A 57,671-nucleotide genomic window follows, 5' to 3' on the forward strand; every position below is an offset into this window, starting at 1 on the left:
GCGGCCAGCAGCGCGGAGCGCGCGAGCGCCGCCACCCTGGGCGGCCCGTCGATGACCACGTAGTCGGCCTGCAGGGCGATCGGAGGCACTTCCCGATGGAGGGTGTTCCGTGCCAGCCCGAAGACCCCGTAGAGCCGGCCCTGGCCGCTCTGCAGCCGTCGTTGCGCCCAGTCCAGGGCCGAGCCCTGGGGATCGGCATCGATGAGCGTGACGCGCTGCCCCTGGCTGGCGAACGCGCCGGCCAGGTGCGTGGACAGCGTGGTCTTTCCGGCGCCGCCTTTCTGGTTCAACAAGGCGATGACCTTGCCGACCAGGCTGGCCTGTTTGCCGGCCTGCGTTCCCTGGGTTTCTGGTGAACGGCTTTCGCTGCCTTGGATTTGAGCACTGCTGCCTTCTTGGGCACCGTCGGCTCGCGCGCGCGTCTCTTTCATTTATGTATCCCTTTAGATGTTTAGGGAGGCCCGAAACCGTTGCTGGACGGGGCTTGCGGGCCGATGGGCGCCGGTGATCCACCGATGGCAGCGCCGGTGATCCACCGAGTCCCGTGCCGGTGATCCACCGAGTGCGTCCACACGCCATCCACAGCTTCTTCAACAGGTCTTGTGGATAAGTCGCGGCCGGGGCGACCTGCTTCGGCGGACACCGGCCGCACCTGTGGGCAGAAGGTCAGCCACTCGCTGCCGCCATTCCAAGCGACGGCCAGCCGGTAGCCCGGCAAGGCCTGGCGCAGCGCCAGGTGACGAAGATGAGCGGCGAAGTCGCGGTAGCGCTGCAGCGCACCGGACTTCAGGTACAGGTGGCGCATCTCGAAGCGCCAGCCCGCCGGCTGGCGGCCGCCGTGCTTGCGCACCAGCCGGTACAGCCAGCGTTCGATGCCCCCGGAGAGTTGGAAGTACGTGGGGTCCAGCGTGAGCACCAGGGCCTCGTCCATCACGCCGGAGAAGAACCAGTCGGCCAGGATCAACTCGATGCCGTCCGCCCTGCCGTCGGCCCGGACGAACTCCTTCCACTCGTTGATCCAAGAGAAGCGGTGCAGGCGCCGCCCACCGTCGGGGCGCTCGCGCTGGCGCAGCGTGGTGGCTATGGTGGTCGATTGCAGCCGGTCCAGCGCGGCGCGCAGCGCCAGATAGTCGGCGCGGCCGGTGCCGCGCTGCGTGAAGCGCAGGATCTCGTAGGGCGTGGCCACCATCAGGCGCGAAGGGGCAATGCCCCCCTTCTTCGCCTGGACGATCTGGCTCGCGGCCCAGATCAGCACGTCGGCATCCCAGATGGTGGCGATACCGTGCTCAGGCACGCCCTCCACGGTGAGCGAGACGGCGCCGGCCTCGAAGCGAATGGGCACGGTGCGCCGCGACTTGGCCAGGCTGAAGAAGGGATAGGCCATCAGGTCCTGCGCGTCGCGCAGCCCCATGTCCTCGGCTGGCAGCGCGCGAAACAGCGCCAGCTGCTCGCGTTCGCTGGATCGCCTGGACATGGCCCGTTCCTCCAGGCCGGGTCAGCGCACCGAATCCCGGACCACGTAGCCCGGATCGGAGGTCATGCCGTAGGTGTTGCTGTCGGCCCAGGCGCGCAGGTCGGCCAGCGCGTAGACCACGCGCGCACCAAACTTGCGAAAGCGCGGCCCCCCGCCCAGCACGCGCTGCTTCTCCAGCGTGCGCGGCGACAGCCGCAGCAGCGTGGCCGCCTCGTCGGTGGTCAGGAATTCAGGCTTTGCGGCCGGCGCCGCAGGAGCGGGCTGCGGCGCAGCCGCTGCCGTGCCGCGTGAGGGGATCGGATGTCCTGCTGCCATTGAGGCCTCCATCTCGGTGGATGGGCCGCGATCCATTCGTGGCCCGATGGAGACAGTCTGGGCAAGGGCCGAGGCAATGCGAAGGGAGATTCAGTTCTGAAACTCGTCTCCGTGGGCGGCCGCTAAGCGGGGCGTACTCTGGCGAGTTGGAGGTAGCCGCCGTTCATCCAAGCTCGCCCGCGCGCCAGGATGTGCCGCACCTGGGCGCGCAGGTCGCTGTCCGCATGCCAGTGCTCGGCGACGGCACTGGCGCCGAACAGGACCTGGGCGACATCTCGCTGGCCGAGCCCGGCCTGCTGCGCGTCGAGGGCCTGCAGGCAGCGCATGTGCAGAAGGTGGGTGCGCGCGACGCGCCGGAAAGCAGGCGCGGATCGCTCACCGGCGACAAGGCGCAACTGTGCACGGCAAGGTGCGGCGTCCATGCCTAGAGGGATCGAGAAGCGGCAGGGCTGGCCGTCGGCCAGCGCGGGCGACAGGCTGGCCCGCAGCAGTGCTGGCCCGTCCTGGGCGCAGAGGATCAGGTCGGCGCCTCCATGCAGCAGGCGCTTGCGGCCAGGGATGCGCCAGAGGCTGAAGACTTGCCCGCACGGCACGCCGCGCAACTGCGCCGGCCGCACGTGCAGCATGGCCTCCTCGGCGTCGAGCCAGACGGGATGCGCCTCTCGCGCATCCAGGCGAGGGTCAAGCGCGAAAACGCAGGCCCCAGCGATGTGCGCTGGGGACACGTCGCTTGCGAGGCTCACCCAGGCAGGCTGCCCGGTAGCCGGGATGCCGGCGCAGATACTCCCAGGCCAGCGCCGGACCGTCCAGGTCCAGCGCATAGAGGTAGGCGGCTGCGGCGCGCCAGGGCGCGCAAACCGTTTCGCAAGGCATCGTCATGACGGCAAGCTCCTTCGGCAAGGGTGGCAAGCTGCCATGGATCGGCCTGACGCGGGTCGCCGTTGGCGCGACGACAGGTCGCGCGGAGCGCGAACTCCGTCTCAATCGGTGATCATGCCGTCGCGCTGTGCGTCGGCCAGGTAGGCCACGAGTGTCTTGCGCGGACGGTACTGCGGCTCCACCGCAACGGGCTCGCCCTTCGGGCCCCGGATGCCCGCCAGCATCGACAGGCTTACCTCGCCCAGCTCAGGAAAGCCGGTACCCGCATCGATGAGCCCGTAGGCCAGGTCGCCGTCGGCGGCCAAGGCCGTGAGCACCCAGGCAGCGCCGGCATCCGGCGTGTAGAGCTTGACCACGGGATAAGGATCGGTTGCTTCGCCACGGGCGCGGGCCACGCCGTTGGCCAGCATCTGGCGTCGCTGCTCGTCAGTGAGGAAGGTCATGGCTGCTCTCCTGCGGGCCGAGAACGAACGCTCTGCAGTTCGATGGTCCCGACTCCCTGTTTGTGCGCCATCGTTCGACTCGCCTTGATTCTGTTTTGTACCATACAAGCGGGTGCATAAATAAGGCACGACAACGAGATTCGTTGCCGTGCGCTCCAACCAAGATCCCGCTCTGCTGCGTGCCTTCGCCGCCGAAATCAAGGCACGGCGCGCGGCGTCGGCGCTCAGCCAGGAGGGCTTGGCATTCGCATCCGGCGTCACGCGCACCTTCGTTGCCAAGCTGGAACTGGGCCAGACCAGCCCCTCGCTGACGACGATTTTCCGGCTGGCCGAGGGACTGGGAACCGGACCGGACGAGATGATCCACTCTACGATGAAGCGATACAAGAAAGAACTGCGCGGGCAGCATGCCAGCCAGTGACGGCTGCGGGCCACCCGCGGGCGCCAGAGCGGGCACCGCCACCCGGCGGTGCCGTCCACCGCTACGCCACGATGCGCCCGGCCAGCCGAGCTTCGCGCGCGTAGGCGCCGATGGTCTTGTCGGCGCGGAAGTGCAGGTCGCGCTCGATCGGCAGCCCCAACGGACCGCGCAGCATCGCCAACTCGTGCAGGCTCACATAGCCGAGCTCGGGGAAGCCCTGGCCCAGGTCGCAGAGCCCGAAGCAGCGATCACCGTCCCCGTCGATCTCGGTCAGCAGCCAGGTGGCGCCCGCATCGGGCGTGAACAGCTTGACCACCGGCGGCGGGTCGAAGCCCTCGTCCTCGATGGATCGCCGGCCGTTGGCCAGCAACTGCGCGCGTTGTTCGTCGGTGATGAACGTCATCATGGTCTGCTCCTTCATGGATGCCGGGCGGGATTGCCCGGGCCCGCAGGCCGCGCGGCGCAGCGCCGCCGTCACAGGTTCGAGGACGGCCGCCAGGACGCCAGCGTGCGCAGCACGCGCAGACCTTGACGGCGGAGACCGCCGTGCGACGATGAAGGACCACGCAAGCCAGCCCGTCCCCGCGCACCTCGCTGCCCCTGCAAGCGCAGCGCGCAGCACCGCAGGTGCGAAGGCGTCAGCGATCGGCGCCCGGATGGGTCGAGACGCCAGGACACCCGTGGCCTGGTGGCTCGATGCGGAGCGCAAGAGCGCGGTCCGGTCTCGGCCGGAGACGCACGGAACCGCACTGACTCCAACCCGCCTTTGCTGAAACCCTGTGAACCGGAGAACCGGTCCCGCGCTTTCACGCCCATCCGCCAAGACACAGAAACGCAGAAACGGCTTTGCGACGACACGGTGGATCTTCGGCACGCCACCACGGCCCGCAGCGACGCCCGAGCCGAACAGCACAAGGCACCCCGCCGAAGCGGGGCGCTGGGGCGGCGATCAGTCGGCCTTGCTGCGCGTCCAGATCAGGTTGTGCGCGCCGTCCTCGCCTTCGACCAGGCGGGCGTAGAGGGTGGCCGGGAAGGATGGGTCGTCCAGCGTCACCGACAGGTAGGGCCGGTCGGCCTTGCTGACCTTCTTCCAGGCCGCGCCGATCTCCAGCCCGTTGCCCGCGACGATGCGGAAATCCGGGGCGTGCTCGCTGCCCTTGTCGTTGGGCACGATGCGGACCTTGACGTTCAGGGTGAGCGTGCGCACGGTGCCGGTGTAGCTGTTGCCCGTCGCGGTGAAGTTGCCGATGGTGCTCATGGTGATTTCCTTTCGGGGTGGTGCCAGGTCCGCGCCCATCGCGGCCTTGTGCGGTGATCCGGCCGGCGCGGGTCCGGGCGCGCCGCACTCGTAATGCAATGAAGGGCCGCAACGCAGTGGAGGACCGGCCGGTCCAAGAAATTTGGCTCGCGAGGAATGCGCGAGAGCGCAGGGGAAATTTGTCGGGCCGGCCGGTTGCGGCGATCAAGCCCGAGGCGAGCCGGAACGCAGCGACAGCGAAGTGAAGGTGCGCCGTGCCCACGCCAGGATTCACGCTCAAAGACAAGGCCGAGGGAGCGGACCGACCCTCGCAAGGAACCAGGGGCACCGGCTACGCCAACGCTGCCACAGCCTTCCGGCATGGTTCGGCACACCGGACGCCAAGCCGGCTGACCAGCGACCAAGACAGCACCCACCGCCGCATCGAATCGACAGGAGCGCGGCAGGAGACAGCGACAGGAGACGTCGGCATGGCATCCGGCCCGTCAACGACCTTGTACCGGATCACGGCCACCCACCGCTCGCCAGGATCGGGGAAGGCATCGCTCCGCACAACCTGGCGCAGCCAGGCCCATCGCACGTCCGCGCACCGCATCGCGGGGCGCCTGCCCAGGATGCACGGGCAAAGCCCGCTGAGTTGGGTGTATCTCCGCGCGCGGCACACCTGCCGCGCGCGCCGCGCCGAGGCCCACCAGGCCGAGGCGCGGCAAAAGCCCCGGCCGAAGCCGGGGCGCTGGCTCATGCCGTGGCGTGCGCTTCTTCCTCCGTGTCAAGCTCGGAGCCGTCCGCATCGGTCTGGGCTTCGGCTTCCGGCTCGGCCTGCTCGATGGCCGCCGCCTCCGGCGTCCTGAACATCACCGGCAGCCACCCCGACCCCGCCGCCAGCCGCTCGGCCTCGGCGGCGATCTGCGCCTTCTTCAGCTTGGCGAGGCGATGCACCTCGCCCAGCGCGAACACCCGCACCGCCTCCAGCGCCTTGGCCTTGGACACATGGTCGAAGTAGCCCCCCGCCGTGGGCGTCCACCAGTCGTGCATGTCCAGCCCCACGGCCCGGGCCAGCGCCACCGCAGGCACTTCGGTTTCCTTCGATGCGAACGCCGCGACAGTACGGCCCACGCACAGCGCCAGCAGCGACAGCAGTTCCTCCTGCTGCATCGCCAGCAGTTCGGCGAACAGCGCCTCGGGATCGGACGGCAGCCGCGCCACCCAGGCCTCGCGCACCCGTTCCAGTCCCTGCGCCGCCGGGGACTCGTCTATGTCCGGCGCCATGTGCGACAGCCGGTCCTGCGGGGAAGCGCTGACGTTGATGGACGAGCCGCCGTAGCCGTCGAGGATGACCCGGTGCGCCAGCAGATGCACCAGGGCCACCAGCGCCACGCGGGGATGCCGCGCCACCTCGGCCTGCAAGGCGACGGTGCGGTGCGCGCTCAGGCGCCGGGCCAGCTTCTCCGAAATGCCGGGACCGGCCGGCTCGGCATCGGCCTGCCCCTCGGTGCCTCCTGCATCCCTCCCGGCGTCCTGCCGCACCTGCTCTCGCAGCGCCTTGGCCTGTTCTTCGCGCAGCAGCCCGCGATGCACCACGACCGCGCCCGCGTGGTCGATCGACACCACGGCCCCGGCCAGCGGCACCACCCCCGGCGCGTAGACGAGCAAACCCTGCTCGATGCCGTCCAGTTCATCGCCCAGCCGGTCCAGTTCTTCGTGCAGCGCCTGCACCCCATCGTCGGACAGGTCGGCGTCCTCGTCGTCCAGCCGGTCCTGGATGCGGGCCTGCTCGGCCTCCAGCTTGGCGAGGCGCTTGGCCTCGGCCTTGCCCGGCTCCCGGCGCGTCGGCCTCGCCCGCTGGAACTGATGCAGTTCCGCCGAAGTGGCGCGTGGCACGGCCTCCACCCAGCCCCAGCCCTCGGCCCGCACCGCATCGGCCACCGATTCCAGCCGCTCGCGCGCCAGCGTGTCCAGCAGGGCCGCATCGGTGAGGAACACGCCGTTGCGCTCATCCGCGAACAGGTCGCGCCGGATGCCGCCGCCCGCCGCCTCGTAGGCTTCTACCCCGACGAAGCGCGCCACCGCATCGCGGCCGGCGTCGATTTCCTCCATCGTCAGGTGATCGCGCAGCGACTCCGGCTCGCGCTGCCAGTGCGGCGCCTCGTAGAACGCGGCCTCCTGCGCCGCGTGGTCGTCGATGATCGCCAGCGCCATCAACTGCTCCAGCGACACCTCGCCCTGCTGGTAGTCCGCCAGCAGCCGGGGCGAGACGTTGGCGAGCTTCAGGCGCCGGCGCACCACCAGCGGCGTGACGCCGAAGTCTGCCGCGATGTCCTCGATGGCCCGGCCTTCGGCCGCCAGCGCCTTCCAGGCAAACAGTTCGTCCACCGGCGACATGGATTCGCGGTGGACGTTCTCCGTCAGGCTGACGGTGCGGGCCGAGGCATCGGGCACCAGCAGACAGGGCACCGGATGGTCGCGCCCGATCTTGCGGCGCTTGGCCAGCAGCTTCAACGCCGCCAGCCGCCGCTTGCCGGCTACCACCTCGAAGTGCTCGCCATCGGGCGAGGCGATGGCAGTCAGGTTCTGCAGCAGTCCCACGCGGGTGACGCTTGCGGCCAGTTCCGGGATGGACGTGCCGCCGCTCTTGCGCACGTTGCGAGCCGAGGGCCGCAGCCTGGACAGCGGGATCAGGTGCAGTTCATATGGGCCAGCGGCCGGCACGGTGACGGTGGCGCCCGCTGCGGTGGTAGACGCCGCAGCAGCGGCCACGGTGTGCAGGGCCTGGGCTTCGGAATGGGAAACGGTGTTCATGTGAAATCTCCTGTCCCGCGCGGGGACACGGTGGATGAAAGGGGAAGAAAACGGGGGTGGATTCACTCGGTGCTGTGCACGGGCGCTCTCCTTGGGTGTTGGGCTCCGCAGGGGCCGCGAAGCCCTTCGCGGCCATGACGGCCGGCTGGGGCCGGCGCGGGTGCGCCGTCAAGGGAGGAAGCGAAGGCGCTGGCGCGGCCCGCAGGCGAAGCCGAGGACACGGGCGCCGCAGCGGCCCTTGACGGGGGAAGCGCCCGCAAAGGCCAGGCAAGCTGCCTGCTTGCAGGCAGGTGGCGCGCAGGCGCGGCGTAGCCGCGCCGGAGAGAACATGTCGACGTGGTGCGCGCCGTGCGCAGGAGAGGGTGGCGATGCGGCCTGCCACCTAGGCCAGCATCAGATAGAAGCGGTGCGCCGATCGCCCGGACGCACCGCGCCAGACTCAGACGATCCCGAGCAGGCTCAGCCAGCTGTCGGGATGGTCGGGTTCGACGGTGTCCCCGTCGGGGGTCTCGCAGACGCTGCCGAAGACCCAGGCCTCGATCTGGTCGAAGTCGGGAATGTCGTAGGTGAGGCCCCGCCAGACGATGGTGTCGGGAAGCCCGTTGCGATCGGTTGCCATGAAGGTTCTCCTGGCCGGAACGCGCCGGCCGCGCGCCGGGCGAGGGCCCGACGCGAAGCGGCAAGCGCCGGCGGAAGGAGCGGCCAGACACCCGCAGGGCCGCAACGCAGTGAAGGACGCCGCAGGCGTTGCGTGGCCGCGGCCGCCGGCGACGATGCGCGAGCCCCGGGGACCTTGGACGAAGGCACGTGAACGAGATACCGGCATATGGCCAGCGCCACGGGAACGATGCGCCCTGCTCGTCTTTGGCAAGGCGCACCGTCGAATCAGTCCGCCGTCAATCCTCGGATGGCACCGTCATGGCCTGCAGCCGCTCGATCACGCCGGGTTCGACGAAGACCATGGCCTGGTCGGCCGCGACGGGCACATCGAACACCTGCCCGAAGACTTCGCGCCGGAGATGGGCAATGCGCCCCGTGCGATAGGCCTGCTCGGGCCGCATGCGCCCCACTGCCGCATCGCCGCTGCGCCGTAGGTCGCATTCGACCAGGGCAACATAACCCTCGGAATGCAGTCGCTGGTGTTCGGGGCACAGGCCCCAGCCCGTAGTCGTGTGGCGCGCCATGCTCGCGCGCAGGCGCCTGTCCAGCAACAGGTTGCCTGTGTCGTAAGGAACGCCGCACACCGCGCACAGGTGCTGCTCCATCGAAACGTAGGATGTGTCGTCCATGGTGAACTCCGGTCGATCGGGCGGGATTGCCCGGAACCGTCACCGGCACGCCGCAGCGCAAGCAGTCAGGGGTCGAAGGCGCAGCCGCAGACGGCCATCGGGCCGCCAGCGGGCGCAGCACACGCCGCCCTTGACGGCGAGCACGGCGTGGCACGATGGAGGACCGGCGAACCCGCCCTCCACCAAAGAGGGCCGAAGCCCCCCCGGCACTCACAGCAGGCCTCGCTCCGCGAACGAGAGGACCGTCGGACCGGCCACGATCAGGTGATCGACTACGCGCACATCCACCATCGCCAGCGCCTCCTTGAGCCGTTGCGTCAGGGCCTCGTCCGCCCGCGATGGCTCGGCCGAGCCCGAGGGATGGTTGTGCACCAGGATCATGGCCGCCGCGTTGCGCGCCAGGGCTTCCTTGACGATCTCGCGCGGGTACACCGAGGTCTGGCATACCGTGCCGCGGAACATCTCGACGTACTCGATGACCCGGTGCTGTGCATCCAGGTGGATGACCGCGAACACCTCGTGCTCCAGCCCGCCCAGCTTGATGCGCAGGAAGTCGCGCACCACCTGCGGCGAGGACAGCATCGCGCTGCCGCGCAGCTGGCCCGCCAGCACCCGCAGGGCCGCCTGCAGGACCTCGGCGGGTTCGGCCGGCCGGTAGCTGCCCGCGACATCGCGCACGAGCAGCGAAGCGGCATCGGAAGAAGACAAGGACAGGGAAAGCTGCGACATGATCGGCTCCGGTTCGGAATCGGGCGGGATTGCCCGGAACCGGCCACCCACGCCGCAGCGCAAGCAGTCAAGGGTCGAAGGCGCAGCCGAAGACGGCCGTGAGGCCGCCAGCGTGCGCAGCACGCGCCGCCCTTGACGGCGAGCACGGCGTGGTAGGTTGAAAGGGCACAGCAGGACCGCCCTCACCACCGCACGCCATCACGTAGTCGGCAAGCGAAGCGCGCAGCGGCGCACACGCCGCGGAGGCGTCAGCGATGGGAGCCGTCAGGTCGAGACCCAGGTCTGCCGTGGGGCTCGATGCTTCGCACGTACAGCGCGGCCCGGCTACGCCGGGTGACGACCGGGGTGCCATCGCAACCATGGCACCGAAACGATGGGCCTCCTTCAGACTGCGAGTCGCCACTCAAATTTCGCCTATGAATGACCGCTGACTCGAAAAGAAGTCGGTCGCTCGTCATCAACCGCGTGGTCAACCGAATGCGCAAACTCGACCTGTAGCTGCTTATTGATGGCCTCCGATCAAACGGTGGCCTGCGGCCTGCCGCGTTGACAACAGGGCTGCTCCCCTCAGACGCGGTAGATGCCACGGTGCCGCCGAGGTATTCAGGCCAATCTACGTCATCTACGCCGCAATCACTCAGCAACATTAAGTTGCAGTTGCGTTACATTGTGGGCACTGGAGATGCCTAGATGGAACGCAGAACCGACACGCTCAACCTTCGGGTTACGCCTGAGCTGAAAGAGCTCGTCCGATTGGCCGCGGAGCGGGAGTACAGAACTATCAGCAGCTTCATCGAGGTTCTGGTTCGCGATCACTGCACGAAGCACGGCGTCAAGACCACATCCGGCGCGAGCCAGGCGCCCAACAAGGGTGCTGTCTGAGGGGGGCCAACAGATGGACGTTTTTCAGTTTCGCGAGAGCCTCGTCAGCGAATACGAACAGTTCACGCGCAGTTTCACGCGTATTCGATCCGAAGACATCAAGGCCTTCGTCGATCGAGAGTACGACAGCCAGCGCTACTGGCCAGAGCCGCTCATCCAAATCAACCCGAACTACCGGTCGGGTGGCACGGTCGATGAGCTCGTCCAGGCGGGGCAACTGAATCCCGAGTGCTCGACCATCTTCCGTCTGGGCAAGTCGGCCAGCTCTGAAGGGGTGACGTTGCCGCTGCACAAGCACCAGGCCGAGGCCATCAGCTTGGCACTGGCTGGCGAGAGCTACGTCCTGACCACCGGCACGGGCTCAGGCAAGTCCCTGAGCTACTTCATCCCTGTGGTCGACTCCTGCCTCAAGGCAAAGAAGGCTGACCCGACGCCACGCACCCGGGCCATCGTCATCTATCCGATGAACGCATTGGCGAACTCGCAGCTTGAGGAGCTGAAGAAGTTCCTGGGCTCAGACCCTGCAGCTCGGGCCGTCACCTTCGGCCGCTACACCGGGCAGGAATCGGATGAAGAGCGCCAGGCCATGGCTGCGACGCCGCCAGACATCCTCCTGACCAACTTCATGATGCTCGAGCTGCTGATGACCCGGCAGAACGACATCGACAAGGCCGTGATGCGCAACGCCAAAGGCCTGCGCTTCCTGGTCCTCGACGAACTGCATACCTATCGCGGTCGCCAGGGTGCCGATGTGGCGCTGCTAGTGCGGCGCGTGCGTGAAGCTCTTTCTGACGAGCTCATCTGCATCGGCACCTCGGCCACGATGGCGTCCGAAGGCACGCAGATGGAACGCAATGCTGTTGTGGCGAAGGTGGCGCGACGCCTGTTCGGTACTGCCATTGCCGACCGCAACGTCATCACCGAGACGCTGCGTCGCACGACACCCGAGAGCCAGACGCTCGATACCGTGCGAAGCGCGCTCGGAGACGCCATCCGTGCGGGTGTGCCGACGGACCTCAGCTTCGAGGCCATGGCGGCGCACCCGATGTCGGTCTGGGTAGAGCTCACTCTCGGGTTGACCTACGAGGACGACAAGCCACGCCGCGCGCGTCCGCGCACGCTGGCAGATGCGTCTCAGCTGCTGCACGATGCTTCTGGTGAGTCCGTCGAGGCCTGCCTGGCCTACCTGCAGCAATTCATGCTGCGCGCCTACGCGGTCACGGACGACGCCGGAAAGAGCCTGTTCGCCTTCAAGCTGCACCAGTTCATCGCCGGCGGCGGCAAGGTCTACACAACGCTGGAAGCACCAGGCCAGCGGGCTGTCACGCTCGACGGCCAGCAATTCGTCTCGGGCGACGACGACCGGCAGCGGCGGTACTATCACGTGCATTTCTGCCGCGACTGCGGGCAGGAGTACATCCCGGTTTGGGACACTGACGGCCCGGAAGGTCGAGGCTTCGACGTCCGCAGCATCGATGAGCGACAGCACGACGACGAGGCAGTCAAGTTTGGCTTCCTGATGCCTGACGGCCGCGGTCTCTGGGAGCCAGACGTTCTGGAACGCTACCCGGAGACATGGCTGGAAGAACGGGCTGACGGCGAATGGCGCATCAAGTCAGGCCAGCGCAAATTCGTGCCGCAAGCGGTCAAGCTCCGGCCCGACGGGGTCACGACGACCGACAAGGGCCTGCAGGCCTGGTTTATCCCGGGTGCCTTCCGCTTCTGCCTGGCTTGCGGGGTCTCGCACACCTCGTCCGGCAAGGATGCCCTGCGGCTGACCTCGTTGTCGGGTGAAGGCCGGAGCTCCGCCACGACGATGCTCACGTTGTCGGCCCTGCGCTACCTGTACGAACAGGACCAGCAGCTCTCGGCTGAAGCCAAGAAGGTCCTGGGCTTCTCCGACAACCGGCAGGACGCCGCACTACAGGCCGGGCACTTCAACGACTTCCTGCAGGTACTGCTGACCCGCGCCGCGCTGCTGTCGGCCGTGCAGAAAGGCGGGGGACAAGCGCTGTCTGAGCGCGAGGTCGCCAACGCGGTCTTCGAAGCTCTGGGCTTCCACCGTGACGACCCGGCCGTGCGTGCCGAGTACATGCAGCAACCCGAGGTCAAGGGCAACACGCGTCGGCAGGTGCAAGAGGCGATGCGCGGCATCCTGGGCTACCGCGCCTACTTCGACCTGCGGCGCGGCTGGCGCTTCAACAACCCCAACCTTGAGCAGCTGGGCCTGGTACGCATCGGCTACCAGGACATCGACGACCTTGCGGCCGATGCGGCCGAGTGGGCCGAGGCACCCCAGGTTCTGCAGTCGGCGACACCCGCTGAGCGGGCCGTGGTGCTGCGCGCCATGTTCGAGTTTATGCGCCAGGGGCTCTGCATCGCTACGCGATACCTTGACCGCACCGAGCTCGAGCAATTGCGCACGCAGAGCTACGCCAACCTGCGGGAGCCCTGGGGATTCACGGAAGACGAGCAGCCAGTGCCCGCCCGTTGGTTCGTCACCTCGCGCCCGCGCGAAGAGACCGACCGCCGCGGTCGTCGGTTGCAGTTGGAAGACTTCCTGGTCATCGGCTCCAGCCGGTCTCGCCTGGGCAAGCTGCTTCGGCAAGGCAGCACCTGGGGCGGTGGCAACCCGTACTACAAGCACATCAACGACCAGACCTACCCGGACGTCATTGCGGCACTGCTCAAGGCCGCCGAGTCCTACGGCTTGGTCAAACGCGAAGAGACCGATGTCGGCCTCACCGGCTGGCAGCTCAACGGCACTGCGTTGCTGTGGGAGGCAGGCTCAGGCCAGAGTCAGCGCCAAGCCGAAGACAACGCGTTCTTCCGCGCTCTGTACCGCAACATCACAGGGCTGCTGAGCAGCCCTGTGCACCAACTCTTCGACTTCGAGGCGCGCGAGCACACCGCGCAGGTCGAACAGGAAGACCGCCTGGAGCGCGAGGCCCGCTTCCGCTACACCGACAAAGACCGCGACGAGTGGCGCAAGAAGAACGGCGTCGAACTCGAATGGCTGCCGGTCCTGTTCTGCTCGCCGACGATGGAGCTTGGCGTCGACATCTCGTCACTGAACACCGTCTACATGCGCAACGTGCCGCCCACGCCGGCCAACTACGCGCAGCGAAGCGGCCGTGCCGGGCGCGCAGGCCAGCCAGCGCTGGTCATCACGTACTGCGCATCGCAGAGCCCCCACGACCAGTACTACTTCCGCGACCCCGTCCGCATGGTGCACGGGCAGGTCAACGCGCCCACGCTGGACCTGGCCAACCTGGAGCTCGTCAAGAGCCATATGCATGCCATCTGGCTCGCCGAGACCGGCAAGCGGCTGGGCAACAGCGTCCGCGATCTGCTCGACATGAACGAGCCCGAGAAGCTACCGGTCGCAGAAGACATGGCTGCCGACCTCGACAAGCCCGACGCGAAGAAGCGCGCGCACCAGCGCGGCCTCAAGGTGCTGGGCATGCTGGCCACCGAGCTCACAGCGCAGAACGCGCCCTGGTACAGCGAGCACTGGGCTGAGTCCGTCTTTCAGCGGGCGTATTACGAGTTCGATGGCGCACTGCAGCGCTGGCGTGACCTCTACCGTGCCACGGCACAAGCCATCGAGCTGAACTTCAAAATCGAGAACAACCCTGCCGCCTCGGAGCGCGAGCGCCGTGAAGCCCAGCAGCGCCACAACGAGGCCCGCAAGCAGCGTGACCTGCTGCTGGCCGGCGACAGCGCCTTCAACTCGGATTTCTACACCTACCGCTACCTGGCCTCGCAGGGCTTCCTACCGGGCTACAACTTCCCCCGTCTACCGCTGCTGGCCTACCTGCCTGCACGGCGCGGCTCCATTGGACGCGAGAGCTTCCTGTCGCGTCCGCGGTTCCTGGCGCTGGGCGAGTTCGGCCCCTACAGCCTCATCTACCACGAGGGCAGCCAGTACCGCGTCACCAAGGCTCTGCTGACCATCACGGGCCAAGACCAGGTCACCGACGGCGCGAAGCTGCCCACCGAGGTCGCCCGTCTGTGTCCGGCCTGCGGCTATGGCCACTTTCGGTCCCAGCGCGATGCAGACCGCTGCGTGTCCTGCGGCGCCTCGCTGTCCGGCGCGCAGGAGGTCAAGAACCTCTATCGCATCGAGAACGTCTCGACCAAACGCGCCGAGCGCATCACCGCCAACGAGGAAGAGCGGGTCCGGCAGGGCTACGAAATGCAGACCACCCTGCAGTTCGCTGAAGCCGAAGGCAAGCTTCAGATGGTCACGACGGTGGTTGAAGACGACGAAGGCCCGCTGCTGGAAATGCAGTACGGCCCCGCCGCCACGGTCTGGCGCATGAACTTCGGCTGGCGTCGCCGCAAGGAGAAGTCCATCCAGGGCTTCATGATGAACCCGGTCACGGGCCACTGGGTCGGTGGTGTTGACGACGGCAACGGCGAGAAGGAGGTCGAAGGCGAATCGCCCCCCGACAAGACGCCGCCGCAGCGCATCGTGCCCTACGTCGAGGACCGTCGAAATATCCTCATCGTGCGGCCGCACTACCGCCTCGGTGAACTTGAGGCCGAGACCCTGACGACGCTGCAGTACGCGCTCAAACGTGGCATCGAGGCTGTCTATCAGCTCGAAGAGAGCGAGCTGATGGCCGAGCCTCTGCCCACCCGCGACAACCGCCAGTCCATCCTGCTGTTCGAAGCCGCCGAAGGTGGGGCCGGCGTGCTGACCCGCCTGGCCACTGAGCCCGAGGCGCTCTCGGCTGTCGCGGCCAAAGCTCTAGAGGTCATGCACTTCCAGCCGCCCCCCGCCGGACAGGCATGGACTCGCAAGACGCTTACGGAAGAACTGGACCACGATGGCAAGCCGTTGTGCGAGGCCGGCTGCTACCGCTGCCTGCTGTCGTACTACAACCAGCCCGACCACACGCTCATCGACCGCAAGGACAAGGATGCCGGTGGATTGCTGCTGGACATCCTCTGTCGCCTGACGGCCGCGCGCGCCCACCAGGGCACGCAAGGTCGCGCCCCCCAGGAGCACGACGCCGAGCTCGCCCGCACCGCCGGCAGCACGCTGGAGCAGGCCTGGCTGGATCACGTCAACGAGCATGGCTACCGCAAGCCTGACCGCGGCCAGCACACCGTTGCCGGCGTCAATGCCTGCGCCGACTTTTTCTACGACGACTTGAACCTCGCCATCTTCATCGACGGACCGCATCACGAGACCGACACCCAGCGAGCCGCAGACGCCGCCATTGACCGCGCCCTCGACGAGTTGGGCGTCTTGGTGGTGCGCTTCCCCAAGGAACAGGCCCGCTGGCCCGACCTCTTCAAGGACAACGCCGACCTCTTTGGCCCCGGCAAGGCCTGATACGACATGAATGCTCCGACGCCGGAATTTCTCCTGGGCAGCCTGGTTGCGGCCCGTGGCCGCGAGTGGATAGTGCTACCCGAATCCGACACGCAAACCCTGCGACTGCGCCCCCTGGGCGGTGGTGAGCGCGACGAAACGCTCATCTACCTGCCCCTGGAACGCCAGCCGGTCCAACCAGCCACCTTTCCCTGGCCCTCTGTCGAGCAGGCGCGCAATCACTCGGCCAGCCAACTGCTCCTGGATGCCCTGCAGCTCAAGTTGCGCAACGGCGCCGGCCCGTTCCGCAGCTTCGGCAACATCGCCGTCGAGCCGCGCGCCTACCAGCTGGTGCCGCTGCTGATGGCGCTCAAGCAACCGACGGTGCGCCTGCTGATTGCCGACGATGTCGGTATCGGGAAGACCATCGAGGGCGCGCTCATCGCGCGCGAGTTGCTCGACCGCGGTGAGGTCCAGCGCCTGGCCGTGCTGTGCCCGCCACACCTGTGCGAGCAGTGGCAGCGTGAGCTGGCGGAACGCTTCCACATTCAAGCCGTCGTCGTCCGCTCCAACACTGCTGACCGCCTGGAGCGCGACCTGCCACCCGGCACCTCGGTATTCCATGCCCACCCCTACACCGTGGTGAGCCTGGACTACATCAAGTCCGAGCGGCGGCGCGAAGCCTTCCAGCGCTTCTGCCCCGAGTTCGTCATCGTCGACGAGGCCCATACCTGCACCCAGGCCGGCCAGGGCCGCCAACAGCGCTACCAATTGCTCAAGGGCCTGGCGGCTGACGCGACGCGCCACCTCGTGCTGCTCACCGCCACGCCACACAGCGGTGACGAAGAGGCGTTCTTCAACCTGCTGGGCCTGCTGCGTCCCGACTTCACCCAGCTGAAGGACCTGCCCGCAGGCCAGCGCAGCGACCTGCGGGAAGACCTGTCACGCCACTTCGTCCAGCGCCGTCGGCCTGACATCGCAGAGTGGCAAGACACGTCGATGTTCCCCGACCGCCGCTCGGCCGAAATCACCTACAAGCTCACCGGTGCCTGGGGCCAGCTTTTCAACGATGTGCTGGCCTATGCGCGGGAGTTGGTCGAACGCTCCGAAGGGCAGGCCCTGCGCGAACAGCGCATGAACTGGTGGGCTGCCCTGGCGCTGCTGCGCTGCATCTCGTCGTCCCCGGCCGCTGCCGTGAACGCGCTGCGCACCCGCCTTCAGGGCGCTCTGGGCGAAGCAGGCCAGGCCGAGGCCACCTCGCTGGAGGAGTTCGAAGCCCAGGCCAGCGACCGCGTGCTGGACGGCACCGACGATGCCTTGTCCACCGACGACATCGAACCCGGCGCCCAGACCGAAGACAGCCAGCGCCTGCAGGCCCTCATGGCCAGCGCCGCCGCCCTGGCCGGCCAGCAGAACGACCCCAAGCTCGCCAAGCTGCAGGAGCACGTCGCCTTGCTGCTGAAAGAAGGCTTCCAGCCCGTTGTCTTCTGCCGCTACATCGCCACGGCGCATTACCTGGCCGCCGCTCTGCAGGAGAAATTCAAGTCCGTCACCGTCAAGGCCGTGACGGGCGAGCTGACGCCCGACGAACGGGAGGCGGCGGTCGACCAGTTGGGCGAGAGCGAGTTCCGCGTCCTGGTGGCCACCGACTGCCTGTCCGAGGGCATCAACTTGCAGGGCCTGTTCACTGCCGTCGTGCACTACGACCTCAGCTGGAACCCGACGCGCCACGAACAGCGCGAAGGCCGCGTGGACCGTTTCGGGCAGAAGGCGCGCGAGGTGCGCAGCACGATGCTGTACGGCGAGGACAACCCCGTCGATGGCGCCGTCCTGCAGGTCATCTTGCGCAAGGCCGAAAGCATCCGCAAGGAGCTGGGCGTGCTGGTGCCGATGCCCGACAACGAGGGCAAGCTCACGCAGGCGCTGATGAACGCCGTGCTGCTGCGCAAGGGTGCGCTCAACGCCCAGTCGCAGCTGGACCTCTTCGGCGAGCCGGCCAAGGAAATCGACCTGGCCTGGCAGAGCGCCAAGGAGAAAGCCAAACAGAACCGCAGTATCTTTGCCCAGCGCCGGCTGAAGCCCGAGGACGTACTACCGGAGTGGCGCAAGTCGGCCGCAGTGCTCGGTGGCGAGGCCGAGGTCGAGCGCTTCGTCAGCCGTGCCGCTGCCCAGCTCGGCGCGCCGCTGCAGCCCACATCCCAAAAGTCCGGGCAGCATTTCAAGCTGCTGACCGAGCACTTGCCGCCTGCCGTGCGCGAGCGCCTCGCGGCAGAGGGCTTGGCCAATACCCTGCGCATCGACTTTCACCAACCCGCAGCGCAGGGCGCCACCTTCGTCCACCGTACTCATCCGCTGGTGTCCGTCCTGGCCGGCACGCTGCTTGAACAAGCCCTCGACGAGGGCGCGCCTGCGGCCGACGACACCGCGGTGGCTCGCGCCGGCGCTGCCTTCGTGAAGGGCGTGTCGCTCAAGACCACCGTGCTGCTGCTGCGAATCCGCCACCAGCTCACCGTCAGCCATGGCAACCAGACCCGTCTGCTGATGTGCGAGGAAGCCGTGGCCGTGGCCGCCATGGGCTCCGAGCCTTTTGCCGAACTCGCCCCCGACATGACCCGCCAACTGTTGGGAGCCGAAGCCACCCGCAACATGCCCGCGCCGCTGCGCGACCGGCAGCTCCAGGCCACCCTCGACGCTTTGCCCGCTTGGCAGCCCCAGCTCGAAGCCATGGCCAAGGCCCGGGCCCAAGCACTGCTGGCCGACCACCGTCGTGTGCGCGAGGCCGCCGAAGGCCGCGGCAGCTATCAGGTCACCGCCAGCCTGCCGGTCGATGTGATGGGCCTGTACGTGCTGCTGCCTGACGCTGGCTCGGTGGCCGGCGCCGCCACCAACGCCATGGGAGCCTGACACCATGGCCAAGAAGCCCCTCCACCAACTCGCCTACCGCGCCATCCGCATCGAAGGCGGCCTGCTCCCCGCCGAGGAACTGAACCGCCTGACCCTGCTGGCCGACCCCAAGGCCACGGAACAGACCGAAGCCCACTACCGCATCGCCAAGGGCCTGAAGCTGCGCGACGAGATTGCGCGGGACTTCAAGATTGCGCTCACCCTCTGGCAAGACTTCCAGGCCCTACGCCGGCGGCAGGACGTGCAGGCCCACGACGTCACGGTGCGTGAATGGCTGCTGCCGCTGCTGCGCGATGTGCTGCACTTCCATGACGCCGCACGCTGCCCGGCCATCCAGCACGCCGGCCACCAGTACGCCATCGGGCACGCGGGCACCGGCGGTCGGGTGCCGCTGGTCTTCGCCGGCTTTGACCAGCCACTGGACAGCGCCGCCGGGCGCTTCGGCGAGACCAACCCCGACACCAACAAGACCCGCCGCCGAAGCCCCTTCATGCTGGCGCAAGAGGCGCTGAACGCCAGCGATGCGTCACTGTGGGCCATCGTCAGCAACGGCCTGACGCTGCGCATCCTGCGCGACAACGCCAGCCTCACGCGCCCGGCCTACATCGAGGTTGACCTCGAAGCCCTGTTCACCGAGGAGCTGCTGGCCGACTTCAGCGCCTTCTGGCTGCTGGCCCATGCCTCACGTTTCGGCACGGCCGAGACGCCACCCACCGGCTGCCCCTGGGAGCGGTGGCGTGCCGCAGGTCAGCAGGCCGGCGTCACCGTGCGCGGCAAGCTGCGCTACCAGGTAGCCGAGGCGCTGCGGGCGCTGGGCACAGGCTTCCTTTCGCACCCTGCCAACGGCGCCCTGCGCGCCGCGCTGCAAAGCACCCAGGACGGGTACGACCGCCAGGCCTTCTTCGAAGAGCTGCTGCGCCTGGTCTACCGACTCATCTTCCTGGCCACGGTGGAAGACCGGCGTGACAGGGGCACCGGCGAGCGTCTGGTCTTCGCCCCCGACGCCAGCGACGAGGCCAAGGCCCGCTACCTGGCCGGCTACTCCCTCACCTGGCTGCGCGAGCGCTCCGTGCGCCGCAGCCAGCACGACCGCCATGCCGACCTGTGGCAGGCGCTGAGCATCACCTTCGGCGCTTTGGGCACCGGCGAGGCAGCTTTGGGCCTGCCCGCGCTGGGCGGCCTGTTCGACGCCGACCAGTGCCCACGCCTGCACGCTGCCCAGCTCGACAACCGCCACCTGCTGGCCGCCGTATTTCAGCTCGGCTGGTTTCGCGCCGACGGCGGCCTCTCCCGCGTCAACTACCGCGACATGGGCCCCGAAGAGCTGGGCAGCGTCTACGAAAGCCTGCTGGAGCTGGTGCCCGACCTGCAGGGCCTGGCGTCGCCCGCGACGGCCCGCCTGGCCTTTGTGGGCGATGACGAAAGCGACGCCAGCACCAAGGGCAACACCCGCAAGCTGACCGGCAGCTACTACACGCCCGACAGCCTTGTGCAAGAGCTCATCAAGAGCGCACTTGAGCCAGTCATCGCGCAGACGGTGAAGGCCAACCCCGAGCAGCCGGTGCAGGCCCTGCTCGCGCTCACCGTGTGCGACCCCGCCTGCGGCAGCGGCCACTTCCTGCTGTCTGCCGCGCGGCGCCTGGCCGACGAGGTGGCGCTCCATCGTGCCGCCGCAGAGCGCGAAGGGGGTGCCCCCATGCCATCGGACTACCGCCACGCGCTGCGCGACGTGGTGGGCCGCTGCATCTTCGGCGTGGACAAAAACCCCATGGCCATCCAGTTGGCCAAGACGGCGCTGTGGCTGGAGGCCTATTCGCCTGACAGGCCGCTCAGCTTCGTGGACCACCACCTGCGCGTGGGCGACGCACTGCTGGGCGTGCTGGACCCGAAGGTGCTGGAGGGCGGCATCCCCGACGAGGCCTACACCGCGCTCTCGGGCGACGACAAGGCCGTGGCCAGCGCGCTGAAGAAGCAGAACAAGGCCGACCTGAAGAGCTGGCGGCAGATTGCCGGCGGCGACCTGCTCACGCACGCCGGCCTGGCCGCACAGGCCGTCAGCGTCGAGACGCTGAACGACGACACCCCCGAGCACCTGGCCGCCAAGCGCCAGGCCTGGGTTACGGCTGAAGGCCTGGCGCAGCGCAGCACCTTCGCCCGTCTGGCGGATACCTATGTGGCGGCCTTCCTGGCGCCCAAGCTGGCCGGGGCAGGCGACACCGTGCCGCTGTCGGGCTACCTGTGGGGTGTGCTGAGCGGCCAGGCGCCGAACGGCGGCCAGGGTGCGGCGGTGGAGCACGCCGCCCAGGCCCTGTGCCGCCAGCACAGCGTCTTCCACTGGTGGCTGGCCTTCCCGCAGGTGGCAGCCCAGGGCGGCTTCAGCGTGATGCTGGGTAACCCGCCGTGGGAACAACTGCAGCTCAGCGAGGAAGAGTTTTTCGCGCCCCGTGCGCCCTCTGTCGCCGCACTTGCGGGCGACAAGCGAAAGAAAGCGATTGCCGAGCTGGAACACACGGCGCCTTGGTTGTGGGAGCAGTTTCACAGCGCCAAGCGGCAGTACGACGCAGCGAACGTGTTCTTCCGCGCGGGTGGACGTTTTCCGCTCGCAGCCTTCGGCAAGCTCAACACCTATGCGTTGTTCTCCGAGGCTTTCCTTCAGGCGACATCGGCGAAGGGCCGCGCCGGCTTCATCGTGCCCACCGGCATCGCCACCGACGATTCCACCAAGGCCTACTTTGGTCACATCGCCGGTGGCGGCCGATTGGCGGCGCTCTATGACTTCGAGAACAGCGAAGCGGTATTCCCCGCGGTCCACCGCAGCTACAAGTTCTCCCTGCTCACGCTGGGTGCAGCACCACGGGCCGAGTTCGTCTGTTTCGCCACCCAGGTGGAGCACCTCGCTGACGAACGCCGCCGCTTCACGCTGGCGCCCGACGAATTCGCCCTCATCAACCCCAACACGCGCACCTGCCCCGTGTTCCGCAGCGAGCACGACGCCGAGCTGACCAAGAAGCTCTACCGCGCCGCGCCCGTGCTCATCCGTGAGGCGGGCACCGACAACGAGAGCACGATCCTCCAGACCGAGGTGAACCCTTGGGGCATCTCGTTCTCGCAGGGGCTGTTCAACATGACCAGCGACAGCGGCCTGTTCGCCGATGCACCCGCCGCCACAGGCCAGCCCGCACGCCTGCCGCTGTACGAGGCGAAGATGATTCACCAGTTCGACCACCGCTGGGCCACCTACGTGGACGCCGCTGGCGGGGCGTCGGGCGATGTGGAAACCGCTGACGTGAGCGAGGCGCAGAAGGCAAACCCCGCCTTCGCCGTGCGCCCACGCTACTGGGTGGACGAGCGCGAGGTGCTGGCCCGCATCGCCCGCGTGCCCACGCGCGTGGCGCGTGCCTGGCTCGCGCTGCACGCTGCGCAGGATGCGACAGTGCTGGACACCGCGCTGGCAGACCTGCTGCTGGCCTTGGCCCAATGGGTGGCCGGTGAGCTGTTCCATCGCCAGGCCGGCGCCGCCCCGGCGGGCGATGGCTGGACACCCACCCAGGCCCAAACCCACATCGCGCCCAACGAGGCTCAGCTCAAGGCCCGCTTCCCGCGCCTGAACGACGTGCTGCGCGGCGAGGGCCTGACCACCAGGAAGGCCTTGGCCGACTTCCCCAAATGGGCCACGCAGAACCGGGAAGCCCGCCTGGACGATGGCGAACTGGCCGCCCTGGCCGAGGCGCTGCGTGCCGTTGCGCTGGCCGACGCGCTGCGGGCGCTGCTGGACCACTGGATGGACCGGCGCAGTCCGCGGTGGTTGATGGGGTGGCGGGATATTTGCCGCAGCACGGACGAGCGAACGGTGATTGCGTCGGTGGTGCCGAGGGTGGGGGTCGGGCACACGATGCCCCTCCTGTTCACTGAAGAGCAGCCGCCCCTATGTGCCGCCATGTTGGGGAACTGGTGTTCCCTGGCCTTCGACTACGTTGCGCGAACCAAGGTTGGAGGGACTCACCTGACCTACGGCTACTTGAAGCAGTTCCCAGTGCTGCCGCCTGACCGCTACACCGACGCCGACCTCGCCTTCATCGTCCCCCGCGTCCTCGAACTTACCTACACCGCGCACGACCTGCAGGCCTGGGGCAAGGACCTCGCGGCCTACGACCCGCGCCCCGCCGCCGAGCAGGGCCAGCCCTTCGCCTGGAACCCCGAACGCCGCGCCCAACTGCGCGCCGAACTCGACGCCTGCTACGCCCGCCTCTACGGCCTCACACGCGACGAACTGCGCTACATCCTCGACCCCAAGGACGTGATGGGCGCCGACTACCCGAGCGAGACCTTCCGGGTGCTGAAGGAAGGCGAGATGCGAACTTACGGTGAGTACCGAACGCGGAGGCTGGTGCTGGAGGCGTGGGACCAGCAGGCCAGCGTGTCGTCCGCGGCGCAGCCGGTGCCCGTGTCGTATTCCGAGCTCGGAATGATTCGCAATGCCGAAGAAGGCCGCCTGGCCGGCCTGGTGACGGCACTGGTTGCTGAGCGAACGGTGGGCTGTTCGCTGGCGGACATCCAGTCAGCGGTGGCTGCGTTGGCAGCGGCTGGGCACTACCTGGCCCCTGCAGACGGCGCGCGCTTCGACGCCTTGCGCGCGGCGCTCGGGATAGCCGACATGACACCTCTGCTGAGTCGCGTCCTGCCCATCGTGCAGCGCTTGGCTGGCGCTGATGTGCTTGTGCGTTCAACCCGGGGCAGCGAGGCGTTCTACGCGCGCGGCGCGGGCGCGCCACCTGGCGATGTCATCCAACTGCCAGAGCATCCCGAAGCTGCTCGGCTTCTGTGGCGGGCCGAACGTCAGCGCGTAGCCGCAGAGGCCGATAACAGCGCGGCGCTACCGGCCAGCCCAAAGGCCACCGGTACACAGTAGGAGGACTCCATGGCAACCTGGCTCAAGGCAATTCAACCGGTTCGCACGCAGCCCAGGCTTTGGGTTGAAACGCTGTGGTTGATCGAATCCCGTGAGCCGTTGGTGCTCACGCGCACCATCGACCTGCACACCGGGCTGAACATCGTCTGGGCCAAGGAGTCCGCTTCGAACGACGCCTCGGGGTTGGCGAGCGCCGGTCACGGCGTGGGCAAGACCTCGCTGTGCTTGTTGCTGCGTTACGTGCTGGGCGACGATGCCCCGGCCATCGCCACGCTGCGTAGCAAGGCGGCCGTCAGCTTTCCCAAAGGCGGAGTGGCGGCAAAGGTCCATGTGGATGGCGCCGCCTGGTTGGTCTTCAGGCCGTACGGCTTGTACAGCCACTCCCTGGCCGCCCAATGCGACGGCCTGGACCGATTGTTCGATGGCACGGCGGCGAACGACTTCGACGGTTATGGCCGCGCACTGGAGCAGTTCTCGATAGGCCGGCTTGCGGCCCGCTCTTTGCCCGGGACAAATCAGCCGCTCGAATGGCGCCATCTGCTGGCCTGGTGCATCCGGGAACAGCGAACCCGCTTCGACGGCTTCTACCACTGGCGTGAGGGCGAAGGCCTGGGCTTCAAGCGCTCACGGCGTGACCCGCCGTTGCTGGTCGGCTCGGTGCTCGGCCTGGTTGACCAGGCGTTGGACCAGTTGCTGCGCGACATCGAGGCCAAGCAGAAGCAGGTCGACCAGTGCAAGGAGCGCATCCCCGAGCTCGAACGGGCACCGGCCTTCGCGCTGGCCCATGCCGACCGCCAACTGCGCCTGAAGGTGCGGGCGGAAGAAGACGAATCCGTCTTCGCAACCACGATTGGCGAATCGGTCGAGTCTCGTGTTCAGGCGGCGCTGCAAAAGGCCGAGTCGGACGAGCGCGGATGGGAGCGCGAAGTGGAACAAGCCGACGAAGCCCTGGCCAAGGAACAAGTGCGCCTGCATGAGCTAACCAAAGCCCGCGACCTGGCGAAGGTTGAAAACGAAATGGCCAAGTCATTGGTCGACGCAAAGCAAGAGGACTTTGAGCGTCTGACCAAGGTTCGAGACCGGTTGGCCGGCCTGGAGGGGCGATGCGACCCAGGGAATCTCGAGTTCAGCGCGTGCGAGCACGTCCAGAGGAACAAGAGCGCCGTCAACATGACCTGGTTCCAAGACGGCAAGCAGGCCAAGGCCGATGCTTCCTTGTTCGCTGCGCGCCATCAGGCCAGCACGGTCGCGCTCGACAAGGCCGAGAAGGCGGTCTCTGACCAAAAGAAGCTCATCGCCAAGAAGAGGCCTGAACTTCACCAACTGCGCGTTCGCATCGCCACGAGCGAAACCTCGCGAACGTTCTTGAAGCAGTCCTGGGACGACCTCCAGTTGAAGCACACCCAACGGAACCAGGGCGGTGACGCGGCGGAACTGGCCGATGCGCGGAAGCAACTTCTGGAGTTCGAGTCAGCGTTGAACTCCCTTCGGGCGGCAGAGGTTGTCCAACGGTCTCAGCAGTCGTCGAGAGTCGACGCCCTCAAGGCCCTGACGGCCACCGTGTCGACCAGACTCCTCGGTGCCGAGGGACACGCGCAATTCGTCCCAGGGCATGAGGTCCGCCCCTTCGAAGTGGCACGTGGCGGTGAGGCCTACCAGGTGCTGGAGGTGTTACTCGGCGACATCGTGTGCTTACTCGATTCGGCGACTTCCGACGCCAGCCATCACCCGGGCTTCCTGGTTCACGACTGCCCGCGAGAGGCGGACATGAGCGAGCTCCTGTATCGGGAGTTCTTCTTCGCCGCTGCTGAGGCGGCGGAGCAGCTTGGCGGCGAAGGTAGCATCGCGCCGTTCCAGTTCATCGTCACGACGACTTCTGCGCCTCCGCCCGCGCTTCAAGGGGCACGAGTTGTAGCGCTAGAGCTGGAACCTGGCGTCGAAGAAAAGCTGCTCTTCCGACGGGAACTGCAGCCCCTTCTTTCTGGTTTCGAATGACGCCTACTACAACACACCTAGCTCCGGACGAACCGGCGGCGGCAGCGATTGATGTCGCCGCTTTGAATCAAGGCGCTAAGCCGGCATACCTTCAACACCTCAAACTGGCCGAGCCGCTGACGTTGGACGGCGGCGGCAAGTGTGAGGTTTGGGACCTTGAGGTGGCTGCCGATGCAGATTGCCTCAGTGAGTGGGCAATCCGATTCCGGCAGACTTATTGTCCTGACAGCGATATTGACATCCTCCGTGCGGGCACTGGTAAGTCGCGAGCGGAATACCTGTTGGAGCTGGTCTTCCCAGACAAGAGCGCAGCGCCAGGGCCTGGTGTCCGGTCGGGTGACTTTGCAGAACTGCTAGTCTCAGACTACGTCGAGTTCATCCTCGGCTACTGGGTACCGCGCGGGAAGTACGCCGAGAAGGGAAGCCGAAACGAGTCAGTCAAGGGAGTCGACATTGTCGGCTTCAAGTGTCCTGATGCTGGGCAGCCGAAGGCCACTGACGAGATGTTGACCTTTGAGGCAAAGGCTCAACTAGGGGATGGCAAGTACAAGAACCGCCTTCAGGACGCGGTCGACGACTCGAGCAAGGACTACCTGCGAGCAGCAGAGACGCTGGCCGCGATGAAGCGCCGCATGCATGTATCCGGCGAGCGTGCGTCGATGCTGGTCGTGGAGCGATTTCAGAACGCCGTCGACCGACCCTACCGGCTTCTATCAGGAGCGGCTGCCATTCTTTCTGGCACGGCGTTCGATGCGGATGGCATCAAGGGAACCTCCATTACCAAACACAACAACGCAGGCAACTTGAGCCTGATTGCGGTCAAAGGCAAAGACCTGATGGCACTGGCCCACGCCTTGTACCAGCGAGCAGCCGATGAAGCCTGAATTCAGCAGTCGTCGGTACTTTGGCATCACTCGGTCCAAGGGGAAGATGTACGAGCTTGGGCTGCCTGAAGAGTCCCATATCGCCGTACCGGAAGGGGTAGAGCCTGCAGCCCTCTTTCCCCTGTCTGTCGGTACGCTGGTGGATGCGTCGGCAGCGCTCAATGACGCCGAAGACGGCCAGGGTAGATTGGCCGACGACTTGCTGGACGACCTCGGCTTTGCGGCGAGCTTCTTCGATGCCTACCTGGGCTCCCGATTCGATACCGAGATTTCGCGGGAGGTCACGCTGCTCGCTTCCGCCAGCTACTTCTTGGGCCAGCGCCCGGGCAGCAGTCTGGTGCTTGCGCGGCGCCTCCAGGCGGACGGTGTCAATGCGATTGAGCAGTTTGCGGTCTGGGCATTGCAGGCCGCCTGGCGTCAGCCGCCTGCCTTGGCCGCGCACTGGCTGACCGGGCTGCTTTACGAACTTTCCATCCGCCTGATGAGCCACTTTAACGACGGCTCGCCACCCGAGTCAGTGGTTGAACTGCTGAACGAGGTCCGTCGCTTGACCTACGCCAACGGCACCTCCCACGAAGTTGTTCTCGTGGAGGTCGCATCCGCGGTGGTTAAGCTGCGCTTGGCGAGCTCGGCATGGGCACTCATGCCCGGGTTCAGCGCCCTGGGTGGTGCCGCTTGGGCGGACGCGATTCGCCGTCCGGGCTTCCCCAAGGAACTCTGGCCGTCCCAGAGGTTGCTCGGCAAGGCCGGGCTCTTCGCTGGGAAGTCAGGCGTTGTCCAGATGCCCACGAGCGCGGGCAAGACACGTTCGGTTGAGGTCATTCTCCGCAGCGCATTCCTGGCCGACCGGACGCGGGTCGCGGTGCTCGTCGCGCCGTTCCGCGCCCTATGCCATGAGATTGCTACTTCTCTCCGTCACGCGTTCAAGGGCGAGGACGTCAAGGTCAATGAGCTTTCTGATGCACTACAACTGGACTTTGTCGACCAGTTGGCAGAGTTGCTTGGCCAGACGTCCCCGACAACGCGCCACCTGATGGTGCTCACACCGGAGAAGCTGCTGTATGTGCTCAGGCAAGAGCCGACCTTGGTTGCGCAAATCGGCATGGTGGTCTACGACGAGGGTCACCAATTCGATACCGGACCACGCGGCATCACTTACGAACTTCTGCTGACAGAAATCAAGGCGCTGCTAAGTCCATCGGCGCAGACCGTGCTCATCTCCGCGGTCATCAAGAACGCCATCGCAGTCGGCACGTGGCTTATCGGCACCGAGCCCAACGTCGTGGACGGTACGGGCCTGTTGTCCACGGCCCGGTCGGTTGCCTTTGCGACGTGGAGCGAGCGGCTCGGACAGCTCTTGTTCTTCGAGTCTGGTAGCTATGCTCGGCCGGACTACTTCGTTCCGCGGAGCATCGAATCCCAAGAGCTGCAGCTTCGTCGAAGGGAGCGAAATCCGCGCGTCTTCCCGGAGAAAGGTGACGACGCATGGAAGGACGTGTCTCTCTACCTAGGAATCCGGCTGGCGCCAAATGGTGCGGTGGCCATATTTTGTGGCCGCAAGGACACCGCCAGCGGGTTGGCAGCGCGTGCAGTGGAGGTGTACGAGCGAGGTTTCAACCTGCCGGCCCCTGCAGCTGCCTCAGACGCAGATGAGATTCAACGCCTGACGCACCTGGCCACGCAGCACTTCGGCAAGGATTCGACGATGGCGAAGGCTGCTGCGCTCGGCGTGTTTGTTCACCACGGAACGACGCCCCAAGGAATGCGTCTGTCCATTGAGCATGCTATGCAGGGTGAACTCATCAAGCTGGTGATTTGCACGTCGACCTTGGCTCAAGGGGTCAACTTACCGATTCGGTACCTCATTGTCTCTGGGGTGAACCAAGGCGCTGAACGCATTAAGACGCGGGACTTTCAGAACTTGATTGGCCGCGCTGGCCGGGCCGGCATGCACACCGAAGGACTTGTCCTCTTCGCGGACCCCAAGGTCATCGACAACCGTCAAGGGGAACGGTGGCGCCTGGACGCCGCGGTCGGGCTGTTGAAGCCGGAGAACTCTGAGGAGACGTCGAGTTCACTTCTCGAACTGGTGGCCCCCATCTCGTCGCCTGATGGCAGGTACCCGCTGCCAGTACCAATGGCCGAGGTACTGCAGGCCTACTTCAAGCGCGGAGAGGAGTTGCTCGCTTGGGCAAAGCAGATGACCGACGCTCATCACCGACTTGGATTTGACCAGCGGTCGCTGACGAAGGAGATTTCTGAAAGGCAAGCGCTGCTCTCCGCCCTCGAAAGCTATTTGATGGCCAACCGTGGCGTCGAGGACTTCGAAACCGTGCTGCCCAGGGTGCGCGTGCTGGCGGCCTCGACACTTGCCTACTCTCTGGCCGACGAGGCTACGAAGTCCTTGCTTGTGCAGCTCTTTGAGTTGGCTGCCACACACATTGAGCAGTTGGTCCCCGAGCCTGCCCGACAGGCTGCATACGCAAAGACTCTGCTGGGCGTGTTCGATTCGACGAGGGTGGAGACCTGGGTTCTGGGGCGTGCAGATGCATTGCGGACCCTCGCGACAACCGATGAATGGTTGCAAGAAATTTGGCCGCTTTTCAATACTGTGATTGACGACAAGTTGCTGACGGGCATGGAACCCGCCGGCATCTCGATGCAGCTCGCGCAGGGATGGATGCGCGGGGATTCCTATCGACAGCTGATTGATGCGGCCGCGGGTGCTGAAGCTTCAAAGCCCTGGGGAGAAAATGGTCGGCGCAAGCTGACTGACGCCGATGTACTTCAGTTCCTAGAGGGCTGCCTTGGTTTTGACTGTCCGCTGGTCGCTGCCGCCGTTGGTCAGTTCCTCTTCGGGACGACAGGGCTCAGTAGTGAGGAGGCTGCGGCGCTAAATGAATTCCAAAAATCATTGGCGTACGGCCTGCCAAGCAAACTTTCAGTTGCGACCTACGAGGCCGGTCTGGCTGACCGGCATATCGCTCAGGATGTCGCGATTGACATTTGGCTAGCCGGGTATGAAGGGGCTTATTTCCGCGCCGCTCTGCCAGAGTACCGCGAGGTGGTTGCCAAAACACTTTTGGCCTATCCGTCTTACTTCGGTGCTGTGCTCGAAAGTCTTTGATTCGCAGGGCTTGCTGCCGTCCATTTGCGGTCGTTTAGTGGAGGAAGTTCAGGATGACCGACACACTCTTCAAAGAAGTTCACTATTCACTGGGTGTCCTCATCAACGACATCGGTCTCGGCCGCATCGGCCTGCCCGACATCCAGCGCCCCTTCGTATGGGCCAACGCCAAGGTTCGAGACCTGTTCGACTCGATGTACCGCGGCTACCCGGTCGGCTACTTCCTGTTCTGGCAGACCGGTGCCGAGGGCGTGGAAACCAAGGTCATCGGCGATGCCAACAAGCAGAAGGCGCCGTCGCTGCTCATCGTGGACGGGCAGCAGCGCCTGACCTCGCTGTACGCAGTCATCCGGCGCGAGGCCGTGTTGCGCGAAAACTTCGAGCGCGAGCACATCCGCATCGCGTTCCGGCCGCAGACCGGCACCTTCGCCGTGCCGGACGCGACGACCGAGCGTGACCCGGAGTACATCCTCGACATCTCGGAGGTGTTCAACCGGCCAACGCACAGGACCATCGGCGAATACCTGAAGCGCCTGACGGCGTCGCGCGAGGTGTCCGACGCCGAGGAGGAGAAGGTAGCCGACGCCATCGGCCGGCTGGCCGGGCTGACGAACTTCCCCTTCATTGCGCTGGAGCTGTCCCAGCAGTGCACCGAAGAGCAGGTGGCCGACGTCTTCGTGCGCATCAACAGCGAGGGCAAGAAGCTCAACCAGTCGGACTTCATCCTGACGCTGATGTCGGTGTTCTGGGACGACGGCCGCACTGAACTGGAGAAATTCTGCCGAGCGGCGCGCCAGCCGGCGCCTGCTGGCCAGGCCAGCCCGTTCAACCAGATTTTTCAGCCTGACCCCGACCATCTGCTGCGCGTCGACGTCGGTGTGGCCTTCCGGCGGGCGAGGTTGGAGCACGTCTACTCGCTGCTGCGCGGGAAGGACCTGACCAGCGGCGAGGTCAGCCTCGAGCAGCGCAACAGCCAGTTCGACAAGCTGCGCAACGCCCAGGGGCGCGTGCTGAACCTGACCTACTGGGCGGACTTTCTGAACGTCGTCCGTTCCGCTGGCTACCGCAGTGCCAAGACCATCAGCTCGGTCAACGCCCTGGTGTTCGCCTACCAGCTGTACCTGCTGGGCCGCACCGAGTACGACGTCGAAGGGTTCAAGCTGCGCAACGCCATCGCGCGGTGGCTCTTCATGTCGCTGCTGACAGGCCGGTTTACCTCCTCGCCGGAGTCGCGCATGGAGCAAGATCTGGCCGAGCTGCGCGAGCTGAAGACTGCCGACCAGTTCTTGACCCGGCTGGCAACAGTGGAGGCCGCGACGCTGACGGACGACTACTGGACCAAGACGCTGCCGTTGGACCTGGCGACCTCGGCGGGCCGCAGCCCGGCTCTGTTCGGCTTTTACGCGGCGCAGACGCTGCTGGGTGCCCAGGCCCTGTTCTCGCAGAGCCCCGTGGTGGACCTGCTGGACCCGCCCGCACAAGGTCAGAAGAAGGCGCTGGAGCGGCATCACCTGTTCCCGAAGCAGTACCTGAAGAAGCAGGGCATCGAGAGCGTCCGCGACATCAACCAGATTGCCAACTACGCGCTGGTGGAGTGGGACGACAACATCGCCATCTCCGACGCGCCGCCTGCCCAGTACTGGGGCAAGTACGCCGAGCGCTTCGACCAGTCGACGCTGGGCGCGATGATGCAGGGTCACGCACTGCCAGAGCAGTGGTGGACGATGAGCTACGAGCAGTTCCTCGCGGCCAGGCGCCCGCTGATCGCGGAAGTCATCCGGCGTGGGTATGCGAAGTTGGTCACCTCGGCGGGCCAATGACCCCGCTCGAACGTCTGCGCGTTGAGAAGGCTGCATCAGACTGCGGGTTCGAGAGAACGCCGCTAGAACGAGAAGGCGGGCTGGAGCTGCGGTCGGCCCACTTCCCCGAGACGGTCGTGGTTCGTTCGGTCGGAGAGTTGCTCTTTGAAGTCTCCTCACCCGCTGGTCTTTCGCTCAACGACGTGGATGCGAACTTCCCGGTCAATGTTTACGGCTACGAAGAGCTGTACGAGTTGCTGCGCAGGGCTGCATCGCGTGGCCGAACGCTGCCGAACCGCGTCGCCGACGCATTCCGGCAGGCGACCGCTGACCTGCCTTGCACCACGGAGGCAGACCGAGTCGTCGTGGCAAGAGTGGGGCAGGCCATGTTTCGCGCTTCCCTATTGGACTACTGGCAAGGTCGATGCTGTATCACTGGACTCGAAGTGCCAGAACTTCTCAGGGCGTCTCACATCAAGCCCTGGGCGAGCTGCGAGCGCGACGACGAGCGCCTCGATGTGTTCAATGGATTGCACTTGGCGCCGCATCTTGATGCCATGTTCGATTCGGGCTGGATGACCGTCGCCATAGATGGGGAAGTGCATGTTGCCAAGGCCCTGGATCCATTTGCCCGTGCAGCTCTTGGGGTAGATCGGGCGCTCAAGTTGCACGGTATTCGGCCTGCGCATGAGCGCTACTTGGAGTACCACAATCGCTATGTCTTCCGAAAGGCGGCATAGCGCAGAATCTGACATTCACGCCCTCTTGGTGAAAGCCCGCCACCGCTGCGAAGCGGAAATCGAGATCGAGCCGAGGGCACAGCGCCGATTTGAACTTTCTACTGCAGAAACCCGCCCTGTCATCCTGCTTTGCCGCCATCACCTGCGGCATACCTGCGAAATCAAGCCGCCTGAGAGTGCGGCGAAGGCAACGGCTGCACCGCCAGACGCAGGCCCAGCGCCTTGAGGATGGCGGTCAGGCTGTTCAAGGCAGGATTGCCCTTCGGGGACAACGTGCGGTAGATCTGCGTCGGGTTCAGGTGCGCGTGCTCGGCGACCGCCTGCACGCCACCGACGGCCTGCGCGAGTTGACGCAGTACGGTCATCAGTTCGGCTTGGTCGCCGTCGGCCAGGATGCCATTGATGACTTCCAGCGCGAGCGCCGGATCGCTGCGGTACAGCTCGGCCATCGCATCGTCATGGGGTCTGCTTTTCATTCGTCGCCTCTTCGTTGCCAGTCCTGCCAGTAACCCACCGCTCGGACGATGTCCGCATCCTGCGTACGCTTGTCGCCGCCACACAGCAGCAGCACCAAGCGTTCACCCGCCAGCCCGTAATAAACCCGATAGCCCGGACCCACGTCGATGCGTAGCTCCCACACGCCATCGCGGCAAAACCTGTGATCGCCAAAGTTGCCCTGCTCGACACGGGCCACACGCCGGATGACCGCCACCTTGGCCTGGACGTCGCGCAAGCGCCGCAGCCAGTTATCGTAGAGATCCTTCTGGCCATCCGCCGTCAGGTAGTGCTCGATCTGGTACACCGTCATTTTCGTTTATAGACGAATTTAGTCAAGTCATCGGGCATGTACGCGAGCGCCCGCCATGCCCTGGTCGGTCCACGCTCAGGCCCTCTCGTCAGCGGATGGGCAAGGCGCCCGCCCGCTTGGTGCCGGGCGGCACGGCGCGTGTGGCTGCCTTCCGATGCCGGTACGGCCGGTAGTTGCCCGAGCCCGTTCGAGTCGGTGCAGCCTCGGCGGCTGCCACCCGCGACGGGTCGGATGGGGCTACGGCAGCGCCGATGGTTTCGCGGCGCAGGGCGGCCACCTTCTCAGCGGCCGCCCGGATCGGCCCCTCCTCCGTATGGACGTATCGCATGAACATGGCGATGGTCTTGTGCGCGGTCAACGCCATGCCGACCTTCAGCGGCACGCCCGAGTTGGCAATGTCCGTGGCGGCCCGGTGCCGAATGCCATGCGTCCCGACGTGAGGCACGCCCACGCGCTTCAGGATGCGCCGCCAGGAGTTGTAGTAGGTGCTCTCGGGCAGTGAGCGACGGCTGTCGTAGATGCTGGGGCAAACGTAGGGCGAATCGTCAAACCGATAGGCATTGGAAAGCAGCAGAAAGGCCGACTCGCTCATCGGTTTGGAAATGCAGCCGGTCTTGCTGTCCGGCCAGGCGATGCGACGGTTGTCCAGATCCACCCAAGCCCACTCTAGATCGCAGATTTCCGAGCGGCGCGCGGAGAACTCGAACTGCAGCCGGATGGCCAGCGTCAGGGTGGGATGCTCCAACCCGTCGACGTCCGCATCGTCGAGGTAGGCATAGATGCGCGCCAGTTCATCGTCGGTGATGTATCGGGTTTTCCCCTTCTCTGGATACTTCGGCACATGGCGACACGGGTTGGAGCCGTCAGGCCTATAGCCCCACACCTCGGCCATGTTGAGCATCTTGCGCAGGCAAGCAAGCACCCGGTTGGCCGTGGTGGGCGTCTTCGCGAGATCCCGCATCATGCCGGTCACGTCCGCCCTGGTCAGGTCGGGCACCTTCACCCTGCCAAGGAGGGGCACGAGGTAGCGGTCGATCTGGCCCTGGTAGGTCTCGACCGTCGAGGGCTTGTTGCGCGTCTTGGAGTACTCGTTGATGAACTGCTCACCGAGTTCCCGGACCGTGGGAGCCCTTCGCGCCGCCTGCTTGGCGGCGCTGGGGTCGTTGCCCCTGCGGACGTCGGCCAGCCAGTCCAGGGCGATCGAACGAGCCTGCTCGACCGTCAGTTCACCGAACAGGCCGATCTTCGGCTTGCGGCGCTCGCCGCAATTGGTGCGGTACTGGAGCATGAACACCTTGCGACCGCCTGCCGTGATCTTGCAGAGGAAGCCGGGCGTGGCCGCGTCACGCAGTTCGTAGTCCTTGCCGGTGAACGTGGCGGCATCGACGACCGACTTGGTGAGCTTGGTGACTGTCATGAAAACTCCCGCCTGGTTGACCGAAACAGGGAACCGGCCAGGAGCCACGAGAGCGGCAAACTCAGCGTGATGGGTCCAATCATGGGGTAAGACTACGTCGGACCGAACTCCCGGAAAACCAAGCGCAGCAAGCACTTGGGGGTTCCAGCGTAGGTCCATCGTAGGCTTCAAACCTCGGCTCAAAATCCCCCGCCGCAAGGCGTGCCGGTTCGATTCCGGCCCCGGGCACCAGATGCTGCTCAGCCCGCCTCATGGCGGGTTCATCGTTTCCAGGCCCCGCTCAGCGGCCCTGGGCCAGATCGAAGCAGCCGCCCCCGTAGTACGCGCGGTCGCCCCCTTCCACGAAGGGGATCTCGATCGGCTTGCCCTCGTTGCGCCAGCCGTCGCGGCGGCGATAGCCGGCATCGACGATCTCCTTCTGGATCGCCTCGTGGTGCTGGACGCGGTACGGGCACACGCCGAAGCCGATGCTGTTGAGCGTGTAGATCGTGCGGTCCTCGTGCATGGCCGTGGTGTTGAGCACGATGCGCTGCGGCTTGACCGGCAGCCGCGCCAGCAATTCGCCCAGCGTCATCGGCAGGTACTGCAGCGAGCCCGAGAGCATCAGCACGTCATGGCCGGAGGCCTCGGTGGGTTCGGTGCCGAAGCTCAGTTGCGCCTGCGCGCCGCGCTCCGCCGCCAGCTCGCGGCCGGTCTGCACCACGCCGGGCACGTCGCACACATGCCATCGCAGCGCGGCCGGCATCTCCAGCACGCGGCGGAAGGCGTAGTACTTGATGCCCACGTGTCCGCCGAGGTCGAACACGCGCGTGGCGCCGCCGGCGATCGCCTGGCCGACCCAGAACAGGGCCGGGTAGTCCCAGTTGTAGATCTGGTGGCTGTACAGCGCCTTCGCGCCCTCGGCGTTGTCGTAGCCCGCCGCGAACTGCGCGGGGATGTGGGCGCGGGCCTCGTCGAAGCTGCCGAAGTCGCCCATGAACAGGTTCTCGTCCTTGTTCTCGTAGAAGCGCCGCTCATAGGCCGATTTGCGGCCGGCCGCCGAAAACACGTTCAACACCATGCGAGGTCCTCGTCGAAGTTCATGGCCTGTGGCTGCTGCTCATTCTGCCGCTTCGCCCCGGGCGGAGGGTTCATTCTGTCGCAGCCCGGCATGGACGGTGGGGTGGTGCAGCGCCACGCGCAACTCGCGCTTGAGGCGCCGGTTGACCAGGCGCCGCGACTCGTCCATGAAGCTCAGCAACTGCGGCGTCAGCCGGCCGGCCGCCTCGCTGCGCGCGACGCGCGGCGGGCGCGGCAGGCCGTACAGGTCGGCCGCCAGGTCGAAGTAGTCGCCCATCTTCAGTTCGGTGTCGTCGCTGGCGTTCACCACGCGCTGCGGCCGCCCCCGGAACAGCGCCGCGACGCAGGCACGCGCCAGGTCGTCGGCATGGATGTGGCTGGTGTAGACGTCGTCCTCGGCCCGCAGCGCCGGCGTGCCGCGCAGCAGGCGCTGGCGCGGCGTGCCGCCTTCGCGGTCCGGCGCGTAGATGCCGGGGATGCGCAGGATGCCGGCCCGCACGCCGGCCGAGCGGCCCAGCCAGCGCACGGCGCGCTCGGCCGCCACACGCCGCTGCGCGCGGGGCGTGGCGGGGCGCACGGGGCGCGTCTCGTCCACCCGGGCCCCGCCGCAGTCGCCGTAGACGCCGCTGGTGGAGCCGTAGACCAGCGACTGCGGCGGCGAGCGCCGCGCCAGCGCCCGCACCAGCGCCAGGGTGCGCGGATCGCCCTGGCCCTCACGCGGCGGCGGCGCCAGGTGCAGCACGCGCGTGCCGAGCCCCGCCAGGCGGCGCAGCGTGGCGGGGGCGTCCAGGTCGCCGAGCAGGGGCCGCGCGCCCGCGGCGCGCAAGAACGGCACACGGCCGGGCGAGGAAGTCAGCGCCAGTACGTTCAGCCGGCCCGCCACCTGCTGCAGCACGCGCTGGCCGACGTCGCCGCAGCCGACCACCAGCAGCCGCCCGCGCCGGAAGCGCGAGGGCAAGGCCCCGAGGGGGTTTGTGTTTGAAGGCAAAATCGTGGGTTCCCTGCTGCACAGAGAGAAGCGTTCCGCGGAACGCCCGAGAATACCCATGAGCCTCGCCGACCCCGCCGGATCGGGCTTTTCCGTCACCGTCGAGCCCAGCGGCCGCCACTTCGGCGTCAACGCCGACGAAACCATCCTGGCCGCCGGCATCCGCCAGGGCATCGGCCTGCCCTACGGCTGCAAGGACGGCGCCTGCGGCTCCTGCAAGTGCAGGAAGCTGTCGGGCACCGTGGCGATGGAGGCCCACCAGAGCAAGGCCCTGTCGGCCGAGGAGGAACTGGCCGGCTTCATCCTCACCTGCCGCTCGCATCCGACCAGCGACGTGGTGCTCGAATCGCGCCAGGTCACCGAGGCCGGCGCCTTCCCGATCCGCAAGATGCCGGTGCGCGTCAGCGCGCTGACGAAGCAGTCGCACGACGTGATGCTGGTGCGCCTGCAACTGCCGGCCGGCGACCCGCTGCAGTTCCACGCGGGCCAGTACGTGGAGTTCATCCTGCAGGGCGGCGCGCGGCGCAGCTACTCGATGGCGAACGCACCGCACACGCTGAGCGAACCGGGCACCGGCATCGAGCTGCACGTCCGCCACATGCCGGGCGGCAAGTTCACCGACCACGTGTTCGGCGCGATGAAGGAAAAGGAGATCCTGCGCATCGAGGGCCCCTACGGCAGCTTCTTCCTGCGCGAAGACTCCGACAAACCGATCGTGCTGCTGGCCTCGGGCACCGGCTTCGCGCCGATCAAGGCGCTGATCGAGCACATGCGCTTCAAGGCCATCGACCGGCCCGCCGTGCTGTACTGGGGCGGGCGCCGGCCCGAAGACCTGTACATGGACGGCTGGATGCGCGAGCGCCTGGCCGAGATGCCCCACCTGCGCTACGTGCCGGTGGTCTCCAACGCGGTGCCGGAAGACAACTGGACCGGCCGCACCGGCTTCGTCCACCGCGCGGTGCTCGAAGACATCCCCGACCTCTCGGGCCACCAGGTCTACGCGTGCGGCGCGCCGGTCGTGGTCGACTCGGCCCGGCACGACTACGTGGCCGAGGCCGGCCTGCCCGAAGAGGAATTCTTCGCCGACGCCTTCACCACCGAGGCGGACAAGGCGCAGCCCTGAGCCGCACTCCATTCACCTTCCCTCGACCCTCCCCTGCACAACAACATGAACAAGAGACATCTGCTTTCCCTCCTGCTCGGCGCCGGCGCGGCGCTCGCCGCCACGCCCTGGGCCCATGCGCAGGGCACGCACGCCGTGCGCCTGGTGGTGCCTTACGCCGCCGGCGGCCCCATCGACGTGACGGCCCGGGCGCTCGCCGAGCGCGTCAAGGACGCGCTGGGCGGCCCGGTGGTCATCGACAACAAGCCCGGCGCCGGCGGCAACATCGGCGCCGACATGGTGGCCAAGGCGGCGCCGGACGGCCTGACCATCGGCATCGCCGCCACCGCCACGAACGCGGTGAACCCCTGGCTCTACACGAAGATGCCGTTCAACGCCCAGGCGGACTTCGCCCCCATCACGCAGATGGTGCGCGTGCCCAACGTGCTGGTGATGAACGCCGAGACGGCGCAGCGCCTGAAGATCGACTCGCTGCAGGACCTGATCGCCTACGGCAAGGCGAACCCCGGCAAGCTCAACTACGGCAGCGGCGGCAACGGCAGCGCCGGCCACCTGGCCGGCGAGATGTTCAAGAAGGCGGCCGGCATCTTCGCCGTGCACATCCCCTACAACGGCGGCAACCCGGCGCAACTGGCGCTGCTGTCGGGGCAGGTGGACTTCAACTTCGACAACCTCGCCACCGCCGCGCCCAACATCAAGGCCGGCAAGCTCAAGGCGTTGGCCGTCACCACGCTGCAGCGCAGCCCCTTCCTGCCCGACGCGCCGCCGGTGGCCGACACGCTCAAGGGCTTCTCGATCGACACCTGGTGGGGCCTGGTGGCGCCGGCCGGCACGCCCAAGGCCACCATCGACAAGCTGAACCAGGCCTTCGTCGCCGCGCTCAAGGCGCCGGAGACGCAGGCGCGCTTCGCCGCCCTCTTCGCCGAGCCGGTGCCCACCACGCCCGAGCAGTTCGGCGCCTTCATGAAGGCGGAGTTGGCCAAGTACGAGCAGGTCGTGAAAGCCACCGGCGCGAAGGTGGACTGAGGCAACGCACAGGCGGGCGGCCGCCCGCCCAATCCCCGCTCAATAGCGCAGCCAGGTCCCTTTCAGCGGCGCCTGCGCCACGCCCGGCCGGCTGAAATCGCACACGCCCGACGGGAAGATCGCCTGCAGGCGCTGCTTCTCGTCCGCGGTGAAGACCGCCAACCCGTAGTCCGCGTCGTCGATGGGCTTGAGCTGGCACTTCAGTACGTCGTCCGACACCGGGCCGCCGGCCACCATGCGCGGCGCCGGCGTCCGGGGATAGAGCGTGTTGCACTGGCCGCCGGTGAGCGTAGCCTCCTCCTCGATGCGTTCGCCGGTCAGCACGTTCCAGCAGGCGTCCACCGCATCGGCCGGCTTGTGGTGCACCACCTTGTCGGCCGTCAATTCGGCCGGGTCCCCGGTGATGGCGTCGAGCCATTGGGTCATCAGCGCCAGGCGGGTGATGAACAGTTCCCGCAACTGCAGCGCGCGCGGCAGCATCTGGTCGGGCTGCCCGAGCAACTGGGCGAGTTGCGGATGGGGGAAGTTCCAGGCCACGTGGTTGTCGGCGCGGCCGTTGGCCTTTTTCAACTGCTCTCGGATCTTGATGTCGTTGTAGATGGTGTGGATGTCGCCCGCAGGTTCGGCGTAGGCACGCATGCTGAGGATGGGCACGGTGGCCAGGCCGCCGCCGCCCGACCCGATGCGGCCCAGTTCGTAGGTGCGCTGCAGCGCCTCCAGGTCGGCCACGGTGCGCTGCGCGACGATGTTGCCGTCCACGTCGAAGCCGCCAACGGCCTCGTTGAGGTCGAGGAAGGCCGTGACGTCGATGGCGCCCTGGCGCAGGCTCTCCAGCCCGTACTGCACGCCCACGTTGTCCAGCGGGCGCCGCGCGGCGCCGGTGGCCGGGTCGCGCCCCAGGCTGTTGACGTTGATGTCGTAGACGGTGCAGCGCGCGCCGCCCGGGTTGTTCAGCGGGTCGTAGACCTGGGTGCCGTCCTTCAGCCCGCAGGCAGGCGAGACGGAACCGTGGGTCGCCAGCACCGCATCCCCGTTGCCCTTGTCCCAGTTGTCGCAGGTCACGCCCAGGGCCGAGCTCAGGTGACCCTCGAAGGCCCTGCGCACGTCGTAGGAGGCCGGATGCGCCTGGAAGTAGCGGTTGAGCAGGCGGCAGTCGGACACCGCCATGGCCGTGCCGAACACGTCGGGAAAGGCCGCGTCCGGCATGATGCCGTCCAGGATGCCCGGGTAGTTCTGCGCGATCAGCATCTGCTGGATGGCGCCGCCGGAGCCGCCCATGCCCACCATCCAGCGCGGCAGGCCGTAGGTCTCGGCGATGTGCTCGCGGATCATGGTCGCCGTCTCGGCCGCCACCACGTCGTTCACGTTCACCTTGTTGATGTTGAGCGAGGAGACGACGTAGGCGAAGCCCTGCTCCAGCGCCTTGATGCTCTGCACGTCGGTGTCGTCGGCCTTGAACACGTCGGTGACCGCGTTGCTGCCCTGGTTGTACTGGGCGGCGGTGGACTCGCCGAAGCGGAACACCACCCGGCCGTTCCAGCCCGCACCGTTCCAGCGGTCGGGCTCGCGCGGGTCGTCGAGCACGGCGATGCGGTAGATCGAGCGGTTGATGGTGCCCGACTCCACGCGCACGATGAAGGGCACGGTCCTGCCGTCGAGGGTGGTCGCGTCCGCCACGTCCGAGGGCCGGTCGCCCAGGGGATCGGCCAGCACCTTGCGCTGGCCGCTGGGGGTGAAGTAGAACCAGTCGAAGCGTGTGGCCACCGAGCAGTCCGCGTCCAGCGGATCACCCAGACCCGACTCCTGCGTGCGGCATTCGAAGGGCGCCAGGTGCGGACCGGAGAACATGGGTCCGGTGATGGCGTGGTTGGTCACGGCGAGTTCACCGCGGGCCGTGCCGTCCGCCGTGGCGGCCACCAGCGTGTTGGCGCCGAGCTCCAGGCCCGACACCAGGCCGCGCCACCGGCCGGGCGGCTGGTCGCTGCCGCCGGTCTGCCAATCCACGGCCACCTCGACGCCGTTGCGCTGCAGCCTCAGCGCGGACACGTCCACGCCGTCCGGCAGATCGACGGCGACCAGCGCATCGCCGCCGCTGACCAGATCGGCCCGGCTGGACAGGACCTGCAGCTTCAATGCGGCCGGCGTCGGCGTCTGCGGTTCGCCGGGCGGGGTGCCGCCACCGGGGTCCACCGTGCCGCCGCCCGGGCTCTGGCCGCCGCCAGGGCTTCCGGCAAAGAACAGGCCGGTGCCGCCTCCCCCGCCTCCGCCGCAGGACACGAGCGCGCCGGCCAGCAGGCCGATGCACAACACAGGGAGAAGCCCCCGGCCGGCAGGCGAAGGCGATGCGGATCGTCGGATCATCTGGGTCTCCTCTTTCTCTTGTCGTGTGCCAGGCGCGGCGCCCTCAGGGCTGGTAGGCCGCCGACCGGCAGGGCTGGCCGCCGCAGGTGTCGACCACCTTGCCATTGGTGCGCAGGAACTCCGACTTCTGCAGCCGGGCGGCGGGCGTGTTGCGCGGGTCGGAGTGCGGATCGGTCCCGGTGGACGGCGGCAGGTTGTCCTGCGGCGGCGCCGTGGTCCGCCCGGGGCCGCTGTCCCACACGACGAGCGCGGAACCGTCAAAGCCGCCGGTGCCCTCGATGCAGGGCAACTGGTAGTAGGGGTTCGCGTCGGGATGGCGGCCCGGGGCGAGCGCCGGGCACTGCAGCCGGGCACCGATGGTGCGCGCCTCGATCTCGGCCGACCACATCGTCACCTGGTGGTCGCCGTAGGCCACGTGCAGCAGCACCTTGTGCGGCGGCGTGTCGGGCAGCGGCTGGTCGGTCATGGCCTGCGCGTAGCCGTTGGCCTCGGCGCGGTCCCACAGCGTCTGCCACAGCGAGAAGATGAACTGCTGGTCCAGGCTGTCCGGATAGGCCGCATAGACCATCTCGCCGAACTGCGGGAAGTCGCTGCTGCGCTCCAGCAGCAGCGAGTAGTTCATGCCGGGCACGCCGAGCACGCCGCGCTCGATGTCCTGCGCCACGCTCATCAGCAGGCCGCCCAGGATGCCGCCCTGGCTGTTGCCGTCGTAGAACAGCTCGCTCGTGTCGAGCACGCTGGCCGGCGCGGTGCCCATCTGGAAGGCGGGGTGGGCGCCGAAGCCCTGCGCATGCTTCATCGCCCGCCCCAGCATCAGCGTGTTGAGCACGCCCTGCTGCGTGGTGTCGAAGGGCACCTGCGCATTCGACAGGTCGAAGAAGGCGAACACCGAGGGAATGATCTCGTTCTGCGAGAAGCCGTACCAGTTGGTGGCGCAGAACACGAAGTTGTGCTCGTTGCCCATGTCCTTCACGTTCCCGCCGTTGGCCTCGGCGGCCCGGCCGAACAGGCCGTGGCCGTAGAGCGAGATGCGCGCCGGGTTGACCGTGCCGTCCGCGTTCAGCGCGGACTGCGGGATGTTGCAGAGGAACGGAATCTCCATGGTGCCGTTCTGCACCGGCACGTCGTACACGCCCGGCGTGGCCGACGCATAGTGGAAGCGCTGCAGGTCCAGCGGGCTGTCTCCCAGCGTGTCGAAGGCGGCCTTGATCGCCGGCAGGTCGAGCGGCCCGCCCTGGAGATAGGGCGCGACGGCCGCGGCCACCGGCGTGATGTCGGCGCCGCCCGCCGGCGCGGCGACGAAGCTGGGCACGGTGAGCGTGCCTTCTATGTGGCGGGCGATCCGCGCGTCCTGCTGCGGCGTGAAGTCCTGCATCAGGGTCACGTTGAAGGCCGGCGCCGCCCCGTTCAGCGCGGCGAAGCCCTGGTCGCGGATGGCCAGCATGCGGCCCGTGGTGCTGCGCTGCGAGGCCACGGTGAAGTCCCAGGCCAGGTAGAGCGACTCGCGCGCCACGCCGGCCTTGTCCAGCGTGGCGAACAGCGCCTCCATGTGGTCGCGCCGCGCATTGACGAAGTCCAGGGCGCTCTCGTGGCGGTCGCGGTAGATGCGGAAGGCCGGGCCGGCCTCGATCGCCTCGCCCTGCCCGTCCTTCATGCCGCGCAGCACGACGATGTAGCGGTGGCCCCAGGCCAGGCTCTTCGCAACGCGGATGTTCATGCTCTGGCGCTCGGGCGCGCTGACGGTGTTCTGGTCCAGCTCGGCCCAGACCAGTTGCTTCTCCAGCGTGTCGGCGTCGATCAGCATCACGGGCGAGCCGTCCTGCTGCGAGACCGACAGGTCCGTCAGGCGCGGCGCCCCGCTGCGCTCCAGGTCCACGCCGGGTACGCGCACGACGATCATCGCGCCCGGCGAGAAGCCGTCGCTGCGGTTCCACTCGGTGGTGTCGATGGGCCGGTCGGCGGCGATGGCGCTGCGCGGCATCGAAGCCTTCTGCAGGTTCAGCCGCCGCCCGGTGTCGGTGCCGGCGTCCGCCACGGTGTAGTAGTCGTTCGGGAAGGGCAGCATGCAATGGCTGGCGTCCAGGAAGTCGCAGCGCGCCGCGGTGGCGGCCAGGTCCGCCGGCAACTGGTCGTCGATGCTGGCCAGCATGGGCGGCGGGGTCGTGCCGTTCCCATCGCCCCCGGAGCCGTTCCCGTTCTGGCCGCCGCTGCCGTTGCCGCCGGGCAGGCTCCACAGCGGGACCGGGTTGCCGCCGCCTCCGCCGCCGCAGGCGGCCAGAGCCGTGAAGGCGATGGCGCATGCGAGCCAGCGGCACCAGGCGCCGGGCGAACGAGAGGACGGCATGGGGCGCACCGAGGGCCGCCAGAGATCGTGCCTTGGCATGGGGTTGTGTCTCCTTGTATGTCTGCGAGCTTGCCACCCGCCGGCCGCGTGGAGCGCGAGGCTGCACTCACGGCCATCGGGCGTGGCGGCACTCTACCGACGGGACAACGCCGAGGCCATTGGCAAGCGGCCCTGGGCGCGTTGTGCATCTGCACAACGCGAGGCCGCGCCAACGTCAGTGCAGGGGAGATGGAGACGGGCGGCCGATGCGGCGCTGGCGCAGCGCCAGGTACATGCGCGACAGCCAGCCCATGTCGTCGAAGCTGGCGCCCAGGAGCGACTCGATGTGCCCCAGGCGGTGCAGCAGCGTGTTGCGGTGGATGCCGAGCGCGGCCGCCGTCGCCTTGTGGTTCTGGCGGTGCTCGAAGTAGGCCTCCAGCGTTTCGAGCAGGTGGGGCTCGGCCGAAATGCTGGCGATCATCTCGCCGCACAGGGTGGCCATCTCCGACGACTGGCGCATGAGGGTGTCGAGCGCGAACTCGGAATACCGGAAGGCGACGTCCTCCCTGCGCAGGTGCCGGCCCAGCTCGATCGCGGCCAGGGCCTGTTCGGCGCTGCCGCGCCAGCCGGCTGCGCCGACGCCCGGCAGCCCGAGCCCGGAGGACTCGAATTCGGGGAAGGCGCCGAGCAGGCGGCGCGCCCGCTCGTTCAAGCGGCGCTCCCGCCCATCGACCGGCTCGCCCGGCATGACTGGCAGCCACGCGACCCAATGGCCGCGGTAGAGGCTGCCGCCCGCCGGTGCGGCATCGTCCCGCCCGTGATTCGACAACGCCTCGTGCACGCGCTCGCACAGCGTGTCCGCCCCTTCGTCGCCCAGCGGCATGGCCGCCAGGCGCAGCGCCAGGGCGACGTGCGGCTGGTCGGCCGGGATGCCCAGGGCGCGCGCCGCCTCGTCGAAGGGACCGGCGGCATGCAGCACCGCGGCGCCGAGCCGCGCCTGAAGCTGCTGCCTCCATCGCAGCTCGCGCGACTGCTCCGCGAAGTAGGCGTCGCTCAGGGTGCTGCTCATCAGGTCGCTGTAGTACAGCAGGAAGGGCGGCACGATGAACAGCACCTCGTCGGCCAGCACCGGCTGCTCGCGCACGCGGGCCAGCATGGCGTCCATGTAGACGCGGGCGCCGGTGCGGTAGGCCTGCAGCAGCGCGCCGAGCGACAGCGCCTGCGAATGGCGGCGGCGGCTGAAGCTGCCGATCCAGCGCAGGTTGTCCTCGTCGGGCCGGCCGCCGGCGAGCAGGGCGTCGTACCAGAGCTCGGCGTTCTTGATCCCGGCGCGGTAGACGTCCTGCGCCAGCGTATCGCCGAGCGCCCCGTACTCGGCGATCGTGCCGCGCAGGGTGCCGAGCATGCGCGCCGACAGGCTGGGGCTGTCCTCACGCAGTTGTGCGACCAGCCGCCGCAGGGTCGGCGACAGCGGTTGCACTTCGGAGAAAGTCATCGTTGCCATCGTGTCGGAAGCTGGTCCGGGCCGGTAGCCCCGGCCATGCCGCGCGCGTGCGCGACCGGGCCGCACCGGCGCTTCTTCCCCTCCGGCCGCAATGTTGGATGGCTTTGGCATCGGCGCGCAAGGGTGATTGCCCCCGCTGTGCGGCCTCTTCCCGGCCCCGGGCTCCGTCGGCGCGTGGCCAGCTACGGCCACGCCGTCCGCGCTATTCGCCCAGGTAGGCGGCGCGCACCTTCGGGTCGTTGAGCATGACCTTCGCGTCGCCGCTCATGGAGATCAGGCCCGACTCCATCACGTAGCCGCGGTCGGCGAGCTGCAGCGCGCGGCTGGCGTTCTGCTCCACCAGCAGGATGGTCACGCCCTGGTTGTGCACCTCCTGCACCACCTCGAAGATCTTGTCGCACATGATGGGCGACAGGCCCATCGTGGGCTCGTCCATCAGCAGCACCTTGGGCCGCGCCATCAGCGCCCGGCCCATGGCCAGCATCTGCTGCTCGCCGCCCGACATGGTGCCGGCCAGTTGCGTGGCGCGCTCCTTCAGGCGCGGGAAGATGCCGAAGACCTTCTCGATGTCGGCCGCAATGCCGGCCTTGTCGTTGCGCACGTAGGCGCCGATCTGCAGGTTCTCGGTGATGGTCATGCGGGTGAACACGCCGCGCCCCTCGGGCACCATCACCAGCCCCTCCTTGACCAGGTCCCACGCGCCGCGTCCCTTGGTGGGCTTGCCCATGAACTCGATCTGGCCCTCCAGCGGCGGCAGCGTGCCGGTGATGGCCTTCATGGTGGTGGTCTTGCCGGCGCCGTTGGAGCCGATCAGCGAGACCAGCTCCCCCTCGTGAACCTCGAAGTCCACGCCCTTGACGGCCTGGATACCGCCGTATGCGACCTTCAGGCCGCTGACTTTCAACAGTGTCTGTGCCATGCGCCCGCCCTTCAATGTCCGCTGGTGCCGAGGTAGGCCTCGATCACCTTCTCGTTCTTCTGCACCTCGGCCGGCGTGCCCTCGGCGATCTGCTTGCCGTAGTCGAGCACCGTCACCCGGTCACACAGGCCCATGATCAGCTTCACGTCGTGCTCGATGATGAGCACGGTGCGGTTGTCCTTGCGGATCTGGTCGATGAGCTGGCGAAGCTGCACCTTCTCGGTGGCGTTCATGCCGGCGGCCGGCTCGTCCAGCGCGATGAGCTGCGGATCGGTGGCCAGCGCGCGGGCGATCTCCAGGCGGCGCTGGTCGCCGTAGCTGAGCGTGCGGGCCTTGTAGTCGGCGTACTTGCCCACGCCCACGTACTCCAGCAGTTCGTGGGCGCGTTCGGCGATCGCCTTCTCCTCGGCCTTGAAGCCGGGCGTGCGGAAGATGGCGCCGAACACGCCCGAGTGCGTGCGCACGTGGCGCCCGACCATCACGTTCTCCAGCGCCGTCATCTCGGCGAACAGGCGGATGTTCTGAAAGGTGCGCGCGATGCCGGCCTTGGCGACCTCGTGCACGGCCGTGGGCGTGTAGGGCTTGCCTGCCAGCTCGAAGGTGCCGCTGTCGGGCGTGTAGAGGCCCGTGATGACGTTGAAGAAGGTGGTCTTGCCGGCGCCGTTGGGGCCAATCAGGCCGTAGACCTGGCCGCGCTCGATCTTGATGCCGACGTCCGACAGGGCCTGCAGGCCGCCGAAGCGCTTGGAGATGCCGCTGACGTGGAGGATGGTGTCTGCCATGTTCGTGTGCTCCATCCGTCAGGGATTGATCGACATGGGGCGGTTGGCGCCACCGGCGATCTCGTCGGCCGGCGTGTCCACGCCGGGCTCGATGGCTTGGGTGGAGCCCGGCACCGGGTCGGGCGCCCTGCGGCCCTTGAGCGACTTGCCGTGTTCCGGCGAGGGCCACAGGCCACGCGGCCGGGTGAGCATGATCAGGATCATCGACAGCGCGATGAAGAGCTGGCGCAGGATCGAGGCGTCCAGCCGCCCGTCGGTCATCGACTGCAGCGGGCCGGCCACGTAGCGCAGCACCTCCGGCAGCGCCGCCAGCAGCACCGCGCCGAGGATCACGCCCGGCAGGTGGCCGATGCCGCCCAGCACCACCATGGAGACGATCATCACCGACTCCATCAGGTTGAAGGACTCGGGCGAGACGAAGCCCTGGAAGGCCGCGAACATGGCGCCCGAGACGCCGCCGAAGCTGGCGCCCATGCCGAAGGCCAGCAGCTTCATGTTGCGGGTGTTGATGCCCATGGCCTTGGCGGCGATCTCGTCCTCTCGGATCGCCATCCAGCCGCGGCCCACGCGCGAACTCTGCAGGCGGTAGGAGATGATGACGGTGAAGATCACCAGCACCAGGAACAGGTAGTAGTACAGCGACACCGAGGAGATGGTGTAGTCGCCGATCTTCAGCGGCCGGCCGAGGTTCAGGCCGAAGATGCGGATCGAGTCGATGCCGGTGATTCCCTTGGGGCCGTTGGTGACGTTGTAGGGATGGTCCAGCGTGTTCAGGAACACGCGGATGATCTCGCCGAAGCCCAGCGTCACGATGGCCAGGTAGTCGCCGCGCAGCTTGAGCGTGGGCGCGCCCAGCAGGGCCCCGAGCAGCGCCGCCAGCACCAGCGCCGCCGGTATCACCAGGACGAGCGAGGTGTGGAAGCCGTTCGGGAACATGGCCTTCAGCGCCTCGAAGTTGTCCGTGAGCTGGGTCGAGCCCAGCAGCGCGAACAGGTAGGCGCCGATGGCGAAGAAGGCGACGTAGCCCAGGTCCAGCAGGCCGGCGTAGCCGACCACGATGTTCAGACCCAGCGCCAGCAGCACGTACAGCAGCGCGATGTCGACGATGCGCACCCAGGCGTTGCCCTGCGTCTGCAGCAGCAGCGGCAGCACCAGCAGCGCCGCCGCCGCGACGAGGAAGACGACGAGTTTCTTGGCGTTCATGCTCGGTCCCTCCTCAGGCGCGGTCGGCCACCCGTTCGCCCAGCAGGCCGGAAGGCCGCACGGTGAGCGTCAGGATGAGGATGATGAAGGCGAAGATGTCGCTGTGCTGGCTGCCCAGCACGCCGCCGGTGACGTCGGCGAGGTAGCCCGCGCCCACGGCCTCGATCAGGCCCAGCAGCAGCCCGCCGACCACCGCGCCGGCCAGGTTGCCGATGCCGCCGAACACGGCTGCGGTGAAGGCCTTCAGGCCGGGGATGAAGCCCATCGCGTGCTGCGCGATGCCGTAGTTGGAGGCGTACATCACGCCGGCGATGGCGGCCAGCACGGCGCCGATGATGAAGGTGGCCGAGATCACCGTGTCGGGCCGGATGCCCATGAGCGCCGCCACGCGCGGGTTCTCGGCTGTGGCGCGCATCGCGCGGCCGAGCTTGGTGTAGTTGACCAGCCACATCAGCACGCTCAGCGAGACGGCCGTGACCGCCAGGATCATCACCTGCGTCGGCGAGATGTTGGCGCCGGCGAAGTGGATCGACTCGCTGGGCAGCAGGGTGGGATAGGCCTTGTTGGTCGGTCGCCAGATGATCATCGCCAGCGTCTGCAGCAGGATCGACATGCCGATGGCGGTGATCAGCGGCGCCAGCTTGGGACTGTTGCGCAGCGGCCGGTAGGCCACCTTCTCGATCACGAAGTTCAGCGTGGCGGCCACCACGCAGGCGATCACCAGTGCGATGAGCAGCACCAGCCAGCCGGGCGTGCCGGCCATGGACGTCTGCATCCACCCGATGATGGTCCAACTGGTCAGCGCGCCGACCATGAGCACCTCGCCGTGGGCGAAATTGATGAGGTTGATGATGCCGTACACCATGGTGTAGCCGAGGGCTATCAGGGCGTACATGCTGCCGAGGACCAGACCGTTGATGATCTGCTGCAGCAATATTTCCATAGAAGAGATCCCTATTGTTTATGCGCCCGGTGGAGGCGCTCATGACCGGCCCATGCGCCGGTCGGGCACCCAGGGCTGGCTAGCAAAAAACCCGCCAGCATGGGTGATGGGCGGGTTGGGGTGGCGGGATTTTAGTGACGCGCAAAGGCCGTTCCGGTGGGTGTCCGACACGGGTTTTCCCGGTGGACGAGGCAGCCTGTTGCGCATGCCGGCATGCCGCCCGCGCATGGCTGCAAGCGCGTATCAGCCGCCGGCCTGTTCGTCGTTGCGGCGGCGCAGTTCGCGCAGCTTGTCGGCGATGCGGATTTCCAGCCCGCGCTCGACGGGACGGTAGAAGCCCGGCGGCGCCATGCCCTCGGGCAGGTAGTTCTCGCCGGCGGCGAAGCCGCCCTCCTCGTCGTGCGCGTAGCGGTAGCCCTTGCCGTAGTCGAGCTGCTTCATCAGCTTGGTGGGGGCATTGCGCAGATGCATCGGCACCGGGCGGGAGCCATCCTGCTTGACGAAGGCCTTGGCCTCGTTGAAGGCGGCGTACACGGCGTTGGACTTGGGCGCGACGGCCAGGTAGACCACGCACTGCGCCAGCGCCAGCTCGCCCTCGGGCGAGCCCAGGCGCTCGTAGCTCTCGGCCGCGTCCAGCGCCAGGCGCAGCGCGCGCGGGTCGGCCAGGCCGATGTCCTCGCTGGCCATGCGCACCAGGCGGCGCGCCATGTAGCGCGGGTCGGCGCCGCCGTCGAGCATGCGCACGAACCAGTACAGCGCCGCGTCCGGATCGCTGCCGCGCACCGACTTGTGCAGCGCGCTGATGGTGTCGTAGAACTGCTCGCCGCCCTTGTCGTAGCGGCGCATGCGCTCACCCAGCACGCGCAGCAGCCAGGCGTCGTCGATGCGCTCGCGCCGCTCGGCGCCGGCCGCCACGGCGAGCGTCTCCAGCGTGTTCAGCAGGCGCCGGGCGTCGCCGTCGGCATAGGCGATCAGCCGGTCGAGCGCGGCGTCTTCCAGCGCGGGCACGGCGCCGATCTCCTGGGCGCGCGTCACGATCTGCCGCAGGTCGTCTTCGGCCAGCGGCTGCAGCACATAGACGGCCGCCCGCGACAGCAGCGCCGAGTTGACCTCGAAGGAGGGGTTCTCCGTGGTCGCGCCGATGAAGGTGAACAGGCCCGATTCGACGTGCGGCAGGAACGCGTCCTGCTGGCTCTTGTTGAATCGGTGCACCTCGTCGACGAAGACGATGGTGCGCTGCTGGGCGAGGCCGTCGCGGGCCAGCGTGGCGCGCTCCACCGCCTCGCGGATGTCCTTCACGCCGCCCAGCACCGCGCTGATGGGGATGAACTGGGCGTCGAAGGCGTCGGCCATCAACCGCGCGATGGTGGTCTTGCCCACGCCCGGCGGGCCCCAGAGGATGCACGAGTGCGGCTGGCCCGACTCGAAGGCGATGCGCAGCGGCATGCCCGGGCCCAGCAGGTGCTGCTGGCCGATGACCTCGCCCAGGTTGCGCGGGCGCAGGCGTTCGGCCAGGGGTTGGTGCGAGGCGGCGGGCATGGAAAGGGTTATACCGGCAGGCCGGCGGCGGGGCTCACTGCCGGATCACGTCGGCGCCCGCCGGCGGTTTGAACTGGAAGGTGTCGGCAGGCAGCGCCGGGTTGAGTTCGACCTTGGCGAAGCGCAGCACCGAGCGCTGGCCGAAGGCGTCGAGGATTTCCAGCGCCGCCAGCGCCTCGCCCTGGAAGCCGATCTGCACGCTCTGCAGTTGCGCGTCGCGCGACTTCGGCGTGGCCTTCACCCATTGCAGGCCGTCGCGCTCGGGCTGCTCCTCCAGCGTGAAGTCCGCGTCCAGCGCCCGCAGGTCGGCGGCCGAGGCGATGATCGCCGCCGGCGTCGAACCCAGCGCCTGCGCCTGGGCACGCTGCGTGACCTGGTTGAGGTCGGCGTCGTAGAGCGAGAGCGTCCTGCCGTCCGCCACGATGGTCTGGGCGAAGGGCTTGCGGTAGTCGAAGCGGAAGCGCCCGGGCCGCTGGAACTCGAAGCTGCCGGTGGAGGTCTTGGCGCGCTGCGCCTGGCCGTCCCTGGGCGGCGGCGTCACGGTCTGGGTGAACTCGGCGCGGCCGGACTTCGCGTTCTTGACGAAGGCCTCCAGGCTGTCCATGCCGCCGGCGCTGGCCGCGGCGGCCGCGGCGCCCAGGGCCAGCGCGGCGAGCAGGCGGGGAAAGCGGTTCATGCTTGTTCTGACCTTTCTAAACGGGAGATGGAGTGCCGATTGGAGCTTCGCGGCCTGCCGGCGTTGCAGCCGGCACGTTTCGCGCGGGCAAAGCAATGCAAGTGATCGTCACGCGGTTGCGGATGCAGCGCCATCGGCCCGGTCCACGGGCGCACCACCGGCCGCGTCCGACGGACGCGGCCTACTCCGGGCGTGCGGGCACCAGGATGTCACGCTTGCCGTCGGCCGTCATGGCGCTGACCAGGCCGGCGGTCTCCATGTCCTCCACCAGCCGCGCGGCGCGGTTGTAGCCGATCTTCAGGTGGCGCTGCACCAGCGAGATGCTGGCCTTGCGGTTCTTCAGCACCACCTCGACGGCCTGGTCGTACATCGGGTCCTTCTCGCCGCCGCCCTCGCCGCCCCCGAAGACGTCGCCGCCCTCGCCGTCCACCGTGCCGCCTTCGAGCACGCCCTCGATGTAGTCGGGCTCGCCCTGGCTCTTGAGGTAGGCCACCACGCGGTGCACCTCGTCGTCGGAGACGAAGGCGCCGTGCACCCGCACCGGCAGGCCGGTGCCGCTGGCCATGTAGAGCATGTCGCCCATGCCCAGCAGCGCCTCGGCGCCCATCTGGTCGAGGATGGTGCGCGAATCGATCTTGCTCGAGACCTGGAAGGCGATGCGCGTCGGGATGTTGGCCTTGATCAGGCCGGTGATCACGTCCACGCTGGGCCGCTGCGTCGCCAGGATCAGGTGGATGCCGGCGGCGCGCGCCTTCTGCGCCAGGCGGGCGATCAGCTCCTCGATCTTCTTGCCGACCACCATCATCAGGTCGGCCAGCTCGTCGATGACGACCACGATGTGCGGTTCGCGCTTGAGCGGCTCGGGGTCGTCGGGCGTGAGGCTGAAGGGGTTGTAGATGAATTCCTCGCGCGCCTTGGCCTCGTCGATCTTGGTGTTGTAGCCGGCCAGGTTGCGCACGCCCAGCTTGCTCATCAGCTTGTAGCGGCGCTCCATCTCGGCCACGCACCAGTTCAGGCCGTGCGCCGCCTGCCGCATGTCGGTGACCACCGGCGCCAGCAGGTGCGGGATGCCCTCGTAGACCGACATCTCCAGCATCTTGGGGTCGATCATCAGCAGGCGCACGTCGTTCGCCTCGGCCTTGTAGAGCAGCGAGAGGATCATCGCGTTGATCCCCACCGACTTGCCCGAGCCGGTGGTGCCGGCCACCAGCACGTGCGGCATCTTCGCCAGGTCGGCCACCACCGGGTTGCCCACGATGTCCTTGCCCAGGCCCATGGTCAGCATCGACCGGGCCTCGTTGTAGACCTGCGAGCCCAGGATCTCGCTGAGCTTGATCATCTGGCGCTTGGCGTTGGGCAGTTCCAGCGCCATGTAGTTCTTGCCGGGGATGGTCTCGATCACGCGGATCGACACCAGCGACAGCGAGCGCGCGAGGTCCTTGGCCAGGTTGACGATCTGCGAGCCCTTCACGCCGGTGGCGGGCTCGATCTCGTAGCGGGTGATGACGGGGCCGGGCGAAGCCAGCACCACGCGCACCTCGACGCCGAAGTCCTTGAGCTTCTTCTCGATCAGGCGCGAGGTCATCTCCAGCGTCTCGGGCGAGACGGTTTCCTGGCGGCCGGGGGCGGCGTCGAGCAGGTCGACCTGCGGCAGCTTGCTGTCGGGCAGTTCCTTGAACAGCGGCTTCTGCCGCTCCTTGACCACGCGGTCGCTCCGCGGCACCTCGGTCAGGGCGGGCTCGATCTGCACCGGCGGTGCCTTCTCGCGGCGCTTCGGCCGCGGCTGGGCGGCCGCCGGGTCGGCGGCATCGTCGCCCGGCACGGCGTCGTCGAGCGCATCGAAGTCGCGCTCCAGGGCGCCGACCTCCTCGCGCTCGCGGCGCGCCTGCCGGCCCAGCGCGATGTCCTGCGCGATCTCGCGCTTCTCGCGCCGCATCTCGAACAGCGAATACAGCCGCGCGCCGATGCGCTCGGCCACGTGCGCCCACGAGAAGCGGAACACCAGCGCCGAGCCGATCACGCCGGCGGCGATCGCCACCAGCGCCGAGCCGGTGAAGCCCAGCCACTTCACGCCCAGCGGGCCGACGAAGTAGCCGAGCACGCCGCCGCCGTGGCCGGGCAGCCGGAACTCCAGCCGGTACAGCCGCGACCATTCCAGGATGGCGCTGGCCGCCAGCAGCAGCAGCAGCCCGAACCAGAAGGCCAGGCGGCTGCGGTTGAAGCGCCCGCGCGGCGGCGCATCGGCGGCCGGCTCGCCGCCGCGCAGCCAGTGGGCCAGCGACGACAGCCAGACCCGCACGCCGGCGGCGAAGCACCACCAGATGGAGTAGCCGGCGAGGTAGTAGCTCGCGTCGGCCACCCAGGCGCCGAGGCGGCCGGCCCAGTTCTTGACCGCGCCGCCGCTGCCGGAGGTGGACCAGGCGGCGTCCGAGGGCGTGTAGCTGAACATCGCCAGCAGCCAGAACAGCAGCAGCGCCATGCCGGCGATGAGCGAGATCTCGTGTGCGAAGCGCATGGCGCGCACGCGCACCGGCGGCGCCTCGGCGTCCACCGGTGAATGCAGGGTATGGAGCGAATAGGTCATGGACAAGGGCTGCCGGCCCGGCTGCCATCCGGGCCACCGGCAAGCCTACAACGGAAAGAAGCCCGGCCGGTCCAGCGAACCGGCCGAGGCGTGCAAAACGGCGGTGTCCGGCAGCCTGGCCACACCGCTCACACCTTCTCAGGCCATGGTCATCAGCCGTTCCTTGACGATCACCGAACCGTCCGGCTGGGTCTGGACGAAGCCGCGCTCCTCCAGGTCCTTCATGACGCGGCTGACCATCTCGCGCGATGCGCCCACCATCTTGGCCAGATCCTGGCGCGAGATCTTCTCGCGGATCTTCAGGTTGCCGACGCCGTCGTCCTGCGCGAATTCGAGCAGCGAGCGCGCCACGCGGCCGTACACGTCCATCAACGCCAGCGACTCGATCTTGCGGTCGGCGTGGCGCAGGCGCTGCACCAGACCGCGCATGATGTTGTAGGACATGGAGGAGTTCTCGGGCAGGCAGCGCGAGAAGGCCTCACGGCCGAGCATCAGCACGTCGGTCTGGACCTCGGTGCGCACGGTGGCCGAGTGCGGCTCGTCGTCGATCAGGCTCATCTCGCCGATGTAGTCGCCCGGCTGCAGCGTGGCGAGAATGACTTCGCGGCCCCGGTTGTCGGCGCTCATCACGCGCGCCCGGCCGGTCAGGATGATGTAGAGGGCGTCGGACTTCTTGCCCTGCTCGACGATCATCTCGGCCCGCTTGAAGCGGCGCTTGATGATGGCATCGGCGATGCTGGCGGACTGTGCAGGCGTCAGCGCCGAGAACAGTGGCACGCGCCGCAGCAGCTCAAGGTTGGACAACATCGACATGCACGAACCCCCAGTGACTGATTGTTTTGTGCGTCCCTGCCCCGGCCCTCATGGCCTGAGGCAATCGCACGCATAGAAAATGACCGGACCGCCCGTCTTGAACCAGGCGGGATACTCCCGTATCTGCCTGTGAAAATGTACACGGTGCAGCCGTCTTTCTCCTAGGGTTCACAGTTTATGTCCTCTCCCCAGCACGCCCGCGTCCTCATCCTCGGCTCCGGCCCGGCCGGCTACACGGCCGCCGTCTACGCCGCCCGCGCCAACCTCCAGCCCCTGCTCATCACCGGCCTGGCCCAGGGCGGCCAGCTCATGACCACCACCGAGGTCGACAACTGGCCGGCCGACGTGCACGGCGTCCAGGGGCCGGACCTGATGCAGCGCTTCCTGGAGCACGCGGAGCGCTTCAAGACGCAGATCGTGTTCGACCACATCGGCCAGGTCGACCTCGGCAAGCGCCCGTTCACGCTCACCGGCGACAACGGCACCTACACCTGCGACACGCTGATCGTCGCCACCGGCGCGTCGGCCAAGTACCTGGGCCTGCCTTCCGAGGAGGCCTTCATGGGCCGCGGCGTCTCGGCCTGCGCCACCTGCGACGGCTTCTTCTACCGGGAGCAGGACGTGTGCGTGATCGGCGGCGGCAACACCGCCGTCGAGGAGGCGCTGTACCTGGCCAACATCGCGCGCAAGGTCACGCTGGTGCACCGGCGCGACAAGTTCCGCGCCGAGCCGATCCTGGTCGACAAGGTGATGGAGAAGGTCGCCGAGGGCAAGATCGAGCTCAAGCTGCACAGCGAGCTGGACGAGGTGCTGGGCGACGACAGCGGCGTGACGGGCATCCGCATCCGCAACGCCCAGACCGGCGCCACCGAGCAGATCGACCTGAAGGGCTGCTTCATCGCCATCGGCCACCATCCCAACACCGACATCTTCCAGGGCCAGTTGGAGATGAAGGACAACTACATCCTCACCCGCTCCGGCCTGCAGGGCTTCGCCACCATGACCAGCGTGCCCGGCGTGTTCGCGGCCGGCGACGTGCAGGACCACGTCTACCGCCAGGCCATCACCAGTGCCGGCACCGGCTGCATGGCCGCGCTGGACGCCCAGCGCTTCCTGGAGCAGGACGGGGTGCTGTAAGCCGCCTCGACGGCCTCCTCCTTGGCGGGAGGCTCGTCTTCCTGCTAGAATGCTTGGCTTTGCCGAGATTGGCACGCCTTGGGCGTTCCCGGCAGACAGGTTACCGCCACCTGCTTTCTGGCGAGGTCAGGCCGTTCGCACCCCAGCGCCCTTTTGTGAAGGGCACCCGCGCGGTGCCGGCCGTGTTCATTGAAAGAGTGTCCTCATGGCACGCGTATGTGAAGTCACGGGCAAGGGCCCGATGGTCGGGAACAACGTCTCCCACGCCAACAACAAGACCAAGCGCCGGTTCATGCCGAACCTGCAATATCGCCGCTTCTGGGTCGAGAGCGAGAACCGCTGGGTGCGCCTGCGCGTCTCCGGCGCTGCACTGCGCCTGATCGACAAGAAGGGCATCGACGTCGTGCTCGCCGACATGCGCGCGCGCGGCCAGGCCTGATTCGCCCGGCCCCATCACTGACAGGAGCACCACACCATGGCTACGAGCAAAGGCGGCCGCGAGAAGATCAAGCTGGAGTCCACCGCGGGCACCGGCCACTTCTACACCACGAGCAAGAACAAGAAGACGATGCCCGAGAAGATGTCGATCATGAAGTTCGACCCGAAGGCCCGCAAGCACGTCGAGTACAAGGAAATCAAGCTGAAGTAATTCAGCTTCTTCCCCATCAAAAAGCCCCGCATCGCGGGGCTTTTTTGTCATGGATCGCGCGAAGCAACGCGCAGCGCGATCCCTCCATGCAAAAGGCCGGATTCACTCCGGCCTTTTGCATCTGATCGAGACCCACTCTGAAGTCGCTCAGCGACTTCGGAGTGATGAGCTGTCAGGCGCGCACCGCACGCAGGCGCACGGAGAACTCCTGCAGCGCGGCGATGCCGCTGGCTTCCGCGCGGTGGCACCAAGCCGCCAGATCGGCCGCGAGTTGCTCGCGCGACTGCGAGGTGTTCATCCACATCTGGCGCAGTTCCTCGCGCATGGTGACCATCTTGTCCAGCACGGGGTGGGTGGCGCGGGCCTGGGCCAGGTGGGCGCGGGCCGCGGCCGGCACCTTGTCGTCGTCGCGGTGCAGCCAGCGCTTGGCCGCCTTGAGCACCGCCAGGTCGGCGCCCTTGCCCTGCAGCTGCGCGATCTCCTGCTTGCAGGTGCGGCGCATCTCGCGGGCGTAGCGGGCCATCACCTCGTAGCGGTTGGCGATCACGGCCTCCAGCGTCTTCTCGTCGGCCACCGGCTTCACGTCGCCCATCTGCAGGCGCGGCGGCACCTTCTTGACCTTGGCCCAGCCCACCGCCTGCATCATGCGGATATAGACCCAGCCGATGTCGAACTCGTACTTCTTGACCGAGAACTTGGCCGAGGTCGGATAGGTGTGGTGGTTGTTGTGCAGTTCCTCGCCGCCGATGATGACGCCCCATGGCGTCAGGTTGGTGCTGGCGTCGGGCGCCTCGAAGTTGCGATAGCCCCAGTAGTGGCCCAGGCCGTTGACGACGCCGGCCGCCCAGAAGGGAATCCACAGCATCTGCACCGCCCACACGGTGGCGCCGACACCGCCGAACAGGGCCAGGTTCAGGATCAGCATCAGGCCGACGCCCTGCCAGCCGAAACGGCTGTAGACGTTGCGCTCCATCCAGTCGTCGGGCGTGCCGTGGCCGAACTTCTTGAGGGTGTCCTGGTTCTTGGCCTCGGCGCGGTACAGCTCGGCACCGCGCCACATCACGGTGTCGATGCCGCGGGTCTGCGGGCTGTGCGGGTCGTCTTCCGTCTCGCACTTGGCGTGGTGCTTGCGGTGGATGGCGACCCATTCCTTGGTCACCATGCCGGTGCCGATCCAGAGCCAGAAGCGGAAGAAATGGGATGGGATGGGCCCCAGGTCCATCGCGCGGTGCGCCTGCGTGCGGTGCAGGAAGATGGTCACCGCCATGATGGTGATGTGGGTCGTGGCCAGGGTGTAGAGAACGATCTCCCACCAGGTCAGGTTCCACAGGCCATGGCCGAGCCAGTCGAGGGCCGAGCTCAGGACGGCGGAATCAGCAAACATATCGATTAACTCCAGACGGCGCGGCGAAGGCCGGCCTCAAGGTGAATCCGCTGATTTTAAGGCCGAGGGGTGTTCTCAACCCCTTGTTTTCCCTCAGAAAAATGGCGAATTCAGGGCTTTGGAGACAGCTTCAGGCGCGCCGGTTCCAGATGGCGGCAAAGAATCCGTCCGTGCCGTGCCGATGCGGCCACAGCCGCAGGTACAGCGCACCGCCCTCCCCGCCCGCGGCCAGGGAGGCGGCCTCCCGCACCTTGAGCTGC

The 57,671-nt window shown here is 67.5% G+C and carries 44 protein-coding genes and 1 pseudogene (1 of these 45 running past the window's edge); 15 read left to right on the forward strand and 30 right to left on the reverse strand.

The window, feature by feature from the left end; genetic code table 11:
* The 6 genes and pseudogenes from ACIY1X_RS01545 to ACIY1X_RS01570 all read right to left on the reverse strand — a co-directional run.
* Positions 1 to 431: AAA family ATPase (locus ACIY1X_RS01545; RefSeq protein WP_399677509.1), on the reverse strand; the 431-nt coding region annotated here is incomplete at its 3' end.
* A gap of 224 nt (positions 432 to 655) precedes the next feature.
* A pseudogene (locus tag ACIY1X_RS01550) lies at positions 656 to 1,474 on the reverse strand (replication initiator protein A); the annotation flags it as partial.
* Positions 1,475 to 1,495: 21 nt separating this feature from the next.
* Entirely contained in the window at positions 1,496 to 1,789 is a 294-nt protein-coding gene (locus ACIY1X_RS01555; RefSeq protein ID WP_304304827.1) for an AlpA family transcriptional regulator, read from the reverse strand.
* Positions 1,790 to 1,911: 122 nt separating this feature from the next.
* On the reverse strand, positions 1,912 to 2,532 hold the full coding sequence (locus tag ACIY1X_RS01560; protein WP_316702601.1) for a DUF2285 domain-containing protein: 621 nt from the start codon (positions 2,530 to 2,532) through the stop codon (positions 1,912 to 1,914).
* Positions 2,471 to 2,668 (reverse strand): transcriptional regulator domain-containing protein, encoded by a 198-nt coding sequence (locus tag ACIY1X_RS01565; protein WP_316702602.1) that lies wholly within the window; start codon positions 2,666 to 2,668, stop codon positions 2,471 to 2,473. Before ACIY1X_RS01565 ends, ACIY1X_RS01560 begins: the two co-directional genes overlap by 62 nt.
* 101 nt (positions 2,669 to 2,769) lie before the next feature.
* Positions 2,770 to 3,111 (reverse strand): DUF2958 domain-containing protein, encoded by a 342-nt coding sequence (locus ACIY1X_RS01570; RefSeq protein WP_304304828.1) that lies wholly within the window; start codon positions 3,109 to 3,111, stop codon positions 2,770 to 2,772.
* Between the two features lie 148 nt (positions 3,112 to 3,259).
* On the opposite strand from ACIY1X_RS01570, the gene ACIY1X_RS01575 reads away from it, so the two are divergent.
* A complete protein-coding gene (locus tag ACIY1X_RS01575; protein WP_304304829.1) occupies positions 3,260 to 3,532 on the forward strand; it encodes a helix-turn-helix domain-containing protein in 273 nt (90 codons plus the stop codon).
* 61 nt (positions 3,533 to 3,593) lie between these two features.
* On the opposite strand, the gene ACIY1X_RS01580 is transcribed toward ACIY1X_RS01575, so the two are convergent.
* The 6 genes from ACIY1X_RS01580 to radC form a co-directional block, all read right to left on the reverse strand.
* Positions 3,594 to 3,938, reverse strand: a complete 345-nt coding sequence (locus ACIY1X_RS01580; RefSeq protein ID WP_304304830.1) for a DUF2958 domain-containing protein — start codon at positions 3,936 to 3,938, stop codon at positions 3,594 to 3,596.
* A gap of 543 nt (positions 3,939 to 4,481) precedes the next feature.
* Positions 4,482 to 4,790 (reverse strand): DUF736 domain-containing protein, encoded by a 309-nt coding sequence (locus ACIY1X_RS01585; RefSeq protein ID WP_304304831.1) that lies wholly within the window; start codon positions 4,788 to 4,790, stop codon positions 4,482 to 4,484.
* Positions 4,791 to 5,528: 738 nt separating this feature from the next.
* Positions 5,529 to 7,589, reverse strand: a complete 2,061-nt coding sequence (locus tag ACIY1X_RS01590) for a ParB/RepB/Spo0J family partition protein (RefSeq protein ID WP_304304832.1) — start codon at positions 7,587 to 7,589, stop codon at positions 5,529 to 5,531.
* 439 nt (positions 7,590 to 8,028) lie between these two features.
* Positions 8,029 to 8,208: a hypothetical protein gene (locus tag ACIY1X_RS01595; RefSeq protein ID WP_304304833.1), complete on the reverse strand. Its 180-nt coding sequence runs from the start codon at positions 8,206 to 8,208 to the stop codon at positions 8,029 to 8,031.
* 277 nt (positions 8,209 to 8,485) lie between these two features.
* Complete coding sequence (locus ACIY1X_RS01600; RefSeq protein WP_304304834.1) at positions 8,486 to 8,878, reverse strand: ATPase; 393 nt, start codon at positions 8,876 to 8,878, stop codon at positions 8,486 to 8,488.
* 210 nt (positions 8,879 to 9,088) lie between these two features.
* A complete protein-coding gene (gene radC / locus ACIY1X_RS01605; RefSeq protein WP_304304835.1) occupies positions 9,089 to 9,607 on the reverse strand; it encodes a DNA repair protein RadC in 519 nt (172 codons plus the stop codon).
* A 690-nt stretch (positions 9,608 to 10,297) separates the two neighbouring features.
* Between radC and ACIY1X_RS01610 the strand changes: the two genes are divergently transcribed.
* The 9 genes from ACIY1X_RS01610 to ACIY1X_RS01650 are packed head-to-tail and all read left to right on the forward strand — an operon-like array spanning position 10,298 to position 32,173.
* Positions 10,298 to 10,489: a DUF1778 domain-containing protein gene (locus ACIY1X_RS01610; protein WP_304304836.1), complete on the forward strand. Its 192-nt coding sequence runs from the start codon at positions 10,298 to 10,300 to the stop codon at positions 10,487 to 10,489.
* Between the two features lie 13 nt (positions 10,490 to 10,502).
* The gene (locus ACIY1X_RS01615; protein ID WP_304304837.1) at positions 10,503 to 15,836 is read left to right on the forward strand and encodes a DEAD/DEAH box helicase; all 5,334 of its coding nucleotides are present in this window, start codon (positions 10,503 to 10,505) and stop codon (positions 15,834 to 15,836) included.
* Between the two features lie 6 nt (positions 15,837 to 15,842).
* Positions 15,843 to 18,719, forward strand: coding sequence for a helicase-related protein (locus ACIY1X_RS01620; protein WP_316702604.1), 2,877 nt, complete (start codon positions 15,843 to 15,845; stop codon positions 18,717 to 18,719).
* Positions 18,720 to 18,723: 4 nt separating this feature from the next.
* A complete protein-coding gene (locus ACIY1X_RS01625) occupies positions 18,724 to 23,628 on the forward strand; it encodes an N-6 DNA methylase (RefSeq protein ID WP_304303401.1) in 4,905 nt (1,634 codons plus the stop codon).
* 9 nt (positions 23,629 to 23,637) lie between these two features.
* Positions 23,638 to 25,623, forward strand: coding sequence for a hypothetical protein (locus ACIY1X_RS01630; RefSeq protein ID WP_304303402.1), 1,986 nt, complete (start codon positions 23,638 to 23,640; stop codon positions 25,621 to 25,623).
* Complete coding sequence (locus ACIY1X_RS01635) at positions 25,620 to 26,507, forward strand: virulence associated protein (protein WP_304303403.1); 888 nt, start codon at positions 25,620 to 25,622, stop codon at positions 26,505 to 26,507. Before ACIY1X_RS01630 ends, ACIY1X_RS01635 begins: the two co-directional genes overlap by 4 nt.
* The gene (locus tag ACIY1X_RS01640; protein WP_304303404.1) at positions 26,497 to 29,634 is read left to right on the forward strand and encodes a DEAD/DEAH box helicase; all 3,138 of its coding nucleotides are present in this window, start codon (positions 26,497 to 26,499) and stop codon (positions 29,632 to 29,634) included. The genes ACIY1X_RS01635 and ACIY1X_RS01640 overlap by 11 nt, the downstream gene beginning before the upstream one ends.
* A 53-nt stretch (positions 29,635 to 29,687) precedes the next feature.
* On the forward strand, positions 29,688 to 31,454 hold the full coding sequence (locus ACIY1X_RS01645; protein ID WP_304303405.1) for a DUF262 domain-containing protein: 1,767 nt from the start codon (positions 29,688 to 29,690) through the stop codon (positions 31,452 to 31,454).
* Positions 31,451 to 32,173, forward strand: coding sequence for an HNH endonuclease (locus ACIY1X_RS01650; RefSeq protein ID WP_399677513.1), 723 nt, complete (start codon positions 31,451 to 31,453; stop codon positions 32,171 to 32,173). Before ACIY1X_RS01645 ends, ACIY1X_RS01650 begins: the two co-directional genes overlap by 4 nt.
* A gap of 161 nt (positions 32,174 to 32,334) precedes the next feature.
* Here the strand turns inward: ACIY1X_RS01650 and ACIY1X_RS01655 are convergent, their stop codons facing one another.
* From ACIY1X_RS01655 to ACIY1X_RS01675, 5 genes are all read right to left on the reverse strand, one after another.
* Positions 32,335 to 32,649: a DNA-binding protein gene (locus ACIY1X_RS01655; protein WP_304303407.1), complete on the reverse strand. Its 315-nt coding sequence runs from the start codon at positions 32,647 to 32,649 to the stop codon at positions 32,335 to 32,337.
* Positions 32,646 to 32,981 carry a type II toxin-antitoxin system RelE/ParE family toxin gene (locus ACIY1X_RS01660; RefSeq protein WP_304303408.1) on the reverse strand — a complete coding sequence of 112 codons (336 nt, stop codon included), beginning with the start codon at positions 32,979 to 32,981 and terminating at the stop codon, positions 32,646 to 32,648. The genes ACIY1X_RS01655 and ACIY1X_RS01660 overlap by 4 nt, the downstream gene beginning before the upstream one ends.
* An 88-nt stretch (positions 32,982 to 33,069) precedes the next feature.
* A complete protein-coding gene (locus ACIY1X_RS01665; protein WP_304303409.1) occupies positions 33,070 to 34,398 on the reverse strand; it encodes a site-specific integrase in 1,329 nt (442 codons plus the stop codon).
* A 280-nt stretch (positions 34,399 to 34,678) separates the two neighbouring features.
* Positions 34,679 to 35,458, reverse strand: a complete 780-nt coding sequence (locus ACIY1X_RS01670; RefSeq protein ID WP_399677515.1) for a TIGR04325 family methyltransferase — start codon at positions 35,456 to 35,458, stop codon at positions 34,679 to 34,681.
* A 39-nt stretch (positions 35,459 to 35,497) separates the two neighbouring features.
* Positions 35,498 to 36,445 (reverse strand): SDR family oxidoreductase, encoded by a 948-nt coding sequence (locus ACIY1X_RS01675; RefSeq protein WP_399677516.1) that lies wholly within the window; start codon positions 36,443 to 36,445, stop codon positions 35,498 to 35,500.
* 58 nt (positions 36,446 to 36,503) lie between these two features.
* Between ACIY1X_RS01675 and ACIY1X_RS01680 the strand changes: the two genes are divergently transcribed.
* Entirely contained in the window at positions 36,504 to 37,568 is a 1,065-nt protein-coding gene (locus ACIY1X_RS01680) for a CDP-6-deoxy-delta-3,4-glucoseen reductase (RefSeq protein WP_399677517.1), read from the forward strand.
* 45 nt (positions 37,569 to 37,613) lie between these two features.
* Positions 37,614 to 38,594, forward strand: coding sequence for a Bug family tripartite tricarboxylate transporter substrate binding protein (locus ACIY1X_RS01685; protein ID WP_399677519.1), 981 nt, complete (start codon positions 37,614 to 37,616; stop codon positions 38,592 to 38,594).
* A gap of 39 nt (positions 38,595 to 38,633) precedes the next feature.
* On the opposite strand, the gene ACIY1X_RS01690 is transcribed toward ACIY1X_RS01685, so the two are convergent.
* The 11 genes from ACIY1X_RS01690 to ACIY1X_RS01740 form a co-directional block, all read right to left on the reverse strand.
* Complete coding sequence (locus tag ACIY1X_RS01690; RefSeq protein ID WP_399677521.1) at positions 38,634 to 40,955, reverse strand: DUF6351 family protein; 2,322 nt, start codon at positions 40,953 to 40,955, stop codon at positions 38,634 to 38,636.
* A 43-nt stretch (positions 40,956 to 40,998) separates the two neighbouring features.
* Positions 40,999 to 43,338 (reverse strand): hypothetical protein, encoded by a 2,340-nt coding sequence (locus tag ACIY1X_RS01695; RefSeq protein ID WP_399677523.1) that lies wholly within the window; start codon positions 43,336 to 43,338, stop codon positions 40,999 to 41,001.
* A gap of 175 nt (positions 43,339 to 43,513) precedes the next feature.
* On the reverse strand, positions 43,514 to 44,773 hold the full coding sequence (locus ACIY1X_RS01700; protein WP_399677524.1) for a PucR family transcriptional regulator: 1,260 nt from the start codon (positions 44,771 to 44,773) through the stop codon (positions 43,514 to 43,516).
* A 211-nt stretch (positions 44,774 to 44,984) separates the two neighbouring features.
* Positions 44,985 to 45,701, reverse strand: a complete 717-nt coding sequence (locus ACIY1X_RS01705; RefSeq protein ID WP_038206811.1) for an ABC transporter ATP-binding protein — start codon at positions 45,699 to 45,701, stop codon at positions 44,985 to 44,987.
* An 11-nt stretch (positions 45,702 to 45,712) separates the two neighbouring features.
* Entirely contained in the window at positions 45,713 to 46,483 is a 771-nt protein-coding gene (locus ACIY1X_RS01710) for an ABC transporter ATP-binding protein (protein ID WP_038206812.1), read from the reverse strand.
* Positions 46,484 to 46,501: 18 nt separating this feature from the next.
* Positions 46,502 to 47,686, reverse strand: a complete 1,185-nt coding sequence (locus ACIY1X_RS01715) for a branched-chain amino acid ABC transporter permease (RefSeq protein ID WP_399677526.1) — start codon at positions 47,684 to 47,686, stop codon at positions 46,502 to 46,504.
* A 13-nt stretch (positions 47,687 to 47,699) separates the two neighbouring features.
* Positions 47,700 to 48,629 (reverse strand): branched-chain amino acid ABC transporter permease, encoded by a 930-nt coding sequence (locus ACIY1X_RS01720; RefSeq protein WP_038206818.1) that lies wholly within the window; start codon positions 48,627 to 48,629, stop codon positions 47,700 to 47,702.
* A 243-nt stretch (positions 48,630 to 48,872) separates the two neighbouring features.
* Complete coding sequence (locus ACIY1X_RS01725) at positions 48,873 to 50,168, reverse strand: replication-associated recombination protein A (RefSeq protein ID WP_399677528.1); 1,296 nt, start codon at positions 50,166 to 50,168, stop codon at positions 48,873 to 48,875.
* 34 nt (positions 50,169 to 50,202) lie between these two features.
* Positions 50,203 to 50,844, reverse strand: a complete 642-nt coding sequence (gene lolA, locus ACIY1X_RS01730) for an outer membrane lipoprotein chaperone LolA (RefSeq protein WP_399677529.1) — start codon at positions 50,842 to 50,844, stop codon at positions 50,203 to 50,205.
* Between the two features lie 181 nt (positions 50,845 to 51,025).
* Positions 51,026 to 53,428, reverse strand: coding sequence for a DNA translocase FtsK (locus ACIY1X_RS01735; protein WP_399677530.1), 2,403 nt, complete (start codon positions 53,426 to 53,428; stop codon positions 51,026 to 51,028).
* A 138-nt stretch (positions 53,429 to 53,566) separates the two neighbouring features.
* Entirely contained in the window at positions 53,567 to 54,241 is a 675-nt protein-coding gene (locus ACIY1X_RS01740; RefSeq protein WP_038206833.1) for a Crp/Fnr family transcriptional regulator, read from the reverse strand.
* Between the two features lie 177 nt (positions 54,242 to 54,418).
* Here ACIY1X_RS01740 and trxB point away from each other — a divergent pair, with 177 nt between their 5' ends.
* The 3 genes from trxB (at position 54,419) to rpmG (ending at position 56,027) form a co-directional block, all read left to right on the forward strand.
* On the forward strand, positions 54,419 to 55,378 hold the full coding sequence (gene trxB / locus ACIY1X_RS01745) for a thioredoxin-disulfide reductase (protein ID WP_399677532.1): 960 nt from the start codon (positions 54,419 to 54,421) through the stop codon (positions 55,376 to 55,378).
* A gap of 205 nt (positions 55,379 to 55,583) precedes the next feature.
* Complete coding sequence (gene rpmB / locus ACIY1X_RS01750) at positions 55,584 to 55,817, forward strand: 50S ribosomal protein L28 (RefSeq protein ID WP_038206842.1); 234 nt, start codon at positions 55,584 to 55,586, stop codon at positions 55,815 to 55,817.
* A 36-nt stretch (positions 55,818 to 55,853) separates the two neighbouring features.
* Positions 55,854 to 56,027, forward strand: coding sequence for a 50S ribosomal protein L33 (gene rpmG, locus ACIY1X_RS01755; protein WP_007830291.1), 174 nt, complete (start codon positions 55,854 to 55,856; stop codon positions 56,025 to 56,027).
* Positions 56,028 to 56,199: 172 nt separating this feature from the next.
* On the opposite strand, the gene ACIY1X_RS01760 is transcribed toward rpmG, so the two are convergent.
* Both ACIY1X_RS01760 and ACIY1X_RS01765 read right to left on the reverse strand, forming a co-directional pair.
* Positions 56,200 to 57,411 carry a fatty acid desaturase gene (locus tag ACIY1X_RS01760; RefSeq protein WP_038206858.1) on the reverse strand — a complete coding sequence of 404 codons (1,212 nt, stop codon included), beginning with the start codon at positions 57,409 to 57,411 and terminating at the stop codon, positions 56,200 to 56,202.
* Positions 57,412 to 57,541: 130 nt separating this feature from the next.
* Positions 57,542 to 57,671, reverse strand: the final stretch of a protein-coding gene (locus tag ACIY1X_RS01765) for an RsmB/NOP family class I SAM-dependent RNA methyltransferase (protein ID WP_399677534.1). The gene runs 1,145 nt beyond the window's last position; 130 of the gene's 1,275 nt are visible here — the last part of the coding sequence; its start codon lies off the right edge, out of view; its stop codon occupies positions 57,542 to 57,544.

This window comes from Xenophilus sp. (genome assembly GCF_044462705.1).
Taxonomy (GTDB): Bacteria; Pseudomonadota; Gammaproteobacteria; order Burkholderiales; family Burkholderiaceae_C; genus Xenophilus; species Xenophilus azovorans.

Coding starts and splice junctions, on each gene's coding strand:
- ACIY1X_RS01555 (WP_304304827.1), bottom strand. CDS start 1,789: ATGGCAGCAGGACATCCGATCCCCTCACGCGGCACGGCAGCGGCTGCG.
- ACIY1X_RS01565 (WP_316702602.1), bottom strand. CDS start 2,668: ATGACGATGCCTTGCGAAACGGTTTGCGCGCCCTGGCGCGCCGCAGCC.
- ACIY1X_RS01570 (WP_304304828.1), bottom strand. CDS start 3,111: ATGACCTTCCTCACTGACGAGCAGCGACGCCAGATGCTGGCCAACGGC.
- ACIY1X_RS01580 (WP_304304830.1), bottom strand. CDS start 3,938: ATGATGACGTTCATCACCGACGAACAACGCGCGCAGTTGCTGGCCAAC.
- ACIY1X_RS01585 (WP_304304831.1), bottom strand. CDS start 4,790: ATGAGCACCATCGGCAACTTCACCGCGACGGGCAACAGCTACACCGGC.
- ACIY1X_RS01590 (WP_304304832.1), bottom strand. CDS start 7,589: ATGAACACCGTTTCCCATTCCGAAGCCCAGGCCCTGCACACCGTGGCC.
- ACIY1X_RS01595 (WP_304304833.1), bottom strand. CDS start 8,208: ATGGCAACCGATCGCAACGGGCTTCCCGACACCATCGTCTGGCGGGGC.
- ACIY1X_RS01600 (WP_304304834.1), bottom strand. CDS start 8,878: ATGGACGACACATCCTACGTTTCGATGGAGCAGCACCTGTGCGCGGTG.
- radC (WP_304304835.1), bottom strand. CDS start 9,607: ATGTCGCAGCTTTCCCTGTCCTTGTCTTCTTCCGATGCCGCTTCGCTG.
- ACIY1X_RS01610 (WP_304304836.1), top strand. CDS start 10,298: ATGGAACGCAGAACCGACACGCTCAACCTTCGGGTTACGCCTGAGCTG.
- ACIY1X_RS01615 (WP_304304837.1), top strand. CDS start 10,503: ATGGACGTTTTTCAGTTTCGCGAGAGCCTCGTCAGCGAATACGAACAG.
- ACIY1X_RS01620 (WP_316702604.1), top strand. CDS start 15,843: ATGAATGCTCCGACGCCGGAATTTCTCCTGGGCAGCCTGGTTGCGGCC.
- ACIY1X_RS01625 (WP_304303401.1), top strand. CDS start 18,724: ATGGCCAAGAAGCCCCTCCACCAACTCGCCTACCGCGCCATCCGCATC.
- ACIY1X_RS01630 (WP_304303402.1), top strand. CDS start 23,638: ATGGCAACCTGGCTCAAGGCAATTCAACCGGTTCGCACGCAGCCCAGG.
- ACIY1X_RS01635 (WP_304303403.1), top strand. CDS start 25,620: ATGACGCCTACTACAACACACCTAGCTCCGGACGAACCGGCGGCGGCA.
- ACIY1X_RS01640 (WP_304303404.1), top strand. CDS start 26,497: ATGAAGCCTGAATTCAGCAGTCGTCGGTACTTTGGCATCACTCGGTCC.
- ACIY1X_RS01645 (WP_304303405.1), top strand. CDS start 29,688: ATGACCGACACACTCTTCAAAGAAGTTCACTATTCACTGGGTGTCCTC.
- ACIY1X_RS01650 (WP_399677513.1), top strand. CDS start 31,451: ATGACCCCGCTCGAACGTCTGCGCGTTGAGAAGGCTGCATCAGACTGC.
- ACIY1X_RS01655 (WP_304303407.1), bottom strand. CDS start 32,649: ATGAAAAGCAGACCCCATGACGATGCGATGGCCGAGCTGTACCGCAGC.
- ACIY1X_RS01660 (WP_304303408.1), bottom strand. CDS start 32,981: ATGACGGTGTACCAGATCGAGCACTACCTGACGGCGGATGGCCAGAAG.
- ACIY1X_RS01665 (WP_304303409.1), bottom strand. CDS start 34,398: ATGACAGTCACCAAGCTCACCAAGTCGGTCGTCGATGCCGCCACGTTC.
- ACIY1X_RS01670 (WP_399677515.1), bottom strand. CDS start 35,458: ATGGTGTTGAACGTGTTTTCGGCGGCCGGCCGCAAATCGGCCTATGAG.
- ACIY1X_RS01680 (WP_399677517.1), top strand. CDS start 36,504: ATGAGCCTCGCCGACCCCGCCGGATCGGGCTTTTCCGTCACCGTCGAG.
- ACIY1X_RS01685 (WP_399677519.1), top strand. CDS start 37,614: ATGAACAAGAGACATCTGCTTTCCCTCCTGCTCGGCGCCGGCGCGGCG.
- ACIY1X_RS01690 (WP_399677521.1), bottom strand. CDS start 40,955: ATGATCCGACGATCCGCATCGCCTTCGCCTGCCGGCCGGGGGCTTCTC.
- ACIY1X_RS01695 (WP_399677523.1), bottom strand. CDS start 43,338: ATGCCAAGGCACGATCTCTGGCGGCCCTCGGTGCGCCCCATGCCGTCC.
- ACIY1X_RS01700 (WP_399677524.1), bottom strand. CDS start 44,773: ATGACTTTCTCCGAAGTGCAACCGCTGTCGCCGACCCTGCGGCGGCTG.
- ACIY1X_RS01705 (WP_038206811.1), bottom strand. CDS start 45,701: ATGGCACAGACACTGTTGAAAGTCAGCGGCCTGAAGGTCGCATACGGC.
- ACIY1X_RS01710 (WP_038206812.1), bottom strand. CDS start 46,483: ATGGCAGACACCATCCTCCACGTCAGCGGCATCTCCAAGCGCTTCGGC.
- ACIY1X_RS01715 (WP_399677526.1), bottom strand. CDS start 47,686: ATGAACGCCAAGAAACTCGTCGTCTTCCTCGTCGCGGCGGCGGCGCTG.
- ACIY1X_RS01720 (WP_038206818.1), bottom strand. CDS start 48,629: ATGGAAATATTGCTGCAGCAGATCATCAACGGTCTGGTCCTCGGCAGC.
- ACIY1X_RS01725 (WP_399677528.1), bottom strand. CDS start 50,168: ATGCCCGCCGCCTCGCACCAACCCCTGGCCGAACGCCTGCGCCCGCGC.
- lolA (WP_399677529.1), bottom strand. CDS start 50,844: ATGAACCGCTTTCCCCGCCTGCTCGCCGCGCTGGCCCTGGGCGCCGCG.
- ACIY1X_RS01735 (WP_399677530.1), bottom strand. CDS start 53,428: ATGACCTATTCGCTCCATACCCTGCATTCACCGGTGGACGCCGAGGCG.
- ACIY1X_RS01740 (WP_038206833.1), bottom strand. CDS start 54,241: ATGTCGATGTTGTCCAACCTTGAGCTGCTGCGGCGCGTGCCACTGTTC.
- trxB (WP_399677532.1), top strand. CDS start 54,419: ATGTCCTCTCCCCAGCACGCCCGCGTCCTCATCCTCGGCTCCGGCCCG.
- rpmB (WP_038206842.1), top strand. CDS start 55,584: ATGGCACGCGTATGTGAAGTCACGGGCAAGGGCCCGATGGTCGGGAAC.
- rpmG (WP_007830291.1), top strand. CDS start 55,854: ATGGCTACGAGCAAAGGCGGCCGCGAGAAGATCAAGCTGGAGTCCACC.
- ACIY1X_RS01760 (WP_038206858.1), bottom strand. CDS start 57,411: ATGTTTGCTGATTCCGCCGTCCTGAGCTCGGCCCTCGACTGGCTCGGC.